Annotated in this window: 40 protein-coding genes, 3 tRNA genes and 1 pseudogene; 24 read left to right on the forward strand and 20 right to left on the reverse strand. The window is 40.6% G+C overall.

Annotated elements, in window-relative coordinates:
* Window positions 1–156 precede the first annotated feature (156 nt).
* From Q0064_RS00580 to Q0064_RS00600, 5 genes are all read right to left on the reverse strand, one after another.
* The gene (locus Q0064_RS00580) at window positions 157–1,140 is read right to left on the reverse strand and encodes an acyl transferase (RefSeq protein ID WP_298142709.1); all 984 of its coding nucleotides are present in this window, start codon (window positions 1,138–1,140) and stop codon (window positions 157–159) included.
* A gap of 85 nt (window positions 1,141–1,225) precedes the next feature.
* Window positions 1,226–2,950, reverse strand: coding sequence for a T9SS type A sorting domain-containing protein (locus Q0064_RS00585; protein WP_298142712.1), 1,725 nt, complete (start codon window positions 2,948–2,950; stop codon window positions 1,226–1,228).
* A gap of 108 nt (window positions 2,951–3,058) precedes the next feature.
* Window positions 3,059–3,382: a T9SS type A sorting domain-containing protein gene (locus Q0064_RS00590; protein ID WP_298142715.1), complete on the reverse strand. Its 324-nt coding sequence runs from the start codon at window positions 3,380–3,382 to the stop codon at window positions 3,059–3,061.
* Between the two features lie 282 nt (window positions 3,383–3,664).
* Window positions 3,665–4,843, reverse strand: coding sequence for a hypothetical protein (locus Q0064_RS00595; RefSeq protein WP_298142718.1), 1,179 nt, complete (start codon window positions 4,841–4,843; stop codon window positions 3,665–3,667).
* 188 nt (window positions 4,844–5,031) lie between these two features.
* Complete coding sequence (locus Q0064_RS00600; protein ID WP_298142721.1) at window positions 5,032–7,788, reverse strand: TonB-dependent receptor; 2,757 nt, start codon at window positions 7,786–7,788, stop codon at window positions 5,032–5,034.
* A gap of 180 nt (window positions 7,789–7,968) precedes the next feature.
* Here Q0064_RS00600 and Q0064_RS00605 point away from each other — a divergent pair, with 180 nt between their 5' ends.
* The gene (locus Q0064_RS00605; protein ID WP_298142724.1) at window positions 7,969–8,652 is read left to right on the forward strand and encodes a response regulator transcription factor; all 684 of its coding nucleotides are present in this window, start codon (window positions 7,969–7,971) and stop codon (window positions 8,650–8,652) included.
* Window positions 8,653–8,691: 39 nt separating this feature from the next.
* Window positions 8,692–9,747, forward strand: coding sequence for an ATP-binding protein (locus tag Q0064_RS00610; RefSeq protein ID WP_298142727.1), 1,056 nt, complete (start codon window positions 8,692–8,694; stop codon window positions 9,745–9,747).
* On the opposite strand, the gene Q0064_RS00615 is transcribed toward Q0064_RS00610, so the two are convergent.
* Window positions 9,721–10,776 (reverse strand): glycosyltransferase, encoded by a 1,056-nt coding sequence (locus Q0064_RS00615; protein ID WP_298142730.1) that lies wholly within the window; start codon window positions 10,774–10,776, stop codon window positions 9,721–9,723. The genes Q0064_RS00610 and Q0064_RS00615 overlap by 27 nt on opposite strands.
* 77 nt (window positions 10,777–10,853) lie before the next feature.
* Between Q0064_RS00615 and trmB the strand changes: the two genes are divergently transcribed.
* Genes trmB through Q0064_RS00630 form a run of 3 tightly spaced genes read left to right on the forward strand, consistent with a single transcriptional unit; the run spans window position 10,854 to window position 12,555 of the window.
* On the forward strand, window positions 10,854–11,525 hold the full coding sequence (gene trmB / locus Q0064_RS00620) for a tRNA (guanosine(46)-N7)-methyltransferase TrmB (RefSeq protein WP_298142733.1): 672 nt from the start codon (window positions 10,854–10,856) through the stop codon (window positions 11,523–11,525).
* 20 nt (window positions 11,526–11,545) lie between these two features.
* Complete coding sequence (locus Q0064_RS00625; RefSeq protein WP_298142736.1) at window positions 11,546–12,223, forward strand: LysE family transporter; 678 nt, start codon at window positions 11,546–11,548, stop codon at window positions 12,221–12,223.
* Window positions 12,220–12,555: an MGMT family protein gene (locus tag Q0064_RS00630; RefSeq protein WP_298142738.1), complete on the forward strand. Its 336-nt coding sequence runs from the start codon at window positions 12,220–12,222 to the stop codon at window positions 12,553–12,555. Before Q0064_RS00625 ends, Q0064_RS00630 begins: the two co-directional genes overlap by 4 nt.
* Window positions 12,556–13,037: 482 nt before the next feature.
* Here the strand turns inward: Q0064_RS00630 and Q0064_RS00635 are convergent, their stop codons facing one another.
* The 4 genes from Q0064_RS00635 to Q0064_RS00650 form a co-directional block, all read right to left on the reverse strand.
* A complete protein-coding gene (locus Q0064_RS00635; RefSeq protein WP_298142741.1) occupies window positions 13,038–14,495 on the reverse strand; it encodes an AAA family ATPase in 1,458 nt (485 codons plus the stop codon).
* 170 nt (window positions 14,496–14,665) lie between these two features.
* The gene (locus Q0064_RS00640; protein ID WP_298142744.1) at window positions 14,666–15,283 is read right to left on the reverse strand and encodes a hypothetical protein; all 618 of its coding nucleotides are present in this window, start codon (window positions 15,281–15,283) and stop codon (window positions 14,666–14,668) included.
* A 509-nt stretch (window positions 15,284–15,792) separates the two neighbouring features.
* The gene (locus tag Q0064_RS00645) at window positions 15,793–15,942 is read right to left on the reverse strand and encodes a hypothetical protein (protein ID WP_298142747.1); all 150 of its coding nucleotides are present in this window, start codon (window positions 15,940–15,942) and stop codon (window positions 15,793–15,795) included.
* 67 nt (window positions 15,943–16,009) lie between these two features.
* The gene (locus tag Q0064_RS00650) at window positions 16,010–17,518 is read right to left on the reverse strand and encodes a GH3 auxin-responsive promoter family protein (protein WP_298142750.1); all 1,509 of its coding nucleotides are present in this window, start codon (window positions 17,516–17,518) and stop codon (window positions 16,010–16,012) included.
* Window positions 17,519–17,632: 114 nt separating this feature from the next.
* On the opposite strand from Q0064_RS00650, the gene Q0064_RS00655 reads away from it, so the two are divergent.
* The 3 genes from Q0064_RS00655 (at window position 17,633) to Q0064_RS00665 (ending at window position 19,259) form a co-directional block, all read left to right on the forward strand.
* The gene (locus tag Q0064_RS00655; protein WP_298142755.1) at window positions 17,633–18,427 is read left to right on the forward strand and encodes a DUF2797 domain-containing protein; all 795 of its coding nucleotides are present in this window, start codon (window positions 17,633–17,635) and stop codon (window positions 18,425–18,427) included.
* A 264-nt stretch (window positions 18,428–18,691) separates the two neighbouring features.
* Window positions 18,692–18,922, forward strand: a complete 231-nt coding sequence (locus Q0064_RS00660) for a hypothetical protein (RefSeq protein ID WP_298142758.1) — start codon at window positions 18,692–18,694, stop codon at window positions 18,920–18,922.
* Window positions 18,912–19,259, forward strand: coding sequence for a type II toxin-antitoxin system PemK/MazF family toxin (locus tag Q0064_RS00665; protein WP_298142760.1), 348 nt, complete (start codon window positions 18,912–18,914; stop codon window positions 19,257–19,259). Before Q0064_RS00660 ends, Q0064_RS00665 begins: the two co-directional genes overlap by 11 nt.
* Before the next feature lie 55 nt (window positions 19,260–19,314).
* On the opposite strand, the gene Q0064_RS00670 is transcribed toward Q0064_RS00665, so the two are convergent.
* The 3 genes from Q0064_RS00670 to sppA all read right to left on the reverse strand — a co-directional run bounded on the left by Q0064_RS00670 (window position 19,315) and on the right by sppA (window position 24,314).
* On the reverse strand, window positions 19,315–19,869 hold the full coding sequence (locus Q0064_RS00670; RefSeq protein ID WP_298142763.1) for a hypothetical protein: 555 nt from the start codon (window positions 19,867–19,869) through the stop codon (window positions 19,315–19,317).
* Between the two features lie 50 nt (window positions 19,870–19,919).
* Window positions 19,920–22,478, reverse strand: coding sequence for an AsmA-like C-terminal region-containing protein (locus Q0064_RS00675; RefSeq protein WP_298142765.1), 2,559 nt, complete (start codon window positions 22,476–22,478; stop codon window positions 19,920–19,922).
* A 72-nt stretch (window positions 22,479–22,550) separates the two neighbouring features.
* Window positions 22,551–24,314, reverse strand: a complete 1,764-nt coding sequence (gene sppA, locus Q0064_RS00680; RefSeq protein WP_298142769.1) for a signal peptide peptidase SppA — start codon at window positions 24,312–24,314, stop codon at window positions 22,551–22,553.
* A 115-nt stretch (window positions 24,315–24,429) separates the two neighbouring features.
* Here sppA and folK point away from each other — a divergent pair, with 115 nt between their 5' ends.
* Window positions 24,430–25,560, forward strand: coding sequence for a 2-amino-4-hydroxy-6-hydroxymethyldihydropteridine diphosphokinase (gene folK / locus Q0064_RS00685; RefSeq protein ID WP_298142772.1), 1,131 nt, complete (start codon window positions 24,430–24,432; stop codon window positions 25,558–25,560).
* 71 nt (window positions 25,561–25,631) lie between these two features.
* On the opposite strand, the gene Q0064_RS00690 is transcribed toward folK, so the two are convergent.
* Together Q0064_RS00690 and Q0064_RS00695 are read right to left on the reverse strand one after the other, a co-directional pair.
* Window positions 25,632–26,171 carry an RNA methyltransferase gene (locus Q0064_RS00690; RefSeq protein WP_298142775.1) on the reverse strand — a complete coding sequence of 180 codons (540 nt, stop codon included), beginning with the start codon at window positions 26,169–26,171 and terminating at the stop codon, window positions 25,632–25,634.
* Window positions 26,172–26,286: 115 nt separating this feature from the next.
* Window positions 26,287–26,796 (reverse strand): DUF1573 domain-containing protein, encoded by a 510-nt coding sequence (locus Q0064_RS00695; protein WP_298142777.1) that lies wholly within the window; start codon window positions 26,794–26,796, stop codon window positions 26,287–26,289.
* Window positions 26,797–26,950: 154 nt separating this feature from the next.
* Here Q0064_RS00695 and mutS point away from each other — a divergent pair, with 154 nt between their 5' ends.
* The 4 genes from mutS (at window position 26,951) to Q0064_RS00715 (ending at window position 30,263) form a co-directional block, all read left to right on the forward strand.
* A complete protein-coding gene (gene mutS, locus Q0064_RS00700; RefSeq protein WP_298142779.1) occupies window positions 26,951–29,560 on the forward strand; it encodes a DNA mismatch repair protein MutS in 2,610 nt (869 codons plus the stop codon).
* A 134-nt stretch (window positions 29,561–29,694) separates the two neighbouring features.
* Window positions 29,695–29,767 (forward strand) — tRNA-Gly (locus Q0064_RS00705).
* Window positions 29,768–29,781: 14 nt separating this feature from the next.
* Window positions 29,782–29,867 (forward strand) — tRNA-Leu (locus Q0064_RS00710).
* Between the two features lie 30 nt (window positions 29,868–29,897).
* Entirely contained in the window at window positions 29,898–30,263 is a 366-nt protein-coding gene (locus Q0064_RS00715) for a DUF1508 domain-containing protein (protein ID WP_298142782.1), read from the forward strand.
* 295 nt (window positions 30,264–30,558) lie between these two features.
* On the opposite strand, the gene Q0064_RS00720 is transcribed toward Q0064_RS00715, so the two are convergent.
* Window positions 30,559–30,780, reverse strand: a complete 222-nt coding sequence (locus tag Q0064_RS00720) for a hypothetical protein (protein WP_298142785.1) — start codon at window positions 30,778–30,780, stop codon at window positions 30,559–30,561.
* A gap of 163 nt (window positions 30,781–30,943) precedes the next feature.
* On the reverse strand, window positions 30,944–33,097 hold the full coding sequence (locus Q0064_RS00725) for a S46 family peptidase (protein WP_298142789.1): 2,154 nt from the start codon (window positions 33,095–33,097) through the stop codon (window positions 30,944–30,946).
* Window positions 33,098–33,603: 506 nt separating this feature from the next.
* On the opposite strand from Q0064_RS00725, the pseudogene Q0064_RS00730 reads away from it, so the two are divergent.
* Window positions 33,604–34,905: pseudogene (locus tag Q0064_RS00730) on the forward strand (AbiH family protein).
* A 116-nt stretch (window positions 34,906–35,021) separates the two neighbouring features.
* Here the strand turns inward: Q0064_RS00730 and Q0064_RS00735 are convergent.
* Window positions 35,022–35,101 (reverse strand) — tRNA-Leu (locus Q0064_RS00735).
* 172 nt (window positions 35,102–35,273) lie between these two features.
* Between Q0064_RS00735 and Q0064_RS00740 the strand changes: the two genes are divergently transcribed.
* The 4 genes from Q0064_RS00740 to Q0064_RS00755 all read left to right on the forward strand — a co-directional run bounded on the left by Q0064_RS00740 (window position 35,274) and on the right by Q0064_RS00755 (window position 38,058).
* On the forward strand, window positions 35,274–36,215 hold the full coding sequence (locus Q0064_RS00740; protein ID WP_094486105.1) for a ribose-phosphate pyrophosphokinase: 942 nt from the start codon (window positions 35,274–35,276) through the stop codon (window positions 36,213–36,215).
* A gap of 27 nt (window positions 36,216–36,242) precedes the next feature.
* Window positions 36,243–36,851, forward strand: a complete 609-nt coding sequence (locus Q0064_RS00745; RefSeq protein ID WP_298142793.1) for a 50S ribosomal protein L25/general stress protein Ctc — start codon at window positions 36,243–36,245, stop codon at window positions 36,849–36,851.
* 150 nt (window positions 36,852–37,001) lie between these two features.
* Window positions 37,002–37,568 (forward strand): aminoacyl-tRNA hydrolase, encoded by a 567-nt coding sequence (gene pth, locus Q0064_RS00750; RefSeq protein WP_298142796.1) that lies wholly within the window; start codon window positions 37,002–37,004, stop codon window positions 37,566–37,568.
* Window positions 37,558–38,058, forward strand: coding sequence for a hypothetical protein (locus tag Q0064_RS00755; protein WP_298142799.1), 501 nt, complete (start codon window positions 37,558–37,560; stop codon window positions 38,056–38,058). Before pth ends, Q0064_RS00755 begins: the two co-directional genes overlap by 11 nt.
* Window positions 38,059–38,147: 89 nt before the next feature.
* Here Q0064_RS00755 and Q0064_RS00760 read toward each other — a convergent pair whose 3' ends face one another.
* Complete coding sequence (locus Q0064_RS00760) at window positions 38,148–41,453, reverse strand: reprolysin-like metallopeptidase (RefSeq protein WP_298142803.1); 3,306 nt, start codon at window positions 41,451–41,453, stop codon at window positions 38,148–38,150.
* Window positions 41,454–41,711: 258 nt separating this feature from the next.
* Between Q0064_RS00760 and Q0064_RS00765 the strand changes: the two genes are divergently transcribed.
* Window positions 41,712–42,710 carry a T9SS type A sorting domain-containing protein gene (locus tag Q0064_RS00765; protein WP_298142806.1) on the forward strand — a complete coding sequence of 333 codons (999 nt, stop codon included), beginning with the start codon at window positions 41,712–41,714 and terminating at the stop codon, window positions 42,708–42,710.
* Here Q0064_RS00765 and rsmG read toward each other — a convergent pair.
* Window positions 42,707–43,324, reverse strand: coding sequence for a 16S rRNA (guanine(527)-N(7))-methyltransferase RsmG (gene rsmG, locus Q0064_RS00770; RefSeq protein WP_298142810.1), 618 nt, complete (start codon window positions 43,322–43,324; stop codon window positions 42,707–42,709). The genes Q0064_RS00765 and rsmG overlap by 4 nt on opposite strands.
* Window positions 43,325–44,828: 1,504 nt before the next feature.
* On the opposite strand from rsmG, the gene Q0064_RS00775 reads away from it, so the two are divergent.
* The 5 genes from Q0064_RS00775 to Q0064_RS00795 form a co-directional block, all read left to right on the forward strand.
* Window positions 44,829–45,920, forward strand: coding sequence for an acyl-CoA desaturase (locus Q0064_RS00775; RefSeq protein WP_298142813.1), 1,092 nt, complete (start codon window positions 44,829–44,831; stop codon window positions 45,918–45,920).
* A 4-nt stretch (window positions 45,921–45,924) separates the two neighbouring features.
* Window positions 45,925–47,112, forward strand: coding sequence for a pyridoxal phosphate-dependent aminotransferase (locus Q0064_RS00780; protein ID WP_298142817.1), 1,188 nt, complete (start codon window positions 45,925–45,927; stop codon window positions 47,110–47,112).
* A gap of 63 nt (window positions 47,113–47,175) precedes the next feature.
* Window positions 47,176–48,342, forward strand: a complete 1,167-nt coding sequence (purT, locus tag Q0064_RS00785; protein WP_298142820.1) for a formate-dependent phosphoribosylglycinamide formyltransferase — start codon at window positions 47,176–47,178, stop codon at window positions 48,340–48,342.
* Window positions 48,343–48,729: 387 nt separating this feature from the next.
* A complete protein-coding gene (locus tag Q0064_RS00790; protein WP_298142823.1) occupies window positions 48,730–50,271 on the forward strand; it encodes a T9SS type A sorting domain-containing protein in 1,542 nt (513 codons plus the stop codon).
* Between the two features lie 17 nt (window positions 50,272–50,288).
* Window positions 50,289–55,192, forward strand: a 4,904-nt coding sequence (locus tag Q0064_RS00795) for a DUF6443 domain-containing protein (protein WP_298142826.1), incomplete at its 3' end; no start/stop codon positions are given.

Consider the following 55,192-nt stretch of genomic DNA (forward strand, 5'->3'; position numbering starts at 1 on the left):
GTATTCAGCAAAATTCGGTGTAGTTCGGTGTTTTCTGTGCGCTAGAGAAGCTCGGAACGTCAGCTTGTAAAAGGCAGCGTTGTGTCCCTATTGAAAAACATGGTGGAACATTGTGCTCCGTTGGTGTCTGAGCGTGTTGAAAGGCATTTTAAAAAGCTACTGAACCAGTAAATTGCAACCGCGGATGTCGGCGTTATCGAAACGACCTAATACTTCGAACGAACCGTTTTCGAATTTTTTTCCCAAATCTTGTGTAGCAATAAACGAGCAGGAGTACACATTAGCCAAATCGATTACGTTAATGCCGCCAGTACGGCCGTTTGGCACTAATTGCAACGGATCTTGTACTTCGCGGATGTGCACTTCCATCCAGGGCGGACACTCGAAAATGCCTTTGCCAAGTGAATAGGCTTGCGACAGTAATTCGGTCATGCCATACTCGGAATGGATATTCGAAACGCCAAATCCGGCACAGAGCAATTCGTGCAATTCGGATTTCACGAGCTCTTTACGCCGACCTTTCATGCCGCCGGTTTCCATAATTATCGTGTTATGTAACTTGAACGTTTGCGTTTCGATGAGGTCGAGTAGGGCATAAGTAACGCCAATGAGCAAAACATTTTTCCCGGAACGGTCGTAGGCCAACAAGTTTTCGATAAGCTCCTGATTTCGATTCAGGTAATAGCCCGATTCGGGTTGTTGGGAACGTGCGATAAGCTCGTCGACCATAAAAATGAGCGATGAATCTTGGCGTTCCTGATAAGAGGGAAGCAAGGCGAGTACGATGTAATCTTTTGGATTTCCGTATTGCAGCTGAAAGGCTTGTAAGAAGCTCTCGCGGTAGATCTCGACTTTTGCAACCGGATGTTTGCTTTGTCCGGTTTGCGTGGTTCCGCTGCTGCCAAAAACGATTTCCGGCTGGCAATCGGTTGTAATAATGTGGTGCGATTTAAAGAATGAAATGGGCAAAAACGGAATTTGCTCGACGTTTTTTACCACATCGGGTGTTCGTTTCAGTAGCGTACAAAATTGCTGGTACGTGGGCTGGTTTTCGAACTGGTACCGAAATACTTTGAGCGCCAGCTTGTCGAACTCTTTTTTGCTGCGAATGGTAAACGGATTGCCTTGGAATTCTTTCACGCTGCGAAATTATAAAAGTTTAGTTGTGCACATAAAAAAACTCCGACACTTTCGCATCGGAGTTTCCTATAGGTTTTAGTATTTCTTACTTCACCACAAACTTCACAGTAGCTGTTTTACCTTCTTCGGTAATTTTAGCTACGTAAACGCCGCTTCTAAGCGCTGAAACGTTGATGATGTTTGTAGCAGTAGTAAGGTTTACTACTTGTTTTCCTACGATGTCGAAAATTTGTACGTTACGTTCTGCATTAGCAGCTGTTTCGATGTTTAAGATACCGTTTGTAACCGGGTTTGGATATACTTTTAAGCCAGAGATAGCCGATTGCTCGTTTCTTGTAAGAACATCGCCAGGAGCTAAACCAATACGTAGTGCATCGATCGTCATGGTTGGGGTATTACTATTTTGGTTCTGACGGAATTTAAATGTGTCAAAAGAAGTGTACGGTGTTGTTACAGGTAAAGTGAAAGTTGGTGTGGTGTTTTCAGAGAAACCTGCTACAGTTGGGTTAAACCAATAGTTCAGCACGTCTGTTTCGAAATTATAACTTACAACTACTAATACAGGTTGATTTTGATCAAAATTGATATCAGACCACTGTCCGGTTGTTGATATATTGCTACCTGCTGCACCACCTAAATTGAATTGTGTATCTGCTTTTCTGATAAATAATCTACCTTCATACGACCCAGTATCTGAGGATCTTCCAAATGCAGCGAAGAAGTTTTCACCACCAGTTATAGCGTCGTAATTTGATACATTAAGTAAGAATGAAGCGTAGATAGTGCCCGAGTTAACAGTTTGGAAATCTAACTTTACTTCTGCACCTTCACCAGCAAACGTTAAAGAGTTGCCTACAGCTGGAATTCCTGTGTATGCTAAACTACCTGCTGCAATTGTTGGGATATCTCCATTGTTGAATGAGGTCCAAGTACCAACGGTATTAACAGCTGCATCGGCGGCATAGTCGAATGATTCGTTTATTGGCAATGTAAGTATCGGATTACAAGGTGGACTTGTAATAGTTGCACTTAAATTACAATCGCCGCCAGTAATTGTTACTACAAGCGCAGTACCTTCGTTCACTCCAGAAATTGTAATGGTTCCTGTAGCTGCTGATGATGGGTCGTCCCCACTTACTGTACCTGCGTTTGTGCTGATTGTCACTGCTGTACTTCCTCCGCCAGTGAAGGCTACCGTAGCCGTGTAGGTGTCAACTCCAGCGGTATTGTCATCACAAGTTGTATCGGTTGCTCCTAAAGCTAACGTACAAGTTGAACCGCCGTTGCTTAATTGAACGTCATCAACTCTACAGTTCCCCGTCCCAATTAATGTCCAACGTAATGATAATGAAGTACTAGAGGCAATTTGATTTGCATCTACCTGAACTAAACGCCAGTTACTTCCCGAAGGAAGCGTATATGTAATAGGTGTCCATGTATTTCCGTCAACGCTTTGCTCAAGAGTTATCGTTGGACTACCGTTATAACCGAATGATAACACCATGTTACTAGTCGTAAAACCGGAGGTATTGATGCCGTCGATTCTTAGAAACTCTGCGTCTGCATTAAAAAATACGTTTGATCCTCCAGACGCGCCTGAATAAGATACAGAAGGCAAGGTCGATCTAACGTCACTGCCGACTCCTGTAAAAACAATTGGAGCTGCATTTTGATATCCCGTATAATCAGTTGGTGATGGATAGGGAGTTGTTGACGGAGCAGTTGTTCCAAAGTTCTCAGAAAAGATCACCTGTGCAAATGATGTCAAACCTGCAAACAACACTAAAGATAAAGTGTAAAGTTTTTTCATTTTAAACTTATTAATATTTTATGCTGCAAAGATAACGACGATTTTTGCAATACTGCAAAAAAGCCGTGTAAAAGAATCGTTATTTATGATTTTGTGGAGAAAAGCTAACTATTTGACGATCAGTTTTCTTGTGGCAGTTGCCTCAGCTTCTCTGATTTTGATGATGTACACGCCAGGTGCTAACGTCGAAACGTTAAGCTCTTTGGTGGTAAGTGTGGTATTGAGCACTTTCTTTCCGAGTACGTCGAAAATAGTTACTTCTTTTTCTAAACTTTGTTTAGCTGTAGTAATGTAAATTTTACCATTGCTTACTGGGTTCGGATAAAAATTTAAACCTTCAATGTTAGTCAACGCCGATTTACCATCTTGTGCTTGGGCACTACCCGCAGCAAGAAGTAAAAAGAAAACGAATATGAAGTATATTTTTTTCATCACTAAAAACATAATGTAAAACTACAATTTTTTATTTCAAAATCCGTTCCAAAAAGTTTTTTTTGAAAAATTTATCTTTTTTATTTGGGCACATGCCGCTCTGTTCCGCCGCGGCACCGCGCTTTTCGCTGCTCCCGATTGCTATCGAGGAGCCACTCGGCAGCCGCCGCTCGTGGCTAGATTTCCGCTGCAATCGCTTGTGCGGGCAATCGTGTTCACGTGAGTGCAAAAAAAAATGACTACCCGAGAGCAGCCATTCTTCATTTTAATTTTTTGTAGAAATTAGTTTAGACCATTTGTCCATCCTTGCGCCCAAGTTGGGATGCCTGCACCATTTCCAGCACCAGTTGCAGTTCCCTCAGTGAAAGCATTAGTAACAGATACAGAAGCACCAGCGGTATCTTTTCCTTTAGAATTGGTAGTTATGTTTGTAAACAAAACTGTAGTCAACGAAAGTGAACCTGGAATGTTAGCTAAAGTTTCATTGTGTTCGATATCGATACCAGTTGCCCAATCTGCTAAAACTACATTTGTAAAACTAGCGCGAGTTCCACGACGCAGTTTAATTGCTTGGTTCTCAGCATAACTTTGTGAGCTTGCAGTTGGACCAGCACCTACCAAAGTAATGTTATTTATGGTTGGATCTGAAACGGGCGTGTTAGCAAAGCCAAACTCGTAGTTATCTGCTTCAATTCCGCGATTTCCTTGACCGAATGAAATTTTTCCGTACCAGTTGTTGTTTGTTCCACTCCAACCTTCAGTCCAGTCGAATTGGTCATCTTGGTTACCAAATGAAACTAAATTAGAAGTATTTACGGTACCACCGAAGAACTCGAAACCGTCATCAGCACCGTTGATTGTTTGTACATATTCGAAAGTTGTTCCTGAACCAACTCCAAACAAAGAAGCTCCGTTAAACTCTTTTGTTGAAGAAAATGCTGCACCAGCATATTCAATTACTAAATAGCGAATAGAGCCTGAATTATCGTTAGCAACAGTACCACCATAAGTTAAACCAGCAACCTCTGATTGTGCTGTTGACGCACCTCCAGATACAGTATTAATCGGTGCTTTTCCACAAATTACTAAACCTCCCCAATTACCAGCAGCAGGTGTAGCCAATCCAGATGTCATTATAACTGGATCGGAAGCAGTACCGTTCACAAATATTTTTCCGCCTTGTGCCACGGCTATATATGCTGCAGTTCCGCCGGTAGCTTCAATTACAGTTCCGGCTGGAATGGTTAATGTAGCACCGTCGTTTACTACCAGTGGACCAGTTAACGTATAAACTACGTTCGCATTCAATACTACTTCACCATCGTTAATATTTCCTCTAAAATCTTCTGGCGTAACCACAAACGTTGATGTTGGTTCGTTATTGTCATCGCTAGAACAGCTTGTAAAAAGTCCAGCGAAAACTGCAAAAGCTAAAGCCGACTTTAAAAATACATTTTTCATGTTGATTTTATTAATAGTTATTTTGTTGCTGCAAATTTGGCTTTATATCCTCAAACGCAGGTTAACAGAAGGTCATTGGTTCTTTATCAAATTGCTACGACTGTATTAAGGGAATGTTTCTAATGTTAAGAAAATAAAAAAAGCTGTCGATTTCTCTACAGCTTTCTAAATAACTAATCCTCAAATTACTAAAACTGATAGCTCATGCCTAAGCTAAAGTTCATGCCTTTTCTGTAACTAAGTACGGTTATATCGCCACTATTATTTTCTTGCACTCGTTCGATTTTTGGATCCAATAAGTTGCGTGCAATAAAATTGATTCCAAAGTTCTTTGTGAGTTTGGTACGAGTTACCCAATCTAAAACACCAAATGATTTATCAACCTGATTTCCACGTTGTACCGTTCCTAGCGAATAAATGCGATCGGAAAAATAGGTATACGCCAATGTAGTCATAAAACTACCTTGCTTATCATTCCAATCGGTTGAAAACGTAATGTCTGCATTCATTAGTAAATCAGACGCCCCAGTTAGCTTACTGGAATCATCTGTAAAGTCGGCCTGTAAGTTCACAGTTCTATTTTCGCGACGTACTTTATCTTCGTCTAAGTCTTGCTGAGAATACAAATACGACGCATTAAAACCTGCGGATAATTTGCGGGCATTGGTTTCTCCAATACTAAATATGTTTTTTCGCAACTCAAGTTCAGCTCCAGCGACATAGGCCTGATCGCCAGTATTGGCATACGAAACGTCGTTTGTCGAAGACAATACACTAATTTCGTTGATGGGATTTTGAATGAGTTTTCCAAAACCTGTAATCGAAATCAATTCATCTGCCTTTGGGAAAAGTTCCCACTTTAAATCGAAATTATATTCATCAGATTCATATAAATCTGGATTACCAAATTTTGCTTCGATTGCATCTTCATATACAAAAAAAGCTCGCTCTTTAAACTGCGGTAGTGTGTAGGTTTTACTGAATCCAAATCGCAGATTTTGCTTTTCGTTGAGTTCGTATTTAAGCGTTATTGATGGTAAGAAAGCAACTTTGTCAAGTGTGTTATCGCCTCCTGCAGGATCAACCGAAGTGTTCCATTCTACTAATTGTTCTATCGTTTCTAAGCGTAATCCAAAAACACCTGTCAATTTTCCAAACTGGTATTCTGCATTAGCGAAACCTGCAAGAATATTTAAATCGCCGTTGTAGAACTGCGGATCTAGAGCCGTGGGAACTTGAGCATTTCCTCGAAAAGTAGAAAGTGAAAATACACCAGCATTCAAGTTTGCTTGGTTGAAAAAGGAATCCAAGTTATTCGGGTTAACAACTGTTTCAACGAAATTGTTATTGATATCTAAATTGTATTGAACTGCTTCGAATTCGCGTTTTTTCTGACGTGCATTTGCTCCTACTGTTATTTTTCCTTTGTATTCGCCCTCTTCAGTTTTTCCAATTTTATAATCGATAGCAGCATTGAACGCAATTTCGTTTTCAGTTAGTTCTTGAAAATAGCGGTGATTATCGGCTGATGAAACATTCGACAACAAGAATCCGTTTGCTTCTTGGCGGAAAATATTTTGTACACGATCCGGCTGATTACCATTAATAGTGCTAAATGAACCGCCCCAATTTAGTTTGATGCGCTCAGTAAATTTGTGTTCTCCTAAAAGCTGATTTACAAAAAGCTTGTTCTGATCGTACTTATAACGTCTTAAAAATCCATTACCGTTATCAGCAATATCGATGATCAAACCGCTGTATTCTTGAGTGGATAGCGACGAAGCATTAATAAATAACGAATTAAAGTTGATCTTATTTTTGGCATTGATTTTATAACCAATATTACCCATTGCAGTTGTGTTTGTGCTATAAGTAACTTCTGAAAATTTAGGAAAGTTTCTAAATACCACGCCAGCGCCATTTACACCTCCACGCGCCACACCATCTGCTTTCGCAGCAAAATCATTGTCGTACGAAATTGTACCAAAAAGGCTTAGTTTTCCTGTATTTCCTAAATTAAATGATTTTCCTCCCGTCAAAGCAAAACTGTTTGCGATAGCGGTTGGTTGTTCATTACTTAACGAACTAAAATTGTAATTATTTAAAGTACCTCCCGGACGCGATTTGTTGGTAAAGCCACTTTTGTTATAACCGTTTTGTACTCGGAAATCTTCGTTATTAATTGCATTAGAATTTACATCGCCTCCAATATCAAATTTTAAGAATCCTGCGCCTTTATGCTCTTTCGAGACAATATCAACGTTGCCGCCAGCAAAATCTCCGTAAATTCTCGAATTATAAACTTTATCGATGGAAATGAACTCCACAATATCGGTTCCAAAAATTTCTAAACTGATGTTTTTACGTTCCGGATCGCTAGAAGGCAAAGGCAAACCATTCAAGGTAGTAGCATTGTAGCGGTCGCCTAATCCACGAACGAAAATAGTTCCGCTTCCTTCTTGCTTTGTAATTCCTGTTGTTTTAGTTACCGCAGTAGCTACATCGCTAACTCCTTTTCGCGCCAATTCCTGCGCTCCAATACTCTGTTTTATTTCCACTGCATTTTTTTGCTCTAGCAATAATGCATTTTCTTTCTGCTTATTAACCTGCTGAACGAGCACCACATCCTCTAACTTAACGCTGCCCGTACTCATTGCGCGGTTTATCGTTACCGTTTGGTTTGCGACAACAGTTACCGGAACCAAAATTGTTTCGTAACCCACAAAACTAATCTCTACAGTATAGTTTCCCGGTTCAACAGCTAATTCAAAATTCCCGTCGATATCCGTGGCCGTTCCAATTGTTGTACCTTTAAGCACAACATTTGCAAATGACATCGGTTCGTTGTTAACATCTTTGTCGGTTATTTTTCCTGCAATAGTTCCTTTCTGCGCAAAGGCCACAGTTCCAACTAACAGAAAAAAAACGCTTAAAAAATTCCTCATGGAAGTGTTGTTTAAAATTGGTGCAAAGGAACGCTTATCGTTTTAGCTCCATGTTAAGACAGCGTTACCAATATATTTGGTAAATATTAACAGAATGTTAAGTCTTTAAATTACAGTAAAGCCTTCTGCTGGGCTCTTTTTTATCTTTACATTTACAATCGCTAAAACCAAAGTTCACGTATGAAAAAGAAAGATATTCGAATCTTACTCGTTGATGATGAGGCAGATATACTTGAAATTGTAGGTTACAATTTATCGCAAGAAGGATATCAAATTAGTACGGCTGCCAACGGAAAAGAAGCTGTGGCAAAAGCCAAGAAAGAGTTGCCCCATTTAATTATTATGGATGTGATGATGCCCGAAATGGACGGCATGGAAGCTACCGAAATCATCCGCAAAACACCAGAACTCGCCAACGTAATCATCACCTTTCTTACAGCGCGCTCCGAAGATTACTCGCAAGTAGCTGGTTTCGATGCCGGTGCCGACGATTACATCACCAAACCCATAAAACCGAAATTGCTCGTTTCGAAAGTAAAAGCCTTGTTACGCCGATTGAAGGAAAGCGATACCAATTCGGAAAAACTCAACGTAGGCGGAATCGAAATTAACCGCGAGGAATATAAAATTGTCAAAGACGGCGAAGAAATTGTACTTCCGCGAAAAGAGTTTGAACTGTTCTACCTTCTAGCATCCAGGCCAGGCAAAGTTTTTAAAAGAGAAGAAATTCTCGATAAAGTTTGGGGCAACGAAGTGATTGTTGGTGGCAGAACCATTGATGTGCACATCCGAAAATTGCGCGAAAAAATCGGTGAAGATTTCTTTAAAACCATAAAAGGAGTAGGGTATAAGTTCGAGGTATAATAAAACTTCGCACCTTTGCACCAACTCTTTTAATACAGCATGAATCTTACTTTCAAGAAAACGTATCGCTTTGCAGGTAAGTCGTCCTTTTACATCACCTTATTTGCAACCGGTTTTGTAGGTTTTCTCAGTTGGTTTTTTTTCCTTCCAAAAGCGCTGCCGTTCCTGTGGTTTTTGCTATTGTTTGCACTGGCCGTTTATACGTTCTCGTTTTTTGTTATTCAATACCGTGTTGAAGTCTTTATCTATAGAAGAGTAAAAAAAATCTACGACGACGTGTCGTTCCTCGAGTCGAGTTCTTTTCGAAACCAGCCCATTACTACCGATATGGCTACGCTTACGCGCGAAGTGAAAAAGTTTGCCATGGACAAAAAAATGGAAATCGAAACCTTGAAAGTCCGCGAAGAATACCGACGCGAATTTCTCGGAAACGTTTCCCACGAACTAAAAACGCCGCTGTTCACCGTGCAAGGATATTTACTCACGCTACTCGACGGCGCTATGAACGATAAAAACATCCGCAAAAAATACCTCGAACGCGCCGAAAAAGGCGTCGAACGACTCATCTTTATCGTGCAAGATTTAGATATGATTTCGAAGTTGGAGTCGGGCGATTTAAACTTAAATCTCAGTAAGTTCAATATCGTTGAGCTGGTACAAAACGTTTTTGATTTGTTGGAAATGAAAGCTGAGGAAAAGAATATTCTTTTGTCTTTCGACAGAAAATATCCGCGTCCGATTCGTGTTTTTGGCGATCAAGAGAAAATTCAACAAGTCCTCGTAAACTTGATTGTGAATTCCATCAAATACGGAAAAGTCAAAGGTTCGACCGAAGTAGGCATTGAAAGCCTAACCGACAATAAAATTATTGTCCGCATCAAAGACGATGGTGAGGGCATTGAACCGCAGTACATTCCGCGTTTATTCGAACGATTTTTCCGAGTAGATAAAAGCGGAGCACGTGCCGAAGGCGGTTCGGGTCTGGGCTTATCGATTGTCAAACACATCATCGAAGCACACGACGAGAAAATTTACATTGAAAGCGAATTCGGTAAAGGTTCCGAATTCTCATTTACCATCGAAAAGGCGGAATAATTTTTTCCAGTTCACGTCGGCATCAACTTTCGGAAACCCGTTGTATAACTTTATTTCGTTGAGTTGTTTAAGCTCGAAACGTTCCTGTTTTTCCATAGGCGCCATTCCCAAACGTTTGCATCTCTTTGCCAAATACTCCTGCTCAAATTGCCCAGGCGTTGGAATTAAAAATGCCGAAAGTTCAAGTTTCGCCAAATCCATCAGCGAAGTATAACCCGAACGGCAAATCAATAATTTACATTGCTGATACGCCAATTCGAGCTGTTCCGAAGTCATAAAATTATAGGTGGTCACATTTCCGGCAATCTGTGTTTTTTGCTCGGCTTCAATAATGCCACGTACGAGTAAAACCGAACCGTTGAAATCCGGAAGCTGTTTTTCCAAATGTTCTTGAAGTAAGCTGCGTTGTGGTTCGGGCCCGGAAAGTACGATTCCTAAATCGAATATTTTTTCAGTTTCTACTTTTTCAAATCGGCTTAAAACGCCAATATGTTTTACGCGCAAAGTTCGGTCGTTGCTTTTCCCCAATTTCCCCGAAAGGTTTTGCCCGTGTTGAAAATCGGGAACCCAGCATTCCGTAAATTTTCTAATCGCATTTTTATGTAAGGCCGTGCTCAACCACGAGGTGTTACCACTTAGAACATTCAGTTGATGCGTGATGAAAACCGACGGAATTTTTTTACTGTATACTCCCAATCGATTGTCGGAAATAATCCCCGAAACTTCATTTTCTTTCAGAAAAGCTTTAATGATTTTCTTCTCCGTTAAAATAGCATCGATCATCGCTGGTAAATTCGCCAGCATTTTCCATTTGAAATTTCTTCCTTCTTTGGCGTATTCAATGTTGTAGGAAGGGAGTTCCAGCTTTTGCAAGTCGGGAAATTCTTTGGTGAGTAGTTCCAAAGCCATGCCGTCGGAGGCAATGATTGGTTCGTAATCGAGCGCTTGCAAAGCTTTAATTATCGGGATGCAGCGCGTGGCATGACCCAATCCCCAGTTTAACGGTGCAACAATTACGGTATTTGGCATCTTTATTTTTGTGCAAAGGTAGGTTTGCTTTGATAACTTTGCATTTCTTTAATCTTATTAAAACTTTAAGCAAAAGCGTGGGAAGCAAAAATAAACAGAAGCGATTTCAAGAGAACGAAACATTTAAAAATGTACTACAGCCAAAAAGAGAAGATGTAGTTGCAGGAAATTTTCCGTGGAAAGGAAAATGGAGTAAAGATTTCTTCGGAAACGACAATCCGATTGTAGTGGAATTAGGTTGCGGAAAAGGCGAATACACGATTGGTTTGGCCAAACGAAATCCAGCAGTGAATTACATTGGAATAGATGTGAAAGGTGCACGGTTTTGGCGTGGTGCTAAAACGGCAATCGAAAACAACCTTCCAAATGTAGCTTTCGTTCGAACACACATCGAATTGATTGATCAGATTTTTGCTGAAGCCGAAATCGCCGAAATTTGGATCACTTTTCCAGATCCTCAGATAAAATACAAGCGAACCAAACACCGTATGACTAACAGCGATTTCCTCGAAAAATACCGCAAAGTGCTCGTGAAAGACGGTTTTGTAAACCTAAAAACCGACTCTGAGTTTATGCACGGATATACCTTGGGTTTGCTCCATGGTCTCGGCTTACCGGTACACTACGCCAACCACAATATCTATAAAAACGAAGGTGCTCCGGCAGAGGTTACTGAAATTCAGACGTTTTACGAGCAACAATATTTGGAAATTAACAAAGCAATTACGTATCTTCGGTTTAGCTTGTAATCCACTAATAACCAATAATTTTGTACGCCGCACTCCCTCTCTTATTGCCGGCATTTGTAGCACAACAAATAGTCTTACCCATTACTTTCGGTTTTGCAGCGGCAGTTATTGGTATCATTCCACCCGGACTCATAAACATGACCGCAGCGCGTATTGCCCTCGATGAAGGAAGAGTACGTGCAGTTATGTTTGCACTTGGAGCCACTCTCACAGTGATTTTCCAAACGGTAATTGCATTGATTTTTGCACGCTTTATCGATGCACATCCCGAAGTTGTTATCCTGTTGCGCGAAATAGGATTAGCTATTTTTATTCTGCTAACCATCTATTTTTTTAGTCGTGGAACGCACAAACCAAAATCGGCTAAAGAGGTGAAAGTGCGTTCAAAAAAAGGCCGCTTCTTTTTTGGTATGTTGCTTTCGGCGATCAATTTCTTTCCGATACCGTTCTACGTAATTGTTAGCGTTAGCTTGTCGTCTTTTGGGTATTTTGACTTTGAAAACTCCGAGATTGGAAATTTTGTTACCGGTTCTGCTGTTGGTTCTTTTATGGCTTTCTACTGTTACATCAGTTTGTTTTCGAAGTTGGAAAGCAAAACAGCAGTAATTCTTAAAAATATGAATTACATTATTGGCTCGGTAACGGGTTTGGTTTCCATCTTTACCATCATTAATATTTTGGAATATTATTTCGGATGAGTCAAGACGATCCATTTTTCGAACGTGTGTATGCTGTTGTACGTCAAATTCCCGAAGGTCGCGTAAGTACGTACGGAGCTATCGCCAAATGTTTAGGATCGGCCAAGTCGGCTCGCGTTGTGGGTTACGCCATGAACGCTGCACATCATTTACCCGACGTTCCTGCACATCGCGTCGTTAATCGGATTGGTTTACTCACCGGGAAGCATCATTTTCCAGGCTCTAATCTCATGCAGCAATTGCTTGAAAACGAGGGAATTCGCGTATTCGAAAATCAGGTACAAGATTTCGAAAGTGTTTTTTGGCAACCGCCCATGCCTACAGAATTATAAAAATGGGGGAGATTTCGTTCTTGGATCAATCGGTTGGTTTGCAAAAGACAAGCGATGTGGCAGTAGATCTATTTTGGAAAAAACGTTTTATCAAAGAGGTATTTTCATGCCGCGATTTGTTTCGGACCATTCGGTTGTGGCTTTGGGTGAAGCGGTTGTGGGAAAATGGGTGGGGTTTGTGCGTGAAAGTCGGGGGAGTTTGTGGAGCGGCCTCAAAGTCGGGGGAGTTTGCAGAGCGGGGATAAATCAAGGAAAATTACAACCAAAAAAAAGCACAGGGTAAGGAACCTATGCTTGTCTTAAACAATGTACGATGCAAACTGATCAGTCGCGTTTTTGCAGTGATTAATCGCGAAACTGCCTATGTGGATAGGTATAAATTTGCATCCTAAAATTTATTCAATTTTTGTTGCTTTTTATCGTAGAATGTGGATCGGGGAATGAAGTTGTGCAACGGTTACCCGTGTAACCGGCTGTACTTTTCATTTTATTATTTCTAACAAGTCGCTAATAAATTTGTCCGCTGCTTCTTTATTATCCTTTTTCCATCTATTGAAAAGTCGACTATTTCCTCTGCCAAAATATCTTTGATTTGATTCGTCATTAAACCACCTTTTGTGATTTTTGTCTGCAAAGTTGCCAAAGCAAGTTTGATGAGTGAAATTATTGTCATTGTCCCAAAATTCGTCATCGTCGTCAAGTGAAAAAATAAAATCAAAAAGTACTTTCTCTGGTTTATGCTGTCCAGGTAAGATTACTGTCCTTGGTGTATTCCTTTGTGAATGATTTACTCTTGCATCACCGTCAAGTATAAAATTAGTCGTCTTAAAGATTGGATGTTTTGAAATAGCCATTTGAATAAGTGTTCCGTCCGGAAATGGTCCTTTTATTACTTCTACTTTTTGCTTTAAATCTGTGCCATTTAGTAGATTTTTCGACCAGTATTCCGCTACAATGTCTTCGCAAATGAATTGTATTTTTTCTATTTTTTTTGCAACCCCAGTTTGAACCCTAATGACATTCTTTAAAAGTTCTATGTTAGGATTAACCTCGTTAACAGCATTTTTATTATTCCATTTTAAAAAATTAATTTTGGTTTCTTCACCTGTCTTTTTTGATAAGTGTTCTAGTATTTCAATAGAATGAGTTGTGAATACAATTTGAACATTGAGAGTTTTTGCTAAACCAAATAACTTTTCAACTAGCTTTATTTGTGAACCTGCATATAAAGTTGCGTCAATTTCATCAATAAGTAAAAGTCCACCTTTATAGTTTTCCTTTAGCTCGTTTTTTAATCGCCCGAATGAAAGTATTGAAGAAATTATTTGACCAAGATTGTCTTGCCCAGCAGAATTCCCCAAATGACCATAATCATTTGTCTTCATCGCAAACATTTGTTTGTTAGTAGACTTAACAAATTCTGCTTCAACTACCTCTCTTGTTAAGTATAGAATTTCTTTGGAAAGTTTAGCGAACTGATTCTTATCTGCACTTACCATTTCAAAGTCCTGCAAATTAATAGTCTTTTCAGTTGCTAAAGGAATTAATCGTTTCAATCCCAAATAGATTACAGGAAAATCTAGTGCTGTTCCACGTCCGTCAAAATCTACCCTGTATCTGTTTTCTGTTTCAATAAGTCGAGTTGTCATTTTTTTTGATTCTTCTAGTAATGAATCTTCAAAGTGTATTGAAACATTATATGAATTTTTGAAATCTTTTTCTGGGCAGGATCTAAATATTTCGGAGTATTTTGATTTAAATGGAGTTTCTAATAATGTTTTATTTTTTAGTTTAAAGTCAGATGCCTGAGATATCCATCCAAGTAGAGTAGATTTTCCTGTACCATTTTGTCCAGCAATAGCTGTCATTACACTACCAATTTCTATTGTCTGTTCGCTAATGTGTCGAAAATTATGAATTTCTAATTTTGTAAACTTCATAGGTTGTTGAATGTCGTTTTAGTTTAGCAGTTAGCCTTTTGTCACTTTGCGAAGGCAGGAATTTATAGCACTAAAATTCATTAGATGCACAAAGCTTAAATTTAGCACTTCACTGCCATAGAAGCACGAAACCCCCGCTTTTGCAAAACGGCTGTTATGCGTTCGTGCTGTTAGTTCTTCCATGACAATTGTTCAAGATAAACTCCGTCCTTGTTTGATTTATAAAAGTCATCAGTCCAAATCTCAAGTCCCAATTTACCCATGTAACTGTTAATTATGTCATTATTAATTCTGTCTTTAATTCGTTTTGCTTTGTAATAGTCAACATTTTCAAAATCTTGAATTGGACCGAAGTCAAAGAACTCCCATTTGCTTTCAAAATGAGAATAAACTACTCGCTCATTTTTGTCACTGGTTTTAATGCATATCTCATGATGTGGGTAAGTGCAGATTTTGTCGTTAGAAAGTCTCAATGTAATTGCTCTCTTTTCAAATTTGTCATTCCAAACATGAATTAAGCTATTGTAAGCGTCTTGCAAATTCACAAAAAGAGCAGTCATATTTGGGTTGTTAATCGGTGTCCAAATTAAGATTTTGGTAAAGTGTGCTCCGCCTGGTGTTATTTTAGGAGGAGGATTAACCTTGTCCAAATTAACAGCTCCTTTCTCAATTTTAATATCTCCCCACCAGTTTCTTATTATCCCCTCAATTTCCGCTTTCGCTGTTTCAAGAGGTGTGTCAAGAATTGTCAGCGGAAAGAATTCATATTTGTCGTAAAAGTTCTCCATTAGTCAGTTGGTTGGTTAGCATGACGCATAACTTGACAATTGACGAAGTCTCTGCTTCTTTTTTCATTTTTTCAAAAACAGCGATAAACAATATATTTACTGCGCTCTGCATTAAAAAAGGTTTGCGTGTTTCTAATATGTTAAATAGGACAGTCATTTCGTTTATTATCAATTACGAATATACACTTTTTCCACCAAACGTTAGTAACGGATGCCCTAGCCCCGAGTGCAGCGGCAGCCCGGAGAAAAAAACGGCTACGTGAACCGCGTTGCGATGGCGACCCAAGAAGCCAGCAGCAAGGCGTGTGAACGTGCCGTGTTTTTTGAGGACTACAGCGGAAAGCGGGATTAGCTTCTAAAAAGCAGCATTAAAAAATGAGATTCTGTTAAAAATAAGTTGCCCTTGCGTTGCCTTTTCGTTGTGTGAAGGTGCAGTTGTACAAGCACGAAAAATTCTCATTAAAAGTGCGGGTGCCGAGAACGCATAAAAAAACCCGGACTAGCCGGGATTATTCTGAAATTTTTACTTTTTGTGAAACCTCTTGATAAGGTGTACCATCGGGAGTCTGACAATACCTGTTCTTACAACTCCATCCACTTCTGCCGCAGCTGCTAACCCCAATAGCAATTACTGCGATAATCAAACTTTTACGTAGCATTAATTTTAATTTTGAGCTAAGTTACGCCGTCAATTGCGTACGAAGTCATAAAATCGATGTACTACACTTAAAGTTCCATGAGCTGCTCAATATAGCCTCTGTGGTTGGATAATCTCGGTATTTTATGTTGCCCGCCCAACTTGTCTTGCGCTTTCAACCAATCGTAAAATAAGTTCTTGCGCGCTTGGTGAATCACCGGCGGATTTAACGTCATATTCCTGTTGCGCTTGGCTTCGTAATCGGAGTTGAGCGATTTTAACGTATCGTCGAGCAACGTACAAAACGCTTCAAAATCGGTTGGCTCTGCTCGAAATTCGATAATCCATTCGTGGGCACCTTTCGATTTCCCGTCCATGAAAATCGGCGCAACCGTGTAATCAACTACTTCGGCACTCGTTCCCTTGCAAGCCGCCGCAATAGCCCGATCCGAGTTTTCTACAATCAACTCTTCACCAAATACATTAATGTGGTGTTTCGTTCGGCCTGTAACGCGAATTTTAAACGGATCCACCGAAGTAAAACGAACTGTATCGCCAATTTGATACCGCCACAAGCCTGAATTTGTGGTAATTACCATGGCGTAGTTTTTCCCAACTTCTACTTCCCAAAGCGGAATAATCGTAGCTTCGGCCGTTCCAAAATCCGACATCGGAATGAACTCGTAAAAAATGCCGTAGTCGAGCATGAGCAGTAAATCTTGCGAATTATTCAAATCTTGAATGGCAAAAAATCCTTCGCTCGCATTGTAAATTTCGTAATACTGAAACGTGTTCGACGGAATTAAATTTCGGTACGGAACCCGATACGGATCAAAACTCACGCCGCCGTGAAAATACACTTCCAAATTCGGCCAAATTTCCAATAAACTGCTTTTGCCGGTCGTTTCCAAAACACGATGCAACAAAACCATCATCCAACTCGGAACACCGGCCAAACTCGTTACATTTTCATTAATCGTTTCGTTGACAATGGCTGGTAATTTACTTTCCCAGTCGCTCATTAACGAAATTCGGTTGCTCGGAGTCGAACTAAATTCGGCCCAAAACGGCATGTTTTCAATAAGTATCGCCGATAAGTCGCCAAAAAACGTATTGTTGCTTTCGTACAATTCCTTACTTCCGCCTAAGCGTAAACTCTTGCCAACAAAGAGCTGCGAATCTTCGTTGTTGTTCAAATACAAACACAATAAATCTTTTCCTGCTTTGTAATGACAGTTTTCGAGCGCCTCGTTCGAAACCGGAATAAACTTGCTCTTAGCGTTGGTCGTTCCGCTCGATTTGGCAAACCATTTTATCGGAGTAGGCCAAAAAACATTGTGTGCGCCTTGCCGACATTGCTCTATTTCCGGCTCAAAATCTTCGTATTGCACCACCGGAACTTGTCGGGCAAATTGCGCGTAACTTTTTACGGAACCAAAACCGTATTTTTTTCCTAAAACCGTGTGTTCGGCTGTTCGAACCAACGAAAGCAATAGTTCTTCTTGAACTTCGTGCGGATACTTGATAAACAATTCAATTTGGTGAATTCGCTTTTTGAGAATCCACGAGGCAACAGAATTGATAATAGGTAAGGGCATAGGGCTCTGGGTTAAAAAAGCAACAACACGATTATTGCTTTCAAGGCTTTCAAAAATAAAAAAAAATGTCAACTTTGCTTGCAATCACAACCGCAATCCAACAAACGCTAAGCTATGCTTTATCGAGGAACTTTGCAGAAAATGCAAACCGAATTTTCGAATCCTATAAATTATTATTTGGTTTTCGAATCCGATTTTTTGCAACTCAATTCGCAGTTGGGTAAAAAGCTGTCGATCAAAGCGGTAGGTTATCAGTGCTTGAATTGCGGAAAAGCCAAACGCATCTTTCGTCAAGGTTTTTGTTACGATTGTTTTGTTTCGGCACCGGCTGCGGGCGATTGGATCATGCGTCCGGAGCTCTCCAAAGCGCATTTGGGCATTGCCGATCGCGATTTAGCCTACGAACAAAAAGTGCAACTGCAACCGCATGTGGTGTATTTGGCGGCATCGTCGAGCGTGAAAGTAGGCGTTACCCGAAAATCGCAAGTGCCTACGCGCTGGATCGATCAAGGTGCGTCGGCGGCAATGTCTCTGCTCGAAGTTCCGAATCGCTATTTAGCCGGAATTTGCGAAGTTGCCCTCAAAACCGCTTTTTCCGACAAAACCAACTGGCGAAAAATGTTGCAAAACGATGTGGCCGATATTTCTTTACCCGATTTTGTAGATGAAGCGCTTTTGCTTATACCCTCTGAGGCACAGTCGTTTATCGATAGAAATGCGGCGGCAGTTACGCACTTGCATTATCCGGTTTTGAAGTATCCCGAAAAACTGCAATCGCAAAGTTTGGAAAAAACGCCACAAATCGAAGGCGTTCTCAGCGGAATAAAAGGGCAGTATCTGCTTTTCGAAAACGGCGATGTCTTTAATGTGCGCAGCAACGAAGGTTACGTAGTGGAAATCGAAATTTAATTCAGCGTATTTTTTTGGGCGGCATCTCGCGCTTTACACTGCAAGGCGCACCACCCAAAAGCGTTTCAACCGCGCGTTGTTGCGGCTTCCGTTGGTCGCCACCACAACACGGGTTTCAAGCGCTTTTTGGCGTCACGGCTTTTCGTTTCAATCGCGGCCGCGGCATGAGTTACCGGCGTGTCGTTGTTCAAAGGCGAAAAATTACAAATTCTTTTCACTTTTACATCAAAAAATGACATACTTTTGGTATATTAAAATTACGTTATGAAAACCCTTTCTTTAAAAATCGATGATTCTATTTTCGGAGAAACAGAGAAAATTATTTCTAATATGAGTATTTCTCGCAATCGATATATTAATGAAGCAATTGCACATTACAATACGGTACAGCGTAGAAAAATAATAGAAATGAAACTTAGCGTCGAGTCGGCGTTAGTTAAAGATGACTCCATGAGAGTATTGGAAGATTTTGAAAGAATTGACTATGTTGATTAAGCAGTACGAGATTTGGATTGCAGATTTGAATCCACAAATAGGAACCGAAACAGGAAAAACAAGACCTGTCTTAATTGTTCAAACAGACTTACTAAATAAAACGCAACATCCTTCGTCGATTATTTGTCCTCTAACAACAAAGATTCATAGAGATTCTCAGATTTTGCGAGTTTATTTGAAAAAAGGAACAGGTGATTTACATGAAGAGTGCGACGTGATGATTGATCAAATTCGAGTAGTCGATAACAGAAGATTGTTAAAGAAAATAGGAGTTTTACCTCATGATTTAATTCAAACTATTAAAATGAATCTCGCTATTATACTAGATCTTGAATAACAAAGTATCCGAAAAAACCTGTGAAATTTTTCATTTATCAGATTGGTTCATTTTCCTAAAACGTATATCCAATGCGTAAATGTAAATCAGCAGCCGTTTCGCTTTCGCTGCGGTAAAATCTCCTTCCAATACCAAAACCAAGTTCATAATTGAAGTTCGTTTTCCCTATGTTTCTGCGAATGCCCCACTTAGGTATTACCGTTAGCTGTTGATTGATTGTTACATTAGCAACGTTGCTTATCACAAACCAATCGGGATGAAGCGACGTTTTAATTCCAAAAAAGTTTCCAGAATTATTTCTTGTTTGCTTTCCTTTTTCAGTGCGTTTCCCGAAATTGTAGTAAAAACGGGGCTCAATAGTAAACACAGGAGCTAAAACAAAACCGTTGTCATCGTTGCTTATGCCTCCGAAAAAACCTGCATCTAAGCCTGTCTCAGCCCGAAGTATAAAGTTTTTTGTTACGGGAAATTCAGCGCCAACCCACGTCCCTAAAAAGCCGGTTTGAACCTGAAACAAGGTCTTTTGCACCTCTTGTGCGTGGCAGTTAACAGTCGAAAAAACAGCGCTAGCTACTGCGCAAACAAAAGCAATCTTTCTAAATCTGGGCATTGGTTTTTAGTGTTTAAAAGCAATGCTAATCTAGTAATACTTTCAACAACTTACTCCTTTTTCTTTTTGTTCAACAAACCATTCAACAAATTTTTGGCTTTAGTCTTTGTCGAATTGGTCTTCGTAGTGTCTTTCTTACTGCCGGAAATCAAATTGTCTAAGGCTGTTGTACCTTTATCGATCAGCTTATCCTTTTGCTTTTTCACCAATTGATTCGTCAAGTTCGTAACGGCAGCTTTCATGTCGGTGCTCACCTTTGGTTTGCTAAAAGATCCTGTAAGAACGGCATTTATCGGTACATTGTCCAACTTGGCCATGTCGGCAGGTGTAATTTTAGCTGCGAGTTTGTTCAATTCCGAACCAAAATACTTAGCCGGAACATTCAATTTCAGGTCGTAATTCATTACCTGATCAAAGCCATGCGAACCGCCAATAACCGCCGAAATATCTTGGTATTTCAAGTTGAATGGCTTAATGTTTACCTTTCCGTTGGCAAACGATAAATTGGCTTTTACATCGTTGAGGTTAATTTTCGAAACATCGATAAACTTCAACGAACTCGATAAACTATTTAAAAAGCCGGCATTCTTTTCATTAATAGTCGTCGACAAAAACTGCCCGAATAAATCGCCCGTAATCGTCGATAAAACCGGAGTCATTTCCTGTGCGTCTAATGCTCCTTTTAAATCAATCGTGGTATTGATTTTGCCGTTTACAGCACCCGCAATAGGCGCTAAACTTTTCATCATTTCTAATTGCGTAAACGTTTGGTTGATGTCTACTTGATTCATTTTCAAAGCCATATCAAACAGCGGCTGTTTTGTTTTGGTAGAAACCGAACCGTTTGCACCAATCGATCCTCCAAAAACATTGGTTTTGAAGTCTTTAATCTGAATTTTCTCGTCTTTAATAATTGCAATAGCCGAATTATTACGCAAGGTTAAATTGTCGTAATACAACGTATTGATTTTTGCCGCAATACTACAATCTAAAAATGCGGGAATTTTTAATTCCGATTTTGGTGCCGAAGCAGTTGTTGTGGCTGGTGTTGCCGACATAAAATCGCTGGTGGATAACGAATTTGAGAACAGTGTGAAATTTCCTTTCAAGTTCTTATTCGCGAAAGCGTAGCCGTAAAAATCTTGAATTACACCACTGGCGCGCAAATCGGTTTTTCCGGTCGTCATTTCTAAATTCTCTAATTTAATTTGCGACGGATTAAAAGCTAAACTGCTGTTTTTGATGTAATATTTCTTTTTGTCTTCAGTGGTGTAGGTAAAACCGCTCAACGAAGCTGTACCGCTGCTCTTTACTTTTTCGTATTGTGCGTTTTGCACCGATGCCACATCAAATGCGGCTTGTAAATCGGCAGTAAGTATGCCACTTAAGGGCGTATCTAACTTTACCGGATACGCTTTTGCAAAATTACTTAAGTTGATTTTCCCTTTCACGGCAGCATCTACCAACTGGTTTCCAGTTAAGTTTTTCACTGTCGCTTTCGCGGAAAAAACATCCTGATCGATCTGAAAATTAAACTGATTTATCGCCAAATACGTGTCGGCGGTATTGCCGCTATCGTTCTGAATTTTGGCATCAATAGAAATATTTTGTACCGATTTAGGCATCGACGCGTATTTGAAGGAAGCGCCATCGGTTTTCATTTCTACAGCGAATTTCGGAATTTCGGTTTCGCTTAAAATGCCCTTCGCAAATCCTTTTAGTACAAGCTTTCCTGTGGTCGAAACATCTTTTAAATTGCCGGAATATTTCTCAGGAATTAACGCGAGGAAGTTTACAAAATCGGATGTTAAGGTGCTGAAAGTAAGATCGTAAACCTGTTGATTTTCTTTCATCGCCAACGATCCGTCGAAGTTCAATTCCAATTGGTTAATCTTAGCTTTATTTTCTTTGAATTGATAAAAACTATTTTTCAAATCCAAACCTAAAACCGCATCAAGTCCGAAAGCCACATTGTTTAAATAGGTGTCTTTGTTCATTCCAGCGGTAATTTTTGCCGAAGTTTTGGTCTCTAAATCCAATTTTTCGGAGGCAAAGTCGCCAATTCCCGAATGATTTAAGCTATCTATCTTCGCGAAAACGCCCGAACGTTCGTCGGTGTAAGTGATTTTATAATTTTTGATTTCGTAATTATCGATGGATAAATTTAGTGGCTTGCTTTCTTTGTCATCTTTTTCACTTTCATCTTTTAAAGCAATATCAAAATTAGAAATACCGTCTTTGTTATAACGAATGTTAACTACGCCATTTTCTGTTGCAAAAGACTGAATAACAATCGGTTCGTTTTCTGATTTGAACAATTCGGATATCGACATCTTCAAAGAAATTTCACCGATAGAGACCAGCGTATCGCCTTGAAACGGCGCTTTATTGATGATTTTAAAATCGGTTAGGCGTACCGATGCATTCGGAAAATTCCTCAACAGCGATAAATCGACATCACTAAAATTCACATCCGCAGCAACCGATTCGTTTATCGATTTTTTTACTTTTTCAATGATTTGGTCTTTAAAAAGTATCGGCGCAGTAAAAAGCAAGATGATTAAAATCAGTAGCGTTATACCCGTAATTTTCAGAATTTTCTTCAGCATAAAATTTCTTTTAAATGTCAATTATAGCGCAAAGGCGTTTGTCGCGTTTTTATTTTTGTTAGGAATTCAAAGTTAATTGAACTTCACCTCATAAGGTAAACGCAACTGAATACCTTTTTGTTTTGTAAGCTTGCGGTAGTTTTGGTAAACTTGATATTCTTGCTCACCCAGTTCGCTTCTAAGCAAATCTTCTTTAGCTTTAGCTACACCAAAGCCTCCAAGCATGTCTTCGATCGTTTTATCGAATTCGGGATAATTTCGAACCTTATACTCGTTGATTTTCGCCAGTTTCGCAGCTTCCTTTAACGCCAATGGCATACCGCCAAGTGCATCGACTAAACCGTTTTCTTTAGCTTGAACGCCCGACCACACCCGGCCTTGTCCAATTGCATCTACGGCTGTTTTACTCATTTTCCGACCGTCGGCAACACGTGTGATAAACGTATCGTACACAAATTCAATTTGTTTTTGGTAATAACTGCGCATTTGTGCATTCATCGGAGTGAAAACGCTGTAACTCGCCGATTGTGCATGCGTATTAACTTGTTCGGCATCAATTCCCGCTTTGTCTGCTAAATTGCTCATGTTAGGTAGCAGGCCAAAAACGCCAATAGAACCTGTAATAGTGTTGGGTTCGGCTATAATTTTATTGGCACCACAGGCAATGTAATATCCACCGCTGGCGGCATAGTTGCCCATAGAAACCACTACTGGTTTTACTTTCTTGGTGAGCGCAATTTCACGCCAAATAAGTTCCGAAGTTGTGGCATCGCCGCCCGGACTATCCACTCGCAAAACAACCGCTTTAACGTTTTCGTCTTCTCGTGCTTCGCGCAATGCTCTGCGTACGGCACCATCGCCAATTTGGTTTACATCGCCTTCACCGGGTAAAATATCACCTTGGGCGTAAACCACCGCGATCACATCGTCACTGTCAACTGATTTTGGTGTGTTCGTTATTGAGAACGCATAATCGGCAAGCGATACCTTATTGATCTCTTCGTCTTTTTGTACGTCGAGTTTCTTTTTGAGCATATCGGTGTATTGATCTTCGTAAATAAGTTGATCTACCAATTTGTTACGGAGCGCGTCAGTAGCAAAGGTACCACCTAAACTGTCGGCAATTCGATCTAAATCCGTGTTTGTAATTTTACGCGATTGTGTTATTTCAGTTGCCATCGTTCCCCAAATCGATTGCAACATTTCGGTCAATTGTTCTCGGTTGGCCTCGCTCATTTTGTTGTCGAGAAAAGGTTCCACAGCACTTTTGTATTTTCCGTGGCGAATAACCTCAAAGTTAAAACCGCTTTTTTCTTGAAAATCTTTAAAGAACAGCACTTCTGTGGAAAGTCCGCGTAAGTCGACAGAACCGACCGGATTCAAATAAACGGCCTGAGCAGCCGAACTTAAGTAGTAATCTTTTTGGTCGTAATTGGTGCTGTATGCGTAGACAAATTTTCCGGATTTGCGGAATTCTACCAGGGCATCCCGCAAGGCTTTTGTTTGCGCCATACCTAGTGCCGATTTAGTATTTAACAGCGAAATTCCTGCAATTTTCTCATCGTCGGCAGCTGCTGCAATAGCTTCTAAAGCCTCGCTCACGCCCACGCGATTTTTCCCAGCAAATAGAGTTACCAACGGGTCGGAGTATTTTCCTACATAATCAGTCGAAAAGTCCGATAAATCAATTTCGAGAACACTATTTTCTTTAACGCTAACAACACCTTCGTCGGAGCTTCCAAAGATGGCTCCGATCACTAAAAAGCTAAAGAAAAGTAGTATGAAGAAGGCAAATATGCCTACTATGCTAGCTAAAACGTTACTTAAAAATTTCATTAATACTGTGTTTTTCCTATTAGATGATTTTTTGCGAGTGCTGTTACAATTTTACGGCAAATTAGCTCAAATTGTCCAACGGGTTTTATGTAATTTCGCCGTCTGTTATTAAATCATGATTCACACCGCATATATTGGAGTTGGCAGTAATGAAGGCGATAGTTTCGAAATTATCGAGCAGGCTGTCCGCGAAATTCACGAACAAATAGGTTCGGTAGTGGCTATTTCACCCATTTATATGTCTGCTGCCATCGGATTTTCTGGCCCCGAATTTCTCAATGCAGTAATCAAAGTCCATACATTTTACGAGCCCTTGCAAGTTCTCCGTTGTTTGCTTTCGCTAGAAGCAGAATATGGAAGAGTGCGCGACGCATCGGGAGGATATCGTTCGAGAACACTCGATTTAGACGTCTTACTTTTTAACGACCAGCATATAAATGTACCGGAGCTTATAGTTCCGCATCCGCGTATGCACGAACGCCTTTTTGTTTTGCTTCCTTTGTCGGATGTGTACGATGCGCAACAAATTCCAGGAATTAACGAAAGCATCAATCAACTTATTTCGAAGTGTCGCGAACAGCAAATCCATAAAACAGCAAAGCAAATTCATCTTCCCGTTCAAAAATTAGCGAAAGAGCATTTGCGCTATTTGGTTGTGGAAGGAAATATTGGTGCGGGGAAAAGTTCGTTGTCTGCTCGTTTGGCGGCCGATTACAATGGCAAGCAAGTATTGGAGCGTTTTGCCGATAATCCGTTTCTTCCTAAATTTTACGACGATCCGCAACGGTATGCGTTTCCCTTGGAAATGTCTTTTTTGGCAGATCGTTACAGGCAGTTGATGGAAGATTTGCTACAAGTTGATTTGTTTTCAGATTTTATCGTAGCGGACTACTACATTTTGAAGTCGGTTATTTTTGCCAACGTGAATCTAAATGAAGACGAATTTCGATTGTACAAAACCTTGTTCGACATCATGTACAAGGAAATTCCGAAACCCGATTTGTACGTTTATTTGTATCGCAGCACCGAAAGTTTGCTTCAAAATATTAAGAAACGCGGTCGCGAGTACGAACAAAATATAGAAGCGTCGTATTTAGAGAAAATCAATGCAGGTTACGTGGCTTTTTTGAAATCGGAATCGCAAATGCGTGTACTGGTGATCGATGTGAGCGAATTAGATTTTGTTGAAAATCAGCGCGACTATCTTCAGATTGTCGATCAAATAGCCGACGCCATCGCCCAATAAATTTTTTTACAGCGGCTAAATCCCAAATTTCAAGCGATTTGACAAGAATTTTTATGACAGAATCAGGTTGCTTAGTTGGAAAAAGCGTTTAATTTTCGAGCGAATTCCCAAAGTACAATTCCTGCGGATACCGAGATGTTTAACGAATGTTTGCTTCCGAGCTGCGGAATTTCAATAACGCCGTCGCAAGCATTAATCACTTCCTGTTCGACACCAAAAACTTCATTTCCAAAAATTAGTGCGGTAAGTTCTTTTGGATTCGGATTTACTTGATGAAGGAATGCCGCTTGCTCGGTTTGCTCTACGGCAAAAATAGTGGCATTTCTTTTTTTTAATTCTGCGACAGCTTCGAGTGTCGTTCCAAAATACGACCAATTCACGGTCTCAGTAGCGCCGAGTGCCGTTTTATGAATTTCCTTGTTTGGGGGCGTCGCTGTAATCCCGCAAAGAAATATTTCGGAAACTAAAAATGCGTCGGAACTACGGAAAATGGAACCGATGTTATTTAAACTTCGCACTTGATCTAAAACAACAATGATAGGAAGTTTAGCTGCATTTTTAAAGCCTTCAACATCTTTTCGATTGAGTTCGTGATTCTCGAGTTTGCGCATAATTTTCAAAGGATATAGTTGTTTTTGCGAAGCAGTACTTGAAAAATGTTGCCGCTTCAATAACAAAGAAAAGCCACCCGAGTAAAGGTGGCTTGAAGTATAAAAATAAGATGAATTAGCTTTTAGTTGGAGCCGGTGCCGGTGGCGCTGGATTTGGATCGTTAACCACACCTTTAATAGTAAGCGTTTTGTTAGCCTCTGGTAAATTAGTAGTTAAAGTAACCGTTTTTTGGAAAGCACCAACGCGATTCGTATCGTATTTAACTCCGATTACTGCCTTTTGACCAGGCATGATTGGGTCTTTTGGGAAGGTCGGAACTGTACAACCGCAAGAACCTTTTGCATCAGAAATAATTAAAGGCTCAGTACCATTGTTGGTAAGAACAAACTCTCTTTTTCCATCGGCATTTCTGTCAATAGTACCGTAGTCGATTACTTCAGTTTCGAAAACCATACCTGGGCCGCTAGTTTTTGTAAGCGGGCTGGTTGGTTTTGCTACTACTCCAGGCTTAGCTACAGTTTTTACTTCAGTTTTAGCTTTCGGAGCTACTTTCTTACTCGACTCTTGTGCGTATCCGGCAAATGCGAAACATGCAAGAGCTAATACTACTATACTTTTTTTCATTTCTTTTAATTTTAAAAATTAATTTCTTGGTCAAATTTATAAATTATACCTTTATACCTTCGTTGTGAAGACAGAATTTTTGTTAAATCGGCCGGGATTAACAATTCATTTAATGATTGTTAACAAGCCTTTCAAATCCTAAACCTTTTTTCGATTGAGTTCAAAAACTAAAGACATCAAAGAAACACCTTTGATGAAGCAATACAATGAAATTAAGCGAAAGTATCCCGATGCTTGTTTGCTTTTCCGCGTAGGCGATTTCTATGAAACTTTTGGCGAAGATGCGATTCGCGCTTCTAAAATTTTGGGAATCATACTTACCAAACGAGGAAACGGCAGCGAAAGCGAAACGGCATTGGCGGGCTTCCCGCACCATTCGTTAAACACCTACTTGCCTAAGCTCGTGAAAGCAGGCTTGCGCGTGGCCATTTGCGATCAGTTGGAAGATCCAAAACTCACCAAAACCATTGTTAAGCGCGGCGTTACCGAACTAGTTACGCCGGGTGTTTCGCTTAACGATGAAGTGCTGCAAGCGCAGTCGAATAATTTTTTGGCCGCATTGCATTTCGGTAAACAGCGAATAGGTGTGAGTTTTCTCGATGTGTCTACAGGCGAATTTCTCGTTTCGCAAGGCGATCAAGAATACATCGATAAGCTGATGCAGAATTTTGCGCCCAGCGAAGTATTGGTAAACAAACCCGATAAAGCGGCATTTCGTGCACAATTTGGAGAGTCGTTCCACAGTTTTTTCTTAGAAGATTGGATTTTTAAAGACGATTTTGCCTTTGAAAAATTAACCCAGCATTTTCAAACCATTACCTTGAAAGGTTTTGGCATCGAAGATCTGAACGAAGGTATTGTTGCTGCGGGAGCCATTTTGCACTATCTAAGCGAAACCCAACACAACAAGCTTCAACATATTAATGCCATACAACGCATCTCGGAGTCGGCTTATGTTTGGATGGATAAATTTACCATTCGCAACCTCGAATTGTACCATTCCTACAATCCCAATGCTGTAACTTTACTGGATGTAATTGATAAAACGCTGTCGCCAATGGGAAGTCGCCTGCTAAAGCGTTGGTTGGCGCTTCCGCTGAAAGATCTGGCAGCAATCACGCAACGTCACGATGTTGTGGAGTTACTCACCAAAAACACAGCGCTTTTACAAGAATTTCAAACACAAATCCGCCAAATATCCGATCTCGAACGCCTCATTTCAAAATTGGCAACCGGACGCGTTAGTCCACGTGAATTAATGCAACTCAAGCATTCATTGGATGCAATCGTTCCTATTAAAGAATTGGCTGAAAAGAGCGGACAGGAAGCTTTGCGAATCATTGGCGATAGCTTAAATAGTTGTGATATACTTCGCGAGAAAATTGCAAAAACGCTCAATCCCGATGCTCCCGTTGCATTGAACAAAGGGAATGTTATTGCTGCAGGTATTGATGCAACACTCGACGAACTGCGCCAAATTTCAGGCAGTGGCAAGCAGTACTTACAAGGCATTGAACAACGCGAATCGGAAGCAACCGGAATCAGTTCGTTGAAAATCTCATTTAATAATGTGTTTGGCTACTACATCGAAGTGCGCAACACGCATAAAGATAAGGTGCCCGAATCGTGGATTAGAAAACAAACCCTAGTTAATGCCGAGCGCTACATTACCGAAGAACTCAAAGAGTACGAAACTAAAATTTTAGGTGCCGAAGAACGCATCTCTAAAATTGAAGCCCAACTTTTTGAAGACCTTATTAAATGGGTGAGTACCTACATCAAACCCGTACAATTGAATGCGAGTTTGGTTGCAAAACTCGACTGCCTGTGCTCGTTTGCGTTATTGGCGATTGAAAACAATTACAGCCGACCCGAAATTGATGAATCGTTCCGACTAGAAATTTCTGGCGGAAGACATCCCGTTATTGAAAAACAATTGCCGCCAGGAACACCCTATATTTCGAACGATTTATATCTAGACAGCGAGACGCAACAAATCATGATGATTACCGGTCCGAATATGTCGGGTAAATCGGCAATATTGCGTCAAACGGCTTTAATCGTGTTGTTAGCACAAATGGGTTCGTTTGTACCTGCCGATCAAGTAAAAATGGGATTGTGTGATAAAATCTTCACGCGCGTTGGCGCCAGCGATAACATATCGGTTGGCGAATCGACTTTTATGGTGGAAATGAACGAAACCGCATCGATATTGAATAATCTGTCGGATCGCAGTTTAATTTTATTGGATGAAATTGGCCGGGGTACGAGCACCTACGACGGTATTTCGATTGCTTGGGCTATCGCCGAATTCATTCACGAACATCCGTTTGCACCAAAAACCTTATTTGCTACGCATTATCACGAGTTGAATGAAATGTCGGAACGTTTCAAACGCATCAAAAATTACAATGTTGCGGTTAAAGAATTACCAGATTCGGTACTGTTTATGCGAAAGTTGGTAGCCGGAGGCAGTGCACACAGCTTTGGTATTCACGTGGCTAAAATGGCTGGTATGCCACAAACGGTCGTGCAAAAGGCAAAAAAGATTCTAACAAAGCTCGAACGCGAACACGGTGGTAATTTATCGGATAACATCCGAAAAATGGAAAACGATATGCAGCTAAGTATTTTTCAAATGGATGATCCGGTTATGGAAGAAATCCGAGAGGAATTGCAAGCCATCCAAATCGATACCTTCACACCAATCGAAGCACTAATGAAGCTAAATGAATTGAAGCGCCTTGTGTCGAAAACAAAATGATATGGGCTAAGCTATTTTTAGTCAGTCTTTTAGCGGTTGACTGTAATTTTTTTTGTATTTTGTGCTTGCAAATAAAACAGAAAGGTGTAAATTTGCCCTCGCATTACAAAAGTAGCGCAGTTCTTCAATTTCATGCGAAAATAGCTCAGTTGGTAGAGCGCGACCTTGCCAAGGTCGAGGTCGCGGGTTCGAGCCCCGTTTTTCGCTCAAGATTCACATTCGCTCGGATGGTGAAATTGGTAGACACGCTGGACTTAAAATCCAGTGAACAGCAATGTTCGTGCGGGTTCAAGTCCCGCTCTGAGTACAAAAAGCCTTTTCATCTGAAGAGGCTTTTTTGTTTAATAAGCTTTTTATTTTGGGCGTATTTTCCATTTATCGTTCTAAAGACGGGCAGTATCGTTTTTGCTTCAATTCCCGAAAAGGCAAACCGCTATTTACTTCTTCAAAATTTGAATTGCGCTTTGAGTGCGAAGACGCGGTGCGTGTGCTTCAAGAAGCTGTAGGTTTGCTAACCTTCGAAACTACCAAAAACAGCGACGGTTCGGTTACTTTGGTTTGCCAATTCGAGACCTTTCTCATAAAAAGCAGAAAGTTTACCACAGCATTTCGCCAGCAAAAGGCAGTGGATGAACTCAAAAGAACCGCTGCAAAAGCCGAAGTACTCGATTTTAGTTCGGCCTTAGATGTATTTCCCGAATAGACTTCTACAACTTTCTTAAATCAATTTCAAAGCACTTGCTTATTCAAGCAGTTTAGTTTTTTTACCGCGGTAAATATTTATTAAAACTACTTGAAACATATTTTTGATAAGTAGTCATGTGTTTGATTCCTAATCAAGCCAAGAAAACGAACTCTTGGTATATGCGTAGTCACGAAAAACGAAAAGCGGCTTTGTGGAGTAGGGAAGTGGCTAAAAAAAAGTGTAGCGGCTCAGTTTTGATATAAATAAAAAAGCCTCGGAAAACCGAGGCTTTAAAATCATTAGATGTTTCTAATTATTTTTTAGCAGCATCAGCAGCAGGAGCAGCTTCTGCAGGAGCAGCAGCAGCGTCAGCAGCAGGAGCAGAAGTAGTGTCTTCAGCAGCAGGAGCAGCCTCTTCTACAGCAGGAGCCTCAACAGCTGGAGTTTCCTCAGCAGGAGCCTCAGCAGCTTTCTCTTTACAAGATACTACAGTTAATGCAGCGATAACAGCGAAACTTAAAAATACTTTTTTCATCTTACTTTAAATTATAAAAGGTTAATTATTAATTCGATGCAAAGATATAATTTTTTTAATACGACAATCAGAATCTGAAGTTTTTTTAAAAATCCTATTCCTTACAACGCCAAAACAACTTACAAGTACCGTGCCAAAATTGTTTTAAACGTTAAAAAAATCTTTATTTTTTTAAACCAATGATTTTCAGTTCGTTGATTAGATTCTGCGCGTTTGCAAACTTGTCGATGATGAATAAAATGTAGCGCGCGTCAACCATGATGTTTCTGCAAATCGCCGGATCATAGTAAATGTCGCTCATAGTTCCTTCCCAAACGCGATCAAAATTCAATCCAATCAAGTTGCCTTTCGCGTCAAGCGCCGGACTTCCACTGTTTCCTCCTGTGGTATGGTTAGTTCCAATAAAGCACACCGGCATCTTTCCGTTTTCTGCATACTTACCGTAATCTTTCTTTTCATACAATTCAATCAGCTTTTGCGGTACATCAAACTCGTAATCGCCCGGAATGTACTTTTCCAAAACACCATCTAAATACGATTTGCTCGTATATAAAGTAGCGTCTTTCGGCTGATAGCCTTTCACCTTGCCATAGGTAATGCGCAACGTACTGTTTGCGTCCGGAAACATGCGGTCGATCGCTTTCAACTCATATAAAGCTTTGGTGTACAGCTTTTGTGTAGCCGTGATTTTTGCATTAATTTCCTCGTATTTCGGCGCAACCATAGTGGTATACGCTAAGGCGATATCCGACATCAGTTGCACACCCGGATCGGCACTTAATTTTGTTTTCACTTCAGCTAGACCACCACTCAATAGGTTTTTTACTTGTGCGTAGTTGCTTACGGCCGATTTCTGATACAATTTCTCGGTAAGCGTTGCAGCCGTCTCGTTTTTTAACTTCTCCGGAAGGAAAGCCTTGGGGTAGTCTGCCAGATAAATACCAATTAAGGTGTTAAACACTTGTTGATCTACTTCCAAATTAAAATCTTTGTAAAATGCTGGTAATCCGTCGATCAGTGCTTTTCTTCGCTCTTCAAAAGTAGCTTCGCTCTTGGCGTCGGTACCCAACTGGCTCAGTTGATACAATTTAAAAGCGGTTGCCGTAAGCTCTGTATTGCGCAAGAAAATCTCGTTAAAGTAATCGCGTGCTACCGCATAGGGTTTAATAGCGGTATAGTGTTTTTCGAAATCGCTGAGTAAATTTCCGTAAGCTGCAGTCTGATTTTTCTCAACCAACAACTGCTTGAACTTCTCTTCGTCGGCACGCTTCTTTCCAACGGCATCCGATTTTTTCAAACCTTGAGATTCTCCAATCCACTTCTTCCAATAATTGGCTATCGCCGCGTATTTTGCAGCGTACTGTATTTTAATTGCTTGATTTTTACGCATAAATCCGTCCTGAACTTTCAAAGCTTGCTCGCGAACTTTAATACGAGCCGGATTTAAATCGTTCACAATTTGCGAAACAGCCACCGCCGGCAAATATTCTTGCGTACGACCCGGATAACCCATTACCATGGTAAAGTCGTTGTCCTTTACGCCCGCAATCGAGATCGGAAAAAAGTGCTTGGGTTTGTACGGCACATTGTCTTTAGAATACTTCGCAGGTCGGTTGTTTTTGTCGGCATAAATTCGAAACAACGAAAAGTCGCCGGTATGTCTCGGCCACACCCAATTGTCGGTATCCGATCCAAATTTTCCGATGCTCGACGGCGGAGCGCCCACTAAACGAACATCTTCAAAGCTTTCGGTTACAAAAAGCAAGTACTGGTTGCCGTCGAAAAACGAGCGTACAAAACTGCCTTGCCAGCTTTCTTTTTTCGTTTCTTTTTGCACTCTGGCAATATTTTCTTTAATGCGTTGCTGTTTGTTCACTTCGCTGTTGAGGTCGGCAACGCCTTCGAGTACAGCCGTGGTTACGTCGGTAATGCTAACAATAAACGTTACTTCTAAACTCGGGTTCGGCAATTCTTCTTCCAACGAATACGCCCAAAAACCATTAGTAATGTAATCGTGTTCAAGGGTAGAATGCGATTGGATTTCGTCGAAACCACAATGATGATTGGTCAGCAAAAGTCCGTTTGGCGAAATAACTTCCGCAGTACAACCGCCGTTAAATTGCGGAACAGCATCTTTTAAGCTCGATTTATTCGTGTCGTAAATATCTTTCAAAGAAATTTTCAATCCGAGTTTCTTCATTTCCTTTTCGCGCGTTCCATCGAGTAGGGAAGGAACCCACATGCCGCCTTGCTGGGCAAACGACAGTTGGAGGAATAACAGTAAGAGCGCGAGTACGAGTTTATTTTTGTAGTGCATATCAAAAAATTAAAACAAAATTTCGGTCTCGCAAGTTGCTAATTTACGGTGAGAAATGCGGCTTAAATGTTTACTAAATTTCAAGTTGATTTTTTAGAAGCTATTCCCGCTTTCCGCAGTAGTGCCACCTCAAAACGCAACAATGCCTAAAAGTTTGTTCGGCTTCTTTGGTCGCCAACCAAACTTCTGGTATTGTAAGCGGTTTCTTACTGGCAGCTATTTTGCTTCAATCGGGGCTATGCGGATCGTTACCAGGAAATAGTTTTTAGTTGTATTACATACTCGATAAGATGTTATTAACTATGTTTAATCTGGATGTGAAAGAAATTTCATATGAAATAATTTTTATAATTAGTTGAATTCGCTTTTTATTTGAAGTAGCTTTTTCAAAATTTTATTTGCATTGACTTCTTTTTTTACATCAGATTCTTTTTACACTTCCCAGAGATTTGAGAAATTTGAAAATGTTTAATGTTTGAATTTGAGAACTTTTAATTGATGCTAAGATGAATAGAATAATATTGATTGGAAATGGATTCGATTTAGCGCATGGAATGAAAACTCGTTATACTGATTTTATTTCGGATTATTGGAATAATATAATCCTAGAACTAAAGAAGAAGATTGCAGGTAATATGACTTCAATTCCACAAATATTTGATAATGGGGATATCATCATTAAGAATTTGCCTGGGCCTTTTATTAATTCCTTTCAAATTACGGCGTCAAGCTTTGAAGAGCTAAAGGTGGATTTAATGCAAATAAATTCTGGGATAGATTTCAAGAATAAATTCCTTGAAATTTTAACTTCTAAGCATAATGAACAGAGCTGGGTTGATATTGAAGTTGAATATTATGGGCTTTTAAAGAAATCTTTCAAAGATAAGTCGACCATGTATTCTATTAAAAAATTAAACAATGATTTTCGTAGCGTCAAGATTTTACTGGAGAATTACTTGATAAAAATTGAAAAAGAGTTTAATGAGAGTTTTAAATTCAAACCTGATTATCAAATAATTAAAGAAACTATTGGTTTTCAAATATATGCTCCTTTCGATCATAGAGATTTAGATGAGTCTTCACTATCGGAAAAGGCTCAAACTGAATTTGAAAGCTTACAAAATGATTTAAGTGATATTCGTAAGGGATTAAAGAAACAGAATGATCTTGTATCTAAGCGCCAATATTTAATCAGTCGTGTAAGCGAAAATACGAATGTGAACGACATTAAAAAATTACTTGTAGCCGAAAACGCGATAAATTATTTTGATCTTAGTCCAAGTGAAATTTTGTTCTTAAATTTCAACTACACTTCAACTGAAGAAATTTATAGGTATCCATCTCAATTTGAAGCCTATGACTAATTACGTGATATAGTTCGTAAGGTTATTCACATACATGGTACAACTGATCAATACGATAAAAATGAAGTCATTTTCGGTTTTGGAGACGAGTTGGATAAAGATTACAGAGAAATAGAGGATTTACATGACAATGATTATCTCGAAAATGTCAAATCAATCAAATACTTGGAAACAGACAACTTCAAAAAGTTGCTACAATTTATAAATTCTGATAAATATCAAATATTTATAATGGGACATTCTTGTGGAGTCTCAGACCGAACCTTACTAAACACGCTTTTTGAGCATAAAAATTGTGCGTCAATCAAGCCTTTTTATTACAAGATAGATGAAGAGTCAGACAACTATAGCGATCTTGTGAGAAACATTTCTAGAAGTTTTAATAGTAAATCTCTAATGAGAGATAAAGTTGTAAATAAAAAGTACTGTAAGCCAATTAGATGAACTAAAAGTGAATAACTTCTTGAATTGGCAAATCTTAAACCAAATACTAACTAGAATTCTAGTTCTCTATTCATTAAAAAACAAAAAAAGCTGTCAAATCTGACAGCTTTTTAACGTACCCGGAGCCGGAGTCGAACCGGCACGGTTTCCCACAGGTGTTTGAGACCAGCGCGTCTACCAATTCCGCCATCCGGGCAAAACTGCGCACAAAAGGACCATTCCTTTCAAACACGCGGCAAAGGTAAAAATTATTTTTATTCAGCAATGCAAATAAGTGGCTATTTTTAGTGGTTGCTTCATTTAAATTTATAATTTTGCACCTCGCTTACAACAACAACTACTAACATACTACTAAACAAGACAATAACATGTCACATCAAGAACCGGAAGCTAAAATTTTCGCCTGTTCCCAAAGTGTCTATCTCGCCGAACAGATCGCTAAACACTATGGCGTTCAACTAGGTAAGGTAACGTTCTCAAAATATTCTGACGGAGAATTTCAGCCTTCTTACGAAGAGTCGATTCGAGGAATTCGCGTATTTATCGTGTGTTCTACCTTTCCAAGTGCCGATAACCTCATGGAGTTATTGCTCATGATCGATGCCGCAAAACGCGCATCGGCACGACATATCACTCCCGTGATTCCGTACTTCGGCTGGGCCAGACAAGATCGTAAAGACAAACCTCGTGTGCCAATTGGAGCTAAGCTAGTAGCCAAACTACTCGAAGCAGCAGGTGCAACGCGTATCATGACCATGGATTTACACGCAGATCAAATCCAAGGGTTTTTCGAAAAGCCAGTAGATCACCTGTTTGCATCTACCATCTTCTTGCCCTACGTAAAATCGCTAAATCTCGACAATCTCACCATCGCATCACCCGATATGGGAGGCTCTAAAAGAGCATACGCCTATTCAAAATTCCTAGAATCCGACGTGGTAATCTGTTACAAACAGCGAAAAGTCGCCAATGTTATCGACACCATGGAACTGATCGGAGAAGTGAAAGGACGCAATGTGATACTGGTCGACGATATGATCGATACCGGCGGTACGCTCGCGAAAGCAGCCGATTTGATGATCGAAAAAGGTGCATTAAGCGTTCGAGCCATTTGTACCCACGCTATTTTATCAGGCGACGCCTACGAGAAGATTGAAAACTCCAAACTCAGCGAACTAATCACAACCGATTCTATTCCGCTGAAAAAGCAAACGCCAAAAATTAAAGTAGTGAGCTGCGCACCGCTGTTTGCAGAAGTAATGCAAATGGTGCAGCACAACAACTCGATTAGCGGCAAATTTTTAATGTAATTTAATTGTTTAACTATATTTTTTAAAATGAAATCGATTACTATCAAAGGATCTGAAAGAGAAAGCGTGGGCAAATCGGCAACGAAAGCCTTGCGTAATGCTGGAATGATTCCTTGCGTTTTATACGGAGGAAATCAGACGGTGCATTTCGCAGCTGAAGAAGGCGCTTTTAAAAACTTGATTTACACTCCAAACGCACACACAGTTGTGATCGATTTGGGAAGCAAAAAGTTCGAAGCTGTTTTGCAAGACATCCAACAACACCCAGTAACTGACAAAATTCTTCACATCGACTTCTATCAATTGTTCGATGACAAAGAAGTAACGATCGAAGTTCCTGTAAAAGTTGTAGGTACTTCTAAAGGTGTACTTGCAGGTGGTGTTCTTCGTTTGAACCAACGCAAATTGAAGGTGAAAGCTTTACCAAAAGATTTACCAGATTTTGTAGAGGCTGATATCACGCCGCTTGAAATGGGTAACAAATTGTATGTAACTAAGTTAGAAACTAAGAATTTCAAACTGTTACACCCAGACAATACTGTAGTAGCGCAAGTGAAGATTTCACGTGCTGCAATGAAAGCCGCTCAAGAAGCAGCAAAAGCAGCAAAAGCTCCTGCAAAAGGAAAGAAAAAGTAATTCGAATTACTTTTCAACAAAAAGCATCGGTTTTTTCCGATGCTTTTTTTATTGAACAATATTGAAGTCGCTTAAATTTGAACACTTAAGTAAAAAGTAATGTTACTGAGAATTAAGCGCCTTTTTGGTGTAGAACGCAAGGACGAATTCATGAAAAAGTTTTTAATTGTAGGTCTGGGAAACATCGGCGAAGAATATCGAGAAACCAGACACAACATCGGCTTTAAAGTGGTAGAAGCTTTAGCCAGCAGCGAATCGGCTTCTTTTAAATCGGTTCGTTTCGGAGAAATGGCCGAAGTCAAAGTGAAAGGAAGAACAGCATTACTCCTTAAACCCAATACGTATATGAACCTCAGTGGAAAAGCAGTGAAGTATTGGATGGATAGCGAGAAAATTCCGTTAGAAAATATTCTTGTTATCACCGACGACCTCAATCTGAGTTTCGGCACCATTCGCATCAAAGCAAAAGGAAGTGATGGAGGGCATAACGGACTCAAAAGTTTACAGGCCGAATTACAATCGCAAGCCTATCCGCGTTTTCGTTTCGGCATTAGCGATGCGTTCAAAAAAGGTCAGCAAGTCGATTATGTGTTGGGAAAATGGACCGCAGAGGAAAACAAACTTCTTCCCGAACGTTTAGATCTCGCGTCGCAGGCGATAAAATCATTCGTATTTTCGGGACTACAAAACACAATGAACCAATTCAATGGCAAATAAAACAATTCTAGCATTTACAGCAGTTTGCTTACTTTTTGCGTGTAAGTCGGCACCCTCGTATTCTAAAGTAAATCCGCTAACTAATTGCGCAGTCGATTTTAAATGCAGTGAAACCTTACACAAAAATGCTTCGTTGGAATTTAAAATGGCAGAATATGGGAACGCTACGGCAACAATAGTCGAGCAGCAAGAAAGTTTAGTGGTAGAGTTAACTAAAGATAAAATAGTAGAAAAAGGAATTCAAGATGCCAATTACCGCGAACACTTTTTGATACAGCTTGCCGATCCAAAGAAAACTGTAGGTGTTAGTGCGGTTCAAAAATTTGTGTTCGGAAAATTCTGCTACTGTAAAGGCGAGGCGGGCTATTTCGAAGTCACCGATTTTGAAGTAAGCTATACTTCGAACGGAAAGGTGGGTCGATATGTCATTACTTACAGCGTTCCGAACAGCAAAATTCAGAAACAAAAAATTGAATTCGAATTGCGTTAAAAACTAATAAATTTTAGAATTTGCGATCATAAAAAAAAACGGCGATTCAAATATGAATCGCCGTTTTCCATTTGTGTTAGTTTTGGTTATTATTCCACAACAATTCGCTTTACTTCTTTGAATTTTGCGCCAGAGATTGAAACTAAGTACACCCCAGCTTGTGCGTTTTGCAATGAAATGATTTCGTTCAGCGGACCAGCACCGGCAGTATTTGATTGGTGCAACACACGTCCGCGCATGTCGTAAACAGTAATTTCCGATTTCGCATCCAATGCTTTCGCAGAGCTTATAGTAAAGTTTCCGCTGTTTGGATTTGGATAGATAGATATACCAAAGTCGGTAGAATTATCTTCTACTGAAAGTGGCGCAGCCGCTCCACAAAGCTTCAAGCTCCACGAAACTAATTGGCCGCCGTCTTCTGCAGAATTGTCGGTTATTCTTAAAGTCCAGTTACCTTGCGCATTCTGATTGTTCAAATTGGCAAAACTCTGTTGTGGAATTACGCGACCGGCAATTCTTGGATTAGATGGTAGACAACTCAATGCACTTCCTGAAGCAGTGAAAGTAGCATCTACATCTTCGTTGCCCGGTTGCCCAGTGTTACATTGGTTTTGGAATAAAATGATGTTTGTACCCGTTGGAGAGATAAGACGACAGGTTAAGTCGCTAATCCAAGTATGATTTATCTTAACGGAAACTTCAACTTCATTAATAGTGATGTTTTCTGAAGTTGGGATATTTAGAACTGAATTATAAGTTTGAGCTGATTGTGTTGAGATGTTGATCGGAACCGAAGTAGCCACATATACATCACAGTACTTTGTAGTAAAGCGGAATGCTGACGACCATGGGCCGGTACAACCTGCATTTTTTGGACGGATTCTCCAGAAGTAGTCTTGTAAAGAAAAAAGTTCAGGAGTTGAAATTGTGGTTGCCGTGGTACTTAAGTTAGCAACAACGGTATTAAAACCTGCATCAGTTGCAACTTGAATATCGTAAGCAGTAGCTTCTGCGTTTGCACTCCAGCTCAGGTTTGGTGTAGTCGAAATTCCTGTAGCATTGTTTGCAGGTGATGTCAAGACACTCGCTGGGAAATTTGGAGAACTTACTTCAATGTAGAAATTCGCAGTTTTAGAAGTTGCTCCTGCTGTTGCAGTTACCGGAATTGCGTAAATTCCAGCAGCTACGTTAGCAGTAGTGCTTACGGTCATGGTAATAGTTCCTGTAGCCGAAATGGTTGAAGGAGAAAAGGCTACACTTACACCTGCGGGAAGCGTTCCAGCACTTAGCGTAGCAGTGTCTGTAAATGTGCCGAAAGTGTTATATGCAATCGAAAAAGTTGTTTGTGACCCCGCACATACCGCTTTATTTTGTTCGCCTGCAATTCCATTAAATCCAATGCTGAATGTGTTAGCGGGATTGGTTGTAGTGAAGTTTGCGTTTGAAATATCGTAGAAAATATTATTATGACCTACGATTAGTATGCGGTTAGTTCCTGCAATTGTTCCTGGTAAGGTAACAGTTTCAGCTCCGTCGTTTGGTACTTTGCTAGCTAGCAGGGTTCCGAACGGATTACTTGTTGTGGTTAGAATCCAAATGTCAACAAATTTTGCATTTATTCCGTTTTCAGTTGTTCCTGCCACATTCCAAGTAACTGCAAGATTACTTGCTGCAACAACAGAGGTGCTTGAATTTGGAGCTGTTACTGTAAACGGACCTGTGTTGGCTACGTTTACAGTGATGTTTTCTCTTTCAGTTTGGCCGCCGTTTACAATATCGTTGTCACGAACGGTAAGCGCAAAGTTGTAGGTTCTTTCAACGCTACTCACAACTTCATAAGCCGGAGAAATATTATTGTTTATCACACTGCTAAACTGTGGGAAGAAACGCGTTGGTGATGCATTCGGAATTCTGGAGCGGAAATTAGGACCGCTGGAGTTAATATTTATCGGAGGTTGTGTTGATGATTCGTTGTTGGTTTGCTCCCAGCAATAAGATAAGTTAGTGTCATCAACGTCGGTTGCATTTCCGCGTAAAAAGAATGGCGTACTGTAGGGAATCGTGTAATCGGCTATTTGCTGGATTACTGGCGATTCGTTGTTTGTTGGTGTGTTCACCGAGCAGTTTGCAGTACTTGCTACCAAAGAGTTTATCTGCGCTAAGCTAACTGCGTGAAAAGCCGCGTCAGAATTGTTTTGAACGTTTTGAGGTGGGCAAATACCAGCATAGGCCATAATGGTGGTTCCACTACCAGGCTCAACGGCCGTCGCTTGATTAATGTTGCCGTTGCAAGAGCCTGTTTGACTACTAAATGTGTGGTTGGCACCGAACTGATGACCCATTTCGTGGGCAACATAATCGATGTCAAACGCATCACCAACAGGAGCATCCGAGCCAGTAACCCCCCGCGACTTCTGACCCGCTAAACAAACGGATCCCAGAATCGCAACACCGCCACCACCCGTTGAAAAGATGTGTCCGATATCATAATTCGCTGAACCGATATTGCTGTCCATATACGACTGAACGCTATTTAAAAGAGCGCCGCCACTTGCGTTATTGAAATTGTCGCTTGAAATATTAATAACTTGGTCGTTATTAGCAATTAACTCCATAGTTATGGCAGCATCGCGCTCGTAAAGGCCGTTAACGCGCGTCATGGTTACGTTCATTGCCGCAAGTACTGCTGCTATTTTTTGGCTCGTTGTTCCCGCTTGCAAGCCAGCAGCATTTACGTGGAAAGTTGCGTATTCTACAGTACACGTAATCGCGAGTCGATACGTACGGAAAATACCCGTATTGGATTGTACGCTGTTCTCGCTAAGCGCTTGCGCTTGAATATGCTCTAAATCTAATTCTGGATTTGGCAATTCTTGGCAGCTAAAATCAGGTAAATTCGTTATAGCATCTTTGCGATACACCAAGTAAGTCGTCAAATCTTTTGTGTAAGGCTGTGTAAACGAAGTGCCGTCGTTCGTACTAAAATTAATAGTGTGTAATCCAAAAATTGTAGTCGAAAAGCGAACGGATTTTCCGTTTTTAAGTGTGCTTCTACCTACATACGATTTAATGTCTGGGTATTTTGCAGCTAAGGTCGGATGCATAATTGAAGCTTCATACACTTCAAATGTTTCTAGCTGACCGCCTGGCACGGGAAAAACAACCATAACACCTGCCTTTGATGAGGCTAATTTTCTGTCTGGAGCACCCGCTAATGAAGTTTTCAAAGCTTCGATGTCGAGGTTGTAAAGCTCATAGGTAGCTGGAAAATTCTTAAAGTCCAACTTAGCTTTGTTGGCAATCGCAGCTTCCGAAACTTTGGTCCAAACCTGTCCGTGTGCTACACTTGATAGCAACAGTACTACGAATAACAAATGAGGTAGTATTCTCTTCATTTTAAAAAACATTAATTAAGCAGCCAAAGTTAAAGATTTCAATAATATACGCAGCATTTAGATAGGTAAATTGCAAATCTTTCATGTAAATTCTGCAAAATATTCGGATTATAACAATACAGGCTGTAATTCTCGCCGAATAACTGCTGTATGCTGCTTCGAACCACCTATAGATTTTTATTTTTTAATTTTTTCTGTGAAAATCTTTTGCATTAACAGAAAATTAGTACTTTTAAGGATACTAAAAATCAGATTCTTATGAAGCAAAAACTACTTTCATTATTTCTTCTTTCCACCGTCGGATTGTTTGCTCAACAACCCATTACCAATTTTTTGGGTGGCCCAAATATGTTTTACGCTTCAATACAGCCCAATAATTTACCCAACCAAAATTCGGGCGGTGGCGACCAAAATTGGGTATATCCGAGTGCTACAAACGGCTCCGTAGTTGAAACAGTGGAAACACCTACGGCAACCGAATTAACAAATTTTCCCGGCGCAACACACGTTTATCGAACTTCCGGCATTGTCGACGGAAATGCTACATCGGGAAATATCTATGCGATAATTTCGGGTTCAACTGTACAGATTATCGGACTAACAATTGATACCTTAACCCTTAAGTACGATACTGCATCGGCAACCGTAGGAACGTATCCGCTCCCTTACAGCTATCAAAATATCGACGACACCGTTTCAGGTACCTTCGTTTACCAGCAATACACCGGTACCTTCAGCGGAACCTTAACTACCTCGGTAGATGCATCGGGATCATTAGCCGTTGGTAGCTCCGAAACTTTTAACGTAACGCGATTGAGAAGTGTTCAAGATTTAGACTTGTCTTACGGAAATTTCGGCGTAGTAGGTAACATTCTAATTCAAAGTTCGAGTTATTATACCGACAACCAAGTTCCTGAATTCCCAATCGTGCGGCAAGCCAATACATCTTTATCAGTGCCGTTGCTGCAGATCAATGAAAACCGAACTAGAGTGGAAGTTGCCTCGCAATTTGCTAACACCGATTTCGAACCTATTGGTAGCAATCGTTTGACCTTAGCCGAAAACCCAGTTAATCAACAGTTAGAGCTTGTAACCGACGCGCAAATTACTGCAGTGGAAATTTTTAATTTACAAGGAAAATTAATGGGTACCTACTCGAAAACAATGATTGATGTTTCAAATTACGCTTCCGGAGTTTATTTGGCCGTTGTAAGTTCAGCCTACGGAAACAAAACCATTAAGTTCGTGAAAAACTAAAACGGAACATAAACTACTTTTTTAGTCTCGAAAAATTCTTCGTGAAAAAAAGTGGAAATGTCATATTGTTTCGCTTTCGGGAAATCTGCCAACTCTTCGGTCAGATCGCCACCTTTCAAATACAAAATTCCGTTCCGAAGTTCATGCCGACTTTTAGAACGGAATTTTCCGTTTACCCAAGTGGCAAAATCCGACATATTCGTCACGGCGCGGCTAACCACAAAATCAAAATGTCCCGGAACTTGGGCAGCACGCTGCTGCTTCGCACTAACGTTTTTAAGCTCCAAAGCTTCGGCTACGGCTTCAACAACTTTGATTTTTTTGCCAATCACGTCTACCAAAGTAAACTGCACTTCGGGAAATAAAATCGCCAGCGGAATTCCTGGAAATCCGCCGCCTGTTCCTACATCTAAGATGTGCGCGTCGCGTAAAAACGCCTGCACTTTCGCGATGGCTAAGGCGTGCAAAACGTGTTTTTCGTACAACGAATCGATGTCTTTGCGCGAAATCACGTTAATTTTTGCGTTCCAGTCGGTGTACAGTGCTTCCAATTGCTCGAATTGCGCGCGTTGGCTGCTTGTTAGGTCCGGAAAGTACGCTAAAATTTGTTCCATGGCTTTTTTTGCAAAAGTAGGAATTGAAGTTTAAATCGCTCCATCTAAAGTGCACCTCGCATTTCCAGTCGTTTTAAAGTTGATTTTGTTTTGGGCGCGCCGGCAAACGAGTCGTCGCTGCGCAAAAGTTGTTCACGCCGTCACGTGTTCCGCTGTATCTTTTTGGCAAAACTATAGTGGAAATACGCAAGGCCAAAAAGTATGTCGCTGCACCCGTTCGCGCGGAAAAGCGACGTAAGGGAAAAAGCTAAAAGCTAACAGCTAACAGCTAAAAAGCTAAAAAGCTAAAAGCTAAAAAGCTAAAAGCTAAAAAGCTAAAAGCTAACAGCTAAAAAGCTAACAGCTAACAGCTAACAGCTAACAGCTAACAGCTAACAGCTAAAAAGCTAAAAGCTAAAAGCTAAAAAGCTAAAAGCTAAAAGCTAAAAAGCTAAAAGCTAAAAAGCTAAAAAGCTAAAAGCTAAAAAGCTAAAAGCTAAAAGCTAACAGCTAACAGCTAAAAAGCTAAAAGCTAACAGCTAAAAAGCTAAAAGCTAAAAAAGCGAAAAATTTCCCCTTTGCGAACTTTGCGTAAATCTTTGCGGTTAGCCTTCGACAATCTCAGGTAGCGAGGGAGCGCAATGTTACACAAAGTGTTTCACAATAGACACAATGTTTTTCCTTCGACAAACGCACGTACCAGCTTTTTAAGCGCACAGAAAACACTGAATTTCAAAGAATTATACCGTTGAGGAAAACACAGAACGTGTCAAGCCACCAAAAAATCGCACCAGCTTTCGACGAGCTCATGCCCCGACGAATTGTGGTTCAGTTGGGTAAAACGATACGTGAAGTGGTGAACGTCACAAAGTCTTAATACTCAAATCTTAATACAAAAATCTCCATTAGCATTCGACAGGCTCAGGCACCGGCCTTCGACAAGCTCATGCTCCGACGAATTGTGGTTCAATTGGGCAAAACGATACGTGAAGTGGTGAATTCATCGATTCCGATACCTACCGGAACTCGTGTCTATCCCGATAGCCATCGGGACTAGCTTCTCAAAAAAATCCGCCTTCGACAGGCTCAGGCACCAACGAATTGTGGGTTAGATTGGGAACATGATACGTAAAAGGGTGAATTCATCGATTCCGATAGCTATCGGAACTAGCTTCTCTCCCGATAGCTAGCGGGACTAGCTTCTAACATCTCAAAAAAGATACGTCAAGTGGTGAACGTCACCAAGTAACGTTTTCGCAATAGCGATTTCCTTCGGACAGTTCGGCTAATGCCTCGAGTGACGCGGAAACCCCACAGCGACGAGGAACGATTCCGATAGCTATCGGAAGCGAGGAGTTGCAGCAAAAAGCGCGGGCGCCGCTTTGCACATTCGTTTTACGAGAAAAATCCGTTGCGGCGCATTGCCCAAATAAAAGATAGCTCGCAGATAAAACAAAACCTAAAATTTTACGTTCATGCATCGTGCTCCACTCTAATTCTTTACCTTTGAGCACAACAATTTTTTATGAATACCACAATTCCGAATTTCTCTAAGCAAGACACCGCGAAGTTTTTCCGAACCCTCAACAGCCGCGTGAATGCTTACTTCAAAGACAACAATATTTCTAAAACCGGCAACTGGAAATTACACCTGAAAGCCGTGATTATGTTCGCTATTTTCCTGACACCTTATTTCTTAATCTTAACCCTCGACATGCCTTTGTGGGCCATGTTGCTGCTATCTGTAGTTATGGGAGTAGGAATGGCTGGCGTGGGAATGAACGTAATGCACGATGGAAACCACGGCTCGTATTCCAGCAAAAGTTGGATCAATAAATTTATGGGCTCAACCATTTATGTGCTTGCTGGAAACGTGTACAATTGGCAAGTTCAGCACAATGTGTTGCACCATACCTACACCAATATTCATGGTCATGATGAAGATCTTGACGCCGGACGTATCATGCGCTTTACAACTGAAGCGAAATGGCATCGTTTTCACAAATTTCAACACTATTACAGCGTATTTTTATACGGATTGCTCACATTTAACTGGGCTATTACCACCGATTTCAAACAAATGCGTGCCTATTTAAAGCGTCGTTTGTTTTATGGAAAAGAGAAGAGTCCGAAGATTTTATGGACTACGCTTATCATCACTAAAATATTATACGTAAGTATCTGGATTCTATTGCCAATTCTTATCGGAATCGATTGGTGGCAAGTGTTGTTAGGATTTTTCTTAATGCATTACACAGCAGGTTTAATTCTGAGTATCGTTTTCCAGTTGGCGCACGTGGTAGATCAAACCTCGTATCCAACGCCAAACGAAAACGGCGAGATGGAAAACACGTGGGCCATTCACCAACTGTACACCACGGCGAACTTCGCACCTAAAAATCCGATTGTAAATTGGTTCACAGGCGGTTTGAACCATCAAATCGAGCACCATATTTTCCCGAATATCAGTCATATTCACTACGGTAAGATTGGTGAAATTGTAAAGCAAACTGCCAAAGAATGCAATTTGCCTTACTACGAGTTTAAAACCACTCGCTCGGCTATATACGCTCATTTCAGACATTTAAAAGCACTTGGAAATCCGTCTCTAGTTTAATATCATGACCCACATTCTTTCTGATCGAATCAATAATCTTGCTGTTTCGCAAACGCTTGCTATGGCTGCCATGGCACGCGAATTAAAAGCTCAAGGAAAAGACATTATTTCTTTAAGCTTGGGAGAACCCGACTTTAACACGCCCGATTTCATCAAAGAAGCGGCAAAGAAAGCGATCGACGAAAACTACAGCACCTACACGCCTGTCGACGGTTACGCCGAATTAAAAGAAGCGATTTGTCAGAAGTTCAAACGCGATAATCAGCTTGATTACAAACCTGCGAATATTGTTGTTTCAACAGGTGCAAAACAATCCTTGTACAATATTGCCCAAGTGTTGTTAAACGACGGTGATGAAGTAATCCTTCCAGCGCCGTTTTGGGTAAGCTATTACGAAATGATCAAATTGTCGGGAGGTATTCCGGTAGTGGTGCCCACTTCGGTAGAATCCGATTTTAAAATAACGCCGCAACAATTACAAGATGCAATCACGCCAGGTACAAAAATGCTTTGGTTTAGCTCGCCTTGTAATCCAAGTGGTTCGGTGTACAGCAAAGCCGAATTGGAAGCTTTGTGTGCGGTATTGAAAAATCATCCGCAGATTATAGTAGTAAGTGATGAAATCTACGAGCATATAAATTTTTCAGGTTCGTATTGCAGTATAGCCTCGATTGAAGGCATGCTGGATCGAACCGTTACCGTAAATGGTGTGGCTAAAGCTTTTGCCATGACCGGTTGGCGTATTGGCTACATTGGCGCGCCTGAGGCTATTGCTAAAGCCTGTACGAAAATCCAGGGTCAGGTTACCAGCGGAGCCAATTCTATTGCGCAACGAGCTACAATTACGGCATTACAAGCAGATCCGAGCGTTTTGAATGAAATGGTACAAGCCTTTCACCAGCGTCGGGATTTGGTTATTGAAAAAATGAAATCGATTCCCGGATTTAAATGTAACGTACCCGAAGGCGCGTTTTATGTGTTTCCAGACGTTTCGCATTATTTTGGGAAAACTCTGCGCGGCACAGAAATTAAAAACGCCGACGATTTTGCCTTGTATTTGCTTGCCGAGGCAAACGTAGCAACGGTAACCGGAGACGCATTTGGAAATCCGAATTGTATTCGTATTTCTTACGCTGCCGCAGAAAATCAGCTTATCGAAGCATTTAATCGCATTCAAGCCGCGGTTTCCTAGTTGATGCATCGAACTTTACGATAGCATTAGCCGTCCAAACGCTTGGTGTTCTGTATAAAAGGTATGGAAAAACGTATCGTACTTCTAGGCTCCGGCGAGCTTGGTAAAGAGTTTGTGATTGCCTGTAAGCGTTTGGGGCAATATGTGGTGGCGGTCGACAGTTACGCAAATGCACCAGCTATGCAAGTGGCCGATGCTTACGAAGTGATAAACATGCTCGATGGTGCAGCGCTCGATGCCGTGATTGCCAAACACCGTCCGGATATAATTGTTCCTGAAATTGAAGCGATACGTACCGAACGTTTTTACGACTACGAGCAGCAGGGCATTCAGGTTGTGCCGAGCGCAAAAGCCGCGAATTTTACGATGAATCGAAAAGCGATACGCGATTTAGCCGCAATCGATTTAAATCTGAAAACAGCCGAATACCGCTATGCTACCAGCGAAGCGTCGTTGCGAGCCGCCGTTGCCGAGGTGGGCATGCCTTGTGTGGTAAAGCCTTTGATGTCGTCTTCCGGCAAAGGACAATCGGTTATAAAATCACAAAACGATATTTCGAAGTCTTGGCAATATGCCGTGGAAGGATCGCGAGGCGATTTAGTAGAAGTAATCGTAGAGGCTTTTATTGATTTTGATTATGAAATTACGCTACTAACCGTGACGCAGCAAAACGGACCGACTTTGTTTTGTCCGCCGATAGGGCATCGTCAGGAGCGCGGCGATTATCAGGAAAGTTGGCAACCGATGCCGATGTTGGAGCAGCAGCTTCGCGAAGCCGAGCAAATGGCGGCCAAAGTAACGGAAGCTTTGGGAGGTGCGGGTTTGTTTGGTGTTGAATTTTTTATTTCAAAAACTGCGGTTTACTTTTCGGAATTATCGCCCAGACCGCACGATACCGGCATGGTAACTTTGGCAGGCACCCAAAATTTAAACGAATTTGAGCTGCACGCGCGTGCCGTGTTGGGATTGCCTATTAATGAAATTCAATTGTTAAAGAAAGGCGCTAGTGCTGTGATTTTAGCTGCTGCAGATAGCCATTCTCCTCGTTTTATGGGAATAGATGCTGCACTTTCGGTACCGAACAGCGATGTGCGTTTGTTTGGAAAACCCACTTCAAGACCGTATCGCCGGATGGGCGTTGCGTTGGTTTACGGCGACTTAGACAAAGAAATTGATTACGTTACATCGCAGGCCAAGAAAGTAGCGGCACGGGTTTCGGTGGTGGGGTAGGACTTTTTTATTCTCTTGTTTTATTCATTGTCTTTTCGAAAGTGCACTTGATTTCATTGTGCATCGATGTGCTGCATTTTTGTAGAAAGTCTTACTTAACAATATCGGTTTAAACTTAAAACTTTTTTTGGTTCAGAAGTTTCCATTTTTTTGCATTTTAATACAATCTGCTTTCACCAGTGTTATACTTTATTTTTTAATAAATATTTTATCAATTTTATTTTTTTCTCTGAAGAATTAATTTAATTAATTTTTATAATTAATTGAAAAACAAGTACTTTAATGTACTTGTGTGATTAATTTATAATTGTTAACACAAAGTTAACATTTAATATAAATTTTAAATCTGCATAAAGAATAGTTTTGTACGTTATAATTTTTGTTGATATGTTAAAAATAAAGCAACTCTCTTACGTGTTTATTTTTTTGAGTCAAATTATAAATGCGCAAAATCTTGATTGGGATCGAAACTTTGGTGGAAGTGCAGATGAATTTTTATTTGATGCCATTCCCACGGCCGACTATGGAATTTTGTTAGCGGGTGGAAGTTTATCGGGCGCTTCAAAATCTAAAGCGACATCAAATTTCGGTAAACTAGATTATTGGTTGTGGAAGATCGATGAGGGCGGTGAGTTAAAATGGGAACGGAATTTTGGAGGTTCTGAAAATGATATTTGTACAGTTGTAATTGGGACTTCGGATGGTGGATTTCTTGTTGGTGGAAATAGTGCTTCAATGCCGAGTGAATCAAAAAAAGCAGAATACTATGGGGATTTTGATTTTTGGATTTTAAAATTGAATGCTTTTGGCGCAGTTGAGTGGGAAAAATCATTTGGAGGAGCCGGAAGTGAGGAACTTGTTAGTATTGTTGAAACGAAAGACAAAGGCTTTTTGATTCTAGGAAATTCTAGTTCGGGAAAGTCGGGAAATAAAACCACGCCCTCGTTTGGAGGAGTTGATTTATATCTTATTAAAGTGGATAAAAAAGGAGAAGAGCTTTGGCAAAAATCGTACGGCGGAAATTATAACGAAACTGCTGTAAAGGTTTTGATTTGGGGAGCAGATTTTCTGGTTGGATATAATTCAAATTCTACGGATTCGAGTACCGACATCGAGCCATTAAATGATGCGAAACTACTGTTAATTAACGGGAATGGAGATCTTATTCAACAACAAGAGCTTGGAGGAACTGGTGCTGATGATCTGGTAGATTTCGCACTCAATGGTCAGGATCGTGTGTATTGTGTATTGAACTCTAACAGTAATGTTTCTGGAAATAAATCGCTTGCAGCCAAAGATGGTACTGATATTTGGATGGTAGAGCTCGACACGGAATTTACCGTGCTAAAGCAGCATCAATTTAATTACTCCCAAAACGATTTAGCACAAGGTTTAGAACTTTTAGAAGATCGAATATTGATTTCTGCGAAGACGGATTCTCGAATGGAGCATGGCCGACTGAATAGTAGCTTCAAAGTTATACAGGTTGATTATTCAGGTTCAGTTACAGATGAATTTAGTGTAGCCGCAGATGGCGAAAACACAATTAGAAAATCTTTATTAGCTAGAGATAACAGTTTGTTTTTATTAGGTACTGGCGAAACGAAGAATACGAAGGGGCCGCGCGCCTTTCAACGCGATTTTAGAGTTGCTAAGTTAAAGTTTAAAAAGTCGGACAAAAAACAGCGCGAGAAGCTTGAAGTTATTCCTAACCCAGTGCATAATTACACAAACTTTATAGTTGGATTTAGCTTTAATACAGGTAAGCTCCTGATTCACGATATCGCGGGTAAGCTAGTTCATACTCAAGAAATAAACGATCGAACAATACCTTTCGATGCAAGTTTGTTACAGCCGGGAATTTACGTGGCTACAGTAAGTACTAATTCCGGTCAAGCAGTCACTAAATTCATTAAAGCTTCTAATTAATTCTACTTATCGAATCCATGAGAAAAATATTTTTACTATCGCTGTTTTTAGGTTTGCACTTTGTTGCTACGGCTCAAATTGCTCCCTCAGTAATGAAACCTTCTCCTCAGGTATCTAATTTGTTAGCTTTTGAAGAATATCCTGTCGAATTATATACAGGAATTCCCAATATTTCACTTCCCATCTTTTCGCTACAAACCCGCAGTTCAGAGGTGATGGAGCAACTAAGCCTTCGGTACCACCCATCCGGAATTCGAAAGGATGCTCCAATTGGCGAGATTGGTAGAGGTTGGACACTAGCTTCTGGCGCAGTTATCGGACGAACGGTTTATGGTCAATTAGATGAAATTACCATTCAAAATGCTGGCACTACACCTAATGATATTTTTCAATACAGCGTTGGTGGTTCACAGGGTCGTTTTCGTTTAAAGTATGAAAATAACCAAATCGTTGCTTTTCCATTTGATTATGAAGGTGAAAAGGTTGAAATTGATTTGGAGGTAGTAAACAATACCATCAATTCGATAACACTGTACACGGCTTCGGGGCTGAAGTATTTTTTCAACGACAAAGAATCACAGATTTACCAGTCGCAAGCCGGGCAGCCGCAATACAACTACTTCTCCGCTTTTCATTTAACTAATGTTAGTGATCAGAACAATAATGTTGTTTTGCAATACTTATACACCGATCGGCAAGCCAACGTAAATGTACCAACACCTTCTTACACCTACAAACAAAGAACGAGAATAACATCGCCTGGTTTTGGATATCTAGAATTTCAGTACGGAGCAAATGTGTATGGGAATCCGATTCAACCGCTAACTAAAGTACTACTTCGCGACAGTTTTGCCAAAATCATAAAAGAAGCTCTAATTGCAAACGACAAACTTGAAATTTATTCTGGCTTAGGTACGGAAAAAGACGTTTATACATTTAGTTATGCAGTAGCAAGTTTGCCAGGTGGTGCCGAAGCCAAGTTTGATGGTTTTGGATACCCCAACTATAAGCCGTTTTGTGCTTTTGGCGACGATCTTGGAGCAAATTACGGAACAGCGCCCGACTACTGTACTAACGGTATCTTAAATAAAATAACCTATCCTACCGGCGGAAGTATCGTCTTTGAATTTGAATCAAATACCTATGTTAAGACGAAAGTTGAAACGATAACCGATCAAAGTACAAATCCGGCTACAGTTGCATATAAAAGAGTGCCCGATCCGACCCCGATTGAAGGCTATAACCATCCGTATCGCGATGAATACTATTTAGACACCCCGATTCAAAATTTCTTTTTTATTCCGAATACCAGTCAGCAAAAAAACTTTTCAGTTTCGGTTTCTGGTAATTATTACTTTGCAGCTAGTTCTACGTACACACCACCGGGTGGTTCGGGATCGCAAAATCCAGATCCAATCAATCCTCCAAACCAAATTCCGCCTACCTTTTCGTTATATCACAGCAATGGCACTTTAATCGGCACTATTGACCCTAATCTTGCCAGATTAAATCGTTGCAATGGGCAGCTTTTTACGCTCAGTCCCGGAAATTACTATGTTTTAGGAGCTGGAATTTTTTCAGGATGGGAGGCTAATGTTCGAATTACAAAGACAGATCCGAATCCGAACGGACCAAAATTTGAATACGGTGGCGGCGTACGCATCAAATCTATAACATTGGCTAATGGTCGGAAGATAGATTATTCATATAATTTCTTCGAACCCGCATTACAAGGATTTAGCAGTGGTATTTCGGTAAATGGAAATAACCAACCACCAAATGATTTCCAATACGGGCGGGAGCCGATTACCTATAAAAATGTACGTGTGAGCGACTCTCAAAATGGTTGGACAGACTACTCATTCACCGCTGGCGACGATTATCCCATAAGCGAAAACAACAGTCAAAGCCAGATTTTTTACGATTATCGACGAGGAAGTTTACTTGATAAGAAAGTGTATAACCAAACTGGCGCGCTGTTAAACCACACCTCGTACGTAAATTCTTTCTTTGATTATGATGTTTCAGACTTCCGATTACGAAGCATGAACGCACGGAACGGCTGGAATGTATTAGAATCGAAAATTGAACGAAGATACGAGTCGAATAGTTTAGACCCAATCGTGGTTCGCGAGCTTTATACTTACGATACTGCAAAACGCTTGTTGCTTTCTACAACCCAAATAAACGATGCTACGGGATTGAACAATCGAACAGAAATTACCTACCATACAGGAAATTCAACTTTTACAAAAAATAGAATCAATCAGGTAAGCGCTGTCCGAATTTTCAAAAACGGCACTTTAGTAGCTACCGAAAATACCTCATACCTCAATACATTTGCTACTAACGCCGCATTTCTTCCGGCTAATAAATCGGTTGCCAAAGGAGCATCGAACGCCGTAATTACCAACAGAAATGTTGTTTACGACGAGTTTGGCCACGTACTTGAAACCCAAGACGGTGCCGGTATTCGAACATCGTACATTTATGGCTACAACAAAACACTTTTAGTAGCTAAAGTAGTAAATCGCACGTATAGCACTATTCCTGCTTCTTTGATTACGGCTATTCAATCGGCTTCTAACATCGAAAACAACGAAGCCAATTTGCTGACAGCGCTCGATAACCTGAGAAATAACGCTTCTTTAGCATCGTCTTTTGTTACTACCTATACACACAAGCCACTTGTTGGCGTAACCACCATAACCGACGAAAAAGGGCTGCGCCATTCGTTTCAATACGATGTTAATCGCCTAAATGCGCTCGTGAGTGCGCGCGATTTTGAAAATAATTTGCTCTGGGAACAACAATATACGAGTGGTAATTTATCAACACCAAACACGTACAAAAGCGTTGTTTATAAGCAACCTACCGTTACGCCATTTGCCAATCCCGACCCGAATGTGGCAGCCGTTCAATTTCAATATTTCGATGGTGTTGGACGACTTATTCAAACCCGAAATATAAAAGCAACAGAATCGGGCAAAGATTTAGTACAATACAACGAATACGACAGTTCCGGGAAGCAACTTAAGAACTACTTGCCATTTCCCCAAAATACCTCGACCAATTACTCTACTTCAGCGCTAAGCGAACTCTTATCGTTCTATGCATCGGGCAGTACGAATCCGCCGCGAGAAGCTACAACAAATCCGTTCGTGGAAACGAATTACGAAAAATCGATTTACGCACGTCCGCTAGAAATTGCGAGTCCCGGTAACGACTGGTCGATGACCGCCACAGAAAAGCATACCATTCGTATGGAGTACGGCTTTAATACCGTTTCCGACGCCGTTATACGCTTCGACGCAAATGCAGTTGCTGGAAATCCAACGGCAACCAGTGTGCTCTATGCTCCGACGCTCAATAGAAACGGAAACTATCCAGTAAATACCTTGTACAAAACGCTGGTTCGAAATGAAAACTGGAAACCAGCTGATGGACTCAATAATACCACGATTGAATTTACAACTATAGACGGGAAAGTAATTTTAAAACGTGCTTTCGGAGAGTCGGTTGTGGATGGGCAAACCGTAAATGAAAATCACGATACCTATTATGTTTACGACCAATATGATAACTTGAGTTATGTATTGCCGCCTGCTATTAAACATCAGCAAACAATAACAACCGACATTTTAAATGATTTAGGGTATCAGTACCAATACGACGAGCGAAACAGACTCGTAGTACAAAAAGAGCCCGGAAAAATCATGCAATACACTTTGTACGATAACTTGAACCGACCAAAAGCGGTTGGTCCGACATTGAGTCCGTTTACGGGAGTAGAACAAGGGTGGAATATCCTAAAATACGACGTATTTTCACGCTCGGTGCTTACAGGTTGGCTTGCCGATACGGTAACCGAGTCGCGTCGATTAACGCTTCAGACGCAACTTAACACAGCTACAACCAATTTTAACGAGAACAAATTGGCTTCGACAACTTCAACGGTTAACAACATTAGCTTTAGATACAGTACAGTGAGTTGGCCAACAACAGCTTATCATGTTCTTAGCGTGAATTATTTTGATAATTACAGCGTACCTGTACCTACAAACATTCCATTTTCTACAACACTAAGCGAGGCCTATTACAACAATACTGTTTTACCACGAGCGTTGCCTACATCGAGCTGGGTTCGCGCGGTAACAACAGCAACAGATACCCGCGGAACTACTTCTTTTGTTTTTTATACGAGAAGAGGTTATGTGTTTAAAACCTTGTTGAGTAACTATTTAGGAGGTTCGGATGTAGTTACAAACAACATTAATGCGTTTACCGGACGCGTAAATACAGTTACTGCCGAGCATAAACGATTAGCGGCTAGCGCAGCAATTACCACGCAAAATTCGTTCACTTACAGCGCCAACGACCGCCTTTTGAGGCAGTACCACACCATTAACAGTGAAACGCCACAAATGCTTTTTGCCAATTTTTACGACGATTTAGGTACATTGTACACCCAATATGTGGGCGGAACCGATATTACCGCGGGAGCCTATCATCAAAAAGTGGATTATAAATACAACATACGAGGCTGGTTGAAGTCGGTGAATGATGTTAACAACCTCCAACCCGAAGGTGCCACTGTACCGCGCGATTTATTTGCGTATCAGATCAACCATCAGGATAATTCAAACACTTCGGCGGCAGCTGGCGATGTGGTTGAGAAGCAGTACAACGGCAACATTTCCGAAGTTTTTTGGCGCAGTGCCAGCGACAACATTTTGCGTAAATACGGCTATACCTACGATAGGTTGAATCGGTTGCGTGCGGCAGCTTACCAACGGCCCGGTGCTACGAATCCGGTTCGGCGCTCGTACGACGAAAGTGCGCAATACGACAAAAACGGAAACATTACCCTTTTGCAACGCAACGGCGATTTTGACGATACCAACCGAGTGCAAGAAATAGA

The organism is Flavobacterium sp. (assembly GCF_027490375.1).
Classification (GTDB): domain Bacteria; phylum Bacteroidota; class Bacteroidia; order Flavobacteriales; family Flavobacteriaceae; genus Flavobacterium.

Excerpts from the sequence above, each read along its gene's own strand:
- Q0064_RS00695 (WP_298142777.1), bottom strand. The coding sequence starts at position 26,796 with ATGAAAAAAAGTATAGTAGTATTAGCTCTTGCATGTTTCGCATTTGCC.
- sppA (WP_298142769.1), bottom strand. The coding sequence starts at position 24,314 with ATGAAATTTTTAAGTAACGTTTTAGCTAGCATAGTAGGCATATTTGCC.
- purT (WP_298142820.1), top strand. The coding sequence starts at position 47,176 with ATGGAAAAACGTATCGTACTTCTAGGCTCCGGCGAGCTTGGTAAAGAG.
- Q0064_RS00690 (WP_298142775.1), bottom strand. The coding sequence starts at position 26,171 with ATGCGCAAACTCGAGAATCACGAACTCAATCGAAAAGATGTTGAAGGC.
- Q0064_RS00585 (WP_298142712.1), bottom strand. The coding sequence starts at position 2,950 with ATGAAAAAACTTTACACTTTATCTTTAGTGTTGTTTGCAGGTTTGACA.
- Q0064_RS00740 (WP_094486105.1), top strand. The coding sequence starts at position 35,274 with ATGTCACATCAAGAACCGGAAGCTAAAATTTTCGCCTGTTCCCAAAGT.
- Q0064_RS00610 (WP_298142727.1), top strand. The coding sequence starts at position 8,692 with ATGAATCTTACTTTCAAGAAAACGTATCGCTTTGCAGGTAAGTCGTCC.
- Q0064_RS00765 (WP_298142806.1), top strand. The coding sequence starts at position 41,712 with ATGAAGCAAAAACTACTTTCATTATTTCTTCTTTCCACCGTCGGATTG.
- Q0064_RS00665 (WP_298142760.1), top strand. The coding sequence starts at position 18,912 with ATGTTGATTAAGCAGTACGAGATTTGGATTGCAGATTTGAATCCACAA.
- Q0064_RS00635 (WP_298142741.1), bottom strand. The coding sequence starts at position 14,495 with ATGAAGTTTACAAAATTAGAAATTCATAATTTTCGACACATTAGCGAA.
- Q0064_RS00745 (WP_298142793.1), top strand. The coding sequence starts at position 36,243 with ATGAAATCGATTACTATCAAAGGATCTGAAAGAGAAAGCGTGGGCAAA.
- Q0064_RS00595 (WP_298142718.1), bottom strand. The coding sequence starts at position 4,843 with ATGAAAAATGTATTTTTAAAGTCGGCTTTAGCTTTTGCAGTTTTCGCT.
- Q0064_RS00650 (WP_298142750.1), bottom strand. The coding sequence starts at position 17,518 with ATGCCCTTACCTATTATCAATTCTGTTGCCTCGTGGATTCTCAAAAAG.
- rsmG (WP_298142810.1), bottom strand. The coding sequence starts at position 43,324 with ATGGAACAAATTTTAGCGTACTTTCCGGACCTAACAAGCAGCCAACGC.
- Q0064_RS00790 (WP_298142823.1), top strand. The coding sequence starts at position 48,730 with ATGTTAAAAATAAAGCAACTCTCTTACGTGTTTATTTTTTTGAGTCAA.
- folK (WP_298142772.1), top strand. The coding sequence starts at position 24,430 with ATGATTCACACCGCATATATTGGAGTTGGCAGTAATGAAGGCGATAGT.
- Q0064_RS00760 (WP_298142803.1), bottom strand. The coding sequence starts at position 41,453 with ATGAAGAGAATACTACCTCATTTGTTATTCGTAGTACTGTTGCTATCA.
- Q0064_RS00775 (WP_298142813.1), top strand. The coding sequence starts at position 44,829 with ATGAATACCACAATTCCGAATTTCTCTAAGCAAGACACCGCGAAGTTT.
- Q0064_RS00590 (WP_298142715.1), bottom strand. The coding sequence starts at position 3,382 with ATGAAAAAAATATACTTCATATTCGTTTTCTTTTTACTTCTTGCTGCG.
- pth (WP_298142796.1), top strand. The coding sequence starts at position 37,002 with ATGAAAAAGTTTTTAATTGTAGGTCTGGGAAACATCGGCGAAGAATAT.
- Q0064_RS00670 (WP_298142763.1), bottom strand. The coding sequence starts at position 19,869 with ATGCCCAGATTTAGAAAGATTGCTTTTGTTTGCGCAGTAGCTAGCGCT.
- Q0064_RS00660 (WP_298142758.1), top strand. The coding sequence starts at position 18,692 with ATGAAAACCCTTTCTTTAAAAATCGATGATTCTATTTTCGGAGAAACA.
- Q0064_RS00780 (WP_298142817.1), top strand. The coding sequence starts at position 45,925 with ATGACCCACATTCTTTCTGATCGAATCAATAATCTTGCTGTTTCGCAA.
- Q0064_RS00630 (WP_298142738.1), top strand. The coding sequence starts at position 12,220 with ATGAGTCAAGACGATCCATTTTTCGAACGTGTGTATGCTGTTGTACGT.
- Q0064_RS00720 (WP_298142785.1), bottom strand. The coding sequence starts at position 30,780 with ATGAAAAAAGTATTTTTAAGTTTCGCTGTTATCGCTGCATTAACTGTA.
- Q0064_RS00600 (WP_298142721.1), bottom strand. The coding sequence starts at position 7,788 with ATGAGGAATTTTTTAAGCGTTTTTTTTCTGTTAGTTGGAACTGTGGCC.
- Q0064_RS00640 (WP_298142744.1), bottom strand. The coding sequence starts at position 15,283 with ATGGAGAACTTTTACGACAAATATGAATTCTTTCCGCTGACAATTCTT.
- Q0064_RS00755 (WP_298142799.1), top strand. The coding sequence starts at position 37,558 with ATGGCAAATAAAACAATTCTAGCATTTACAGCAGTTTGCTTACTTTTT.
- Q0064_RS00725 (WP_298142789.1), bottom strand. The coding sequence starts at position 33,097 with ATGCACTACAAAAATAAACTCGTACTCGCGCTCTTACTGTTATTCCTC.
- Q0064_RS00655 (WP_298142755.1), top strand. The coding sequence starts at position 17,633 with ATGCTTTATCGAGGAACTTTGCAGAAAATGCAAACCGAATTTTCGAAT.
- Q0064_RS00645 (WP_298142747.1), bottom strand. The coding sequence starts at position 15,942 with ATGCTACGTAAAAGTTTGATTATCGCAGTAATTGCTATTGGGGTTAGC.
- Q0064_RS00615 (WP_298142730.1), bottom strand. The coding sequence starts at position 10,776 with ATGCCAAATACCGTAATTGTTGCACCGTTAAACTGGGGATTGGGTCAT.
- Q0064_RS00605 (WP_298142724.1), top strand. The coding sequence starts at position 7,969 with ATGAAAAAGAAAGATATTCGAATCTTACTCGTTGATGATGAGGCAGAT.
- Q0064_RS00675 (WP_298142765.1), bottom strand. The coding sequence starts at position 22,478 with ATGCTGAAGAAAATTCTGAAAATTACGGGTATAACGCTACTGATTTTA.